Source organism: Rhodococcus sp. ACS1, from assembly GCF_002300155.1.
In the GTDB taxonomy this organism is placed as follows: domain Bacteria; phylum Actinomycetota; class Actinomycetes; order Mycobacteriales; family Mycobacteriaceae; genus Rhodococcus_F; species Rhodococcus_F koreensis.
Genome location: NZ_NSDZ01000005.1, coordinates 1 through 56,577 on the forward strand (window position 1 = coordinate 1; position 56,577 = coordinate 56,577).

Annotated in this window: 56 protein-coding genes and 1 pseudogene (1 of these 57 only partly in view); 39 read left to right on the forward strand and 18 right to left on the reverse strand. The window is 68.7% G+C overall.

The window, feature by feature from the left end:
• Window positions 1–182: 182 nt before the first annotated feature.
• Window positions 183–563 (reverse strand): hemophore-related protein, encoded by a 381-nt coding sequence (locus CJ179_RS20715; protein WP_095862757.1) that lies wholly within the window; start codon window positions 561–563, stop codon window positions 183–185.
• 94 nt (window positions 564–657) lie between these two features.
• Window positions 658–1,671, reverse strand: a complete 1,014-nt coding sequence (locus CJ179_RS20720) for an Lrp/AsnC family transcriptional regulator (protein ID WP_095862758.1) — start codon at window positions 1,669–1,671, stop codon at window positions 658–660.
• A 102-nt stretch (window positions 1,672–1,773) separates the two neighbouring features.
• Here CJ179_RS20720 and CJ179_RS20725 point away from each other — a divergent pair, with 102 nt between their 5' ends.
• From CJ179_RS20725 to CJ179_RS20760, 8 genes are all read left to right on the forward strand, one after another.
• The gene (locus tag CJ179_RS20725; RefSeq protein WP_095862759.1) at window positions 1,774–3,240 is read left to right on the forward strand and encodes an MFS transporter; all 1,467 of its coding nucleotides are present in this window, start codon (window positions 1,774–1,776) and stop codon (window positions 3,238–3,240) included.
• A 32-nt stretch (window positions 3,241–3,272) separates the two neighbouring features.
• Window positions 3,273–4,712: an amidohydrolase gene (locus tag CJ179_RS20730; RefSeq protein WP_095862760.1), complete on the forward strand. Its 1,440-nt coding sequence runs from the start codon at window positions 3,273–3,275 to the stop codon at window positions 4,710–4,712.
• A gap of 34 nt (window positions 4,713–4,746) precedes the next feature.
• Window positions 4,747–5,988 (forward strand): amidohydrolase, encoded by a 1,242-nt coding sequence (locus CJ179_RS20735; protein WP_095862761.1) that lies wholly within the window; start codon window positions 4,747–4,749, stop codon window positions 5,986–5,988.
• Window positions 5,985–7,343: an L-serine ammonia-lyase gene (locus CJ179_RS20740; RefSeq protein ID WP_095862762.1), complete on the forward strand. Its 1,359-nt coding sequence runs from the start codon at window positions 5,985–5,987 to the stop codon at window positions 7,341–7,343. The genes CJ179_RS20735 and CJ179_RS20740 overlap by 4 nt, the downstream gene beginning before the upstream one ends.
• A 60-nt stretch (window positions 7,344–7,403) precedes the next feature.
• Window positions 7,404–7,799: a low affinity iron permease family protein gene (locus tag CJ179_RS20745; RefSeq protein ID WP_095862763.1), complete on the forward strand. Its 396-nt coding sequence runs from the start codon at window positions 7,404–7,406 to the stop codon at window positions 7,797–7,799.
• Between the two features lie 81 nt (window positions 7,800–7,880).
• Window positions 7,881–9,434: a succinic semialdehyde dehydrogenase gene (locus CJ179_RS20750; protein ID WP_095862764.1), complete on the forward strand. Its 1,554-nt coding sequence runs from the start codon at window positions 7,881–7,883 to the stop codon at window positions 9,432–9,434.
• Window positions 9,435–9,436: 2 nt separating this feature from the next.
• Window positions 9,437–9,880, forward strand: a complete 444-nt coding sequence (locus CJ179_RS20755) for an SRPBCC family protein (protein ID WP_095862765.1) — start codon at window positions 9,437–9,439, stop codon at window positions 9,878–9,880.
• Window positions 9,881–9,981: 101 nt separating this feature from the next.
• Complete coding sequence (locus tag CJ179_RS20760) at window positions 9,982–10,929, forward strand: alpha/beta hydrolase (protein ID WP_095862766.1); 948 nt, start codon at window positions 9,982–9,984, stop codon at window positions 10,927–10,929.
• Here the strand turns inward: CJ179_RS20760 and CJ179_RS20765 are convergent.
• The 3 genes from CJ179_RS20765 to CJ179_RS20775 are packed head-to-tail and all read right to left on the reverse strand — an operon-like array spanning window position 10,926 to window position 14,280.
• Window positions 10,926–12,503: a long-chain-fatty-acid--CoA ligase gene (locus CJ179_RS20765; protein ID WP_257015674.1), complete on the reverse strand. Its 1,578-nt coding sequence runs from the start codon at window positions 12,501–12,503 to the stop codon at window positions 10,926–10,928. The genes CJ179_RS20760 and CJ179_RS20765 overlap by 4 nt on opposite strands.
• 10 nt (window positions 12,504–12,513) lie before the next feature.
• Entirely contained in the window at window positions 12,514–13,296 is a 783-nt protein-coding gene (locus CJ179_RS20770) for an enoyl-CoA hydratase (RefSeq protein ID WP_095862767.1), read from the reverse strand.
• Between the two features lie 12 nt (window positions 13,297–13,308).
• Window positions 13,309–14,280 (reverse strand): NADPH:quinone oxidoreductase family protein, encoded by a 972-nt coding sequence (locus tag CJ179_RS20775; protein WP_095862768.1) that lies wholly within the window; start codon window positions 14,278–14,280, stop codon window positions 13,309–13,311.
• Between the two features lie 148 nt (window positions 14,281–14,428).
• On the opposite strand from CJ179_RS20775, the gene CJ179_RS20780 reads away from it, so the two are divergent.
• The 6 genes from CJ179_RS20780 to CJ179_RS20805 all read left to right on the forward strand — a co-directional run bounded on the left by CJ179_RS20780 (window position 14,429) and on the right by CJ179_RS20805 (window position 20,140).
• Complete coding sequence (locus CJ179_RS20780) at window positions 14,429–15,229, forward strand: crotonase/enoyl-CoA hydratase family protein (RefSeq protein ID WP_072949232.1); 801 nt, start codon at window positions 14,429–14,431, stop codon at window positions 15,227–15,229.
• An 89-nt stretch (window positions 15,230–15,318) separates the two neighbouring features.
• Window positions 15,319–16,512, forward strand: coding sequence for an acetyl-CoA C-acyltransferase (locus tag CJ179_RS20785; RefSeq protein ID WP_095862769.1), 1,194 nt, complete (start codon window positions 15,319–15,321; stop codon window positions 16,510–16,512).
• A gap of 38 nt (window positions 16,513–16,550) precedes the next feature.
• Complete coding sequence (locus tag CJ179_RS20790) at window positions 16,551–17,312, forward strand: 3-hydroxyacyl-CoA dehydrogenase (RefSeq protein WP_072949228.1); 762 nt, start codon at window positions 16,551–16,553, stop codon at window positions 17,310–17,312.
• Between the two features lie 10 nt (window positions 17,313–17,322).
• The gene (locus CJ179_RS20795; RefSeq protein ID WP_095862770.1) at window positions 17,323–17,964 is read left to right on the forward strand and encodes a TetR/AcrR family transcriptional regulator; all 642 of its coding nucleotides are present in this window, start codon (window positions 17,323–17,325) and stop codon (window positions 17,962–17,964) included.
• Window positions 17,965–17,988: 24 nt separating this feature from the next.
• Entirely contained in the window at window positions 17,989–18,972 is a 984-nt protein-coding gene (locus tag CJ179_RS20800) for a nitronate monooxygenase family protein (protein ID WP_095862771.1), read from the forward strand.
• 16 nt (window positions 18,973–18,988) lie between these two features.
• Window positions 18,989–20,140 (forward strand): acyl-CoA dehydrogenase family protein, encoded by a 1,152-nt coding sequence (locus CJ179_RS20805; protein ID WP_095862772.1) that lies wholly within the window; start codon window positions 18,989–18,991, stop codon window positions 20,138–20,140.
• Window positions 20,141–20,208: 68 nt separating this feature from the next.
• Here CJ179_RS20805 and CJ179_RS20810 read toward each other — a convergent pair whose 3' ends face one another.
• Genes CJ179_RS20810 through CJ179_RS20820 form a run of 3 tightly spaced genes read right to left on the reverse strand, consistent with a single transcriptional unit; the run spans window position 20,209 to window position 22,491 of the window.
• The gene (locus tag CJ179_RS20810) at window positions 20,209–21,186 is read right to left on the reverse strand and encodes a nitronate monooxygenase family protein (RefSeq protein WP_072949258.1); all 978 of its coding nucleotides are present in this window, start codon (window positions 21,184–21,186) and stop codon (window positions 20,209–20,211) included.
• Window positions 21,187–21,232: 46 nt separating this feature from the next.
• Complete coding sequence (locus tag CJ179_RS20815; RefSeq protein ID WP_095862773.1) at window positions 21,233–21,637, reverse strand: nuclear transport factor 2 family protein; 405 nt, start codon at window positions 21,635–21,637, stop codon at window positions 21,233–21,235.
• Entirely contained in the window at window positions 21,634–22,491 is an 858-nt protein-coding gene (locus tag CJ179_RS20820; protein WP_095862774.1) for a crotonase/enoyl-CoA hydratase family protein, read from the reverse strand. Before CJ179_RS20820 ends, CJ179_RS20815 begins: the two co-directional genes overlap by 4 nt.
• 109 nt (window positions 22,492–22,600) lie before the next feature.
• On the opposite strand from CJ179_RS20820, the gene CJ179_RS20825 reads away from it, so the two are divergent.
• From CJ179_RS20825 to CJ179_RS20840, 4 genes are all read left to right on the forward strand, one after another.
• The gene (locus CJ179_RS20825; protein WP_072949220.1) at window positions 22,601–23,206 is read left to right on the forward strand and encodes a TetR/AcrR family transcriptional regulator; all 606 of its coding nucleotides are present in this window, start codon (window positions 22,601–22,603) and stop codon (window positions 23,204–23,206) included.
• A 4-nt stretch (window positions 23,207–23,210) separates the two neighbouring features.
• Window positions 23,211–24,212, forward strand: a complete 1,002-nt coding sequence (locus CJ179_RS20830) for a YihY/virulence factor BrkB family protein (RefSeq protein WP_095862775.1) — start codon at window positions 23,211–23,213, stop codon at window positions 24,210–24,212.
• Window positions 24,209–24,571 (forward strand): PH domain-containing protein, encoded by a 363-nt coding sequence (locus CJ179_RS20835; protein ID WP_087561913.1) that lies wholly within the window; start codon window positions 24,209–24,211, stop codon window positions 24,569–24,571. Before CJ179_RS20830 ends, CJ179_RS20835 begins: the two co-directional genes overlap by 4 nt.
• A gap of 211 nt (window positions 24,572–24,782) precedes the next feature.
• Window positions 24,783–26,030 carry an MFS transporter gene (locus CJ179_RS20840; RefSeq protein WP_072949215.1) on the forward strand — a complete coding sequence of 416 codons (1,248 nt, stop codon included), beginning with the start codon at window positions 24,783–24,785 and terminating at the stop codon, window positions 26,028–26,030.
• 4 nt (window positions 26,031–26,034) lie between these two features.
• Here CJ179_RS20840 and CJ179_RS20845 read toward each other — a convergent pair whose 3' ends face one another.
• Complete coding sequence (locus CJ179_RS20845; protein ID WP_095862776.1) at window positions 26,035–27,579, reverse strand: acyl-CoA synthetase; 1,545 nt, start codon at window positions 27,577–27,579, stop codon at window positions 26,035–26,037.
• A gap of 48 nt (window positions 27,580–27,627) precedes the next feature.
• Complete coding sequence (locus tag CJ179_RS20850) at window positions 27,628–28,941, reverse strand: MFS transporter (RefSeq protein ID WP_072949212.1); 1,314 nt, start codon at window positions 28,939–28,941, stop codon at window positions 27,628–27,630.
• Window positions 28,942–29,157: 216 nt separating this feature from the next.
• Here CJ179_RS20850 and CJ179_RS20855 point away from each other — a divergent pair, with 216 nt between their 5' ends.
• The 5 genes from CJ179_RS20855 (at window position 29,158) to CJ179_RS20875 (ending at window position 35,275) form a co-directional block, all read left to right on the forward strand.
• The gene (locus CJ179_RS20855) at window positions 29,158–30,243 is read left to right on the forward strand and encodes a phosphotransferase family protein (protein WP_072949210.1); all 1,086 of its coding nucleotides are present in this window, start codon (window positions 29,158–29,160) and stop codon (window positions 30,241–30,243) included.
• A 35-nt stretch (window positions 30,244–30,278) separates the two neighbouring features.
• Window positions 30,279–31,508 carry an acyl-CoA dehydrogenase family protein gene (locus tag CJ179_RS20860; RefSeq protein ID WP_095862777.1) on the forward strand — a complete coding sequence of 410 codons (1,230 nt, stop codon included), beginning with the start codon at window positions 30,279–30,281 and terminating at the stop codon, window positions 31,506–31,508.
• Window positions 31,505–33,079 carry an acyl-CoA synthetase gene (locus tag CJ179_RS20865; protein ID WP_095862778.1) on the forward strand — a complete coding sequence of 525 codons (1,575 nt, stop codon included), beginning with the start codon at window positions 31,505–31,507 and terminating at the stop codon, window positions 33,077–33,079. Before CJ179_RS20860 ends, CJ179_RS20865 begins: the two co-directional genes overlap by 4 nt.
• Before the next feature lie 13 nt (window positions 33,080–33,092).
• Window positions 33,093–34,442, forward strand: coding sequence for an MFS transporter (locus CJ179_RS20870; protein ID WP_072949204.1), 1,350 nt, complete (start codon window positions 33,093–33,095; stop codon window positions 34,440–34,442).
• 65 nt (window positions 34,443–34,507) lie between these two features.
• A complete protein-coding gene (locus CJ179_RS20875; protein ID WP_095862779.1) occupies window positions 34,508–35,275 on the forward strand; it encodes a LuxR C-terminal-related transcriptional regulator in 768 nt (255 codons plus the stop codon).
• On the opposite strand, the gene CJ179_RS20880 is transcribed toward CJ179_RS20875, so the two are convergent.
• From CJ179_RS20880 to CJ179_RS20915, 8 genes and pseudogenes are all read right to left on the reverse strand, one after another.
• Window positions 35,265–35,609, reverse strand: coding sequence for a hypothetical protein (locus CJ179_RS20880; protein WP_072949200.1), 345 nt, complete (start codon window positions 35,607–35,609; stop codon window positions 35,265–35,267). The genes CJ179_RS20875 and CJ179_RS20880 overlap by 11 nt on opposite strands.
• Window positions 35,610–35,625: 16 nt before the next feature.
• A pseudogene (locus CJ179_RS20885) lies at window positions 35,626–36,257 on the reverse strand (GTP cyclohydrolase II).
• Window positions 36,254–36,784: a flavin reductase family protein gene (locus CJ179_RS20890; RefSeq protein WP_095863567.1), complete on the reverse strand. Its 531-nt coding sequence runs from the start codon at window positions 36,782–36,784 to the stop codon at window positions 36,254–36,256. Before CJ179_RS20890 ends, CJ179_RS20885 begins: the two are co-directional and overlap by 4 nt.
• 63 nt (window positions 36,785–36,847) lie before the next feature.
• Window positions 36,848–37,273, reverse strand: coding sequence for an SRPBCC family protein (locus CJ179_RS20895; RefSeq protein ID WP_095862780.1), 426 nt, complete (start codon window positions 37,271–37,273; stop codon window positions 36,848–36,850).
• A gap of 4 nt (window positions 37,274–37,277) precedes the next feature.
• Window positions 37,278–38,447, reverse strand: a complete 1,170-nt coding sequence (locus CJ179_RS20900) for an LLM class flavin-dependent oxidoreductase (RefSeq protein ID WP_095862781.1) — start codon at window positions 38,445–38,447, stop codon at window positions 37,278–37,280.
• A 101-nt stretch (window positions 38,448–38,548) separates the two neighbouring features.
• A complete protein-coding gene (locus tag CJ179_RS20905) occupies window positions 38,549–40,033 on the reverse strand; it encodes an adenylate/guanylate cyclase domain-containing protein (protein ID WP_095862782.1) in 1,485 nt (494 codons plus the stop codon).
• 55 nt (window positions 40,034–40,088) lie between these two features.
• A complete protein-coding gene (locus CJ179_RS20910; RefSeq protein ID WP_095862783.1) occupies window positions 40,089–40,712 on the reverse strand; it encodes a response regulator transcription factor in 624 nt (207 codons plus the stop codon).
• Window positions 40,709–41,899 carry a sensor histidine kinase gene (locus tag CJ179_RS20915; RefSeq protein ID WP_095862784.1) on the reverse strand — a complete coding sequence of 397 codons (1,191 nt, stop codon included), beginning with the start codon at window positions 41,897–41,899 and terminating at the stop codon, window positions 40,709–40,711. The genes CJ179_RS20910 and CJ179_RS20915 overlap by 4 nt, the downstream gene beginning before the upstream one ends.
• 159 nt (window positions 41,900–42,058) lie before the next feature.
• Between CJ179_RS20915 and CJ179_RS20920 the strand changes: the two genes are divergently transcribed.
• From CJ179_RS20920 to CJ179_RS20990, 16 genes are all read left to right on the forward strand, one after another.
• A complete protein-coding gene (locus CJ179_RS20920; RefSeq protein WP_095862785.1) occupies window positions 42,059–43,099 on the forward strand; it encodes an ABC transporter permease in 1,041 nt (346 codons plus the stop codon).
• A complete protein-coding gene (locus CJ179_RS20925; protein ID WP_095862786.1) occupies window positions 43,096–43,806 on the forward strand; it encodes an ABC transporter ATP-binding protein in 711 nt (236 codons plus the stop codon). Before CJ179_RS20920 ends, CJ179_RS20925 begins: the two co-directional genes overlap by 4 nt.
• 129 nt (window positions 43,807–43,935) lie before the next feature.
• Window positions 43,936–45,318 (forward strand): MFS transporter, encoded by a 1,383-nt coding sequence (locus CJ179_RS20930; protein WP_072949179.1) that lies wholly within the window; start codon window positions 43,936–43,938, stop codon window positions 45,316–45,318.
• Complete coding sequence (locus CJ179_RS20935; protein ID WP_072949177.1) at window positions 45,315–46,823, forward strand: aldehyde dehydrogenase; 1,509 nt, start codon at window positions 45,315–45,317, stop codon at window positions 46,821–46,823. The genes CJ179_RS20930 and CJ179_RS20935 overlap by 4 nt, the downstream gene beginning before the upstream one ends.
• A gap of 131 nt (window positions 46,824–46,954) precedes the next feature.
• Window positions 46,955–47,884 (forward strand): VOC family protein, encoded by a 930-nt coding sequence (locus CJ179_RS20940; protein ID WP_095862787.1) that lies wholly within the window; start codon window positions 46,955–46,957, stop codon window positions 47,882–47,884.
• Entirely contained in the window at window positions 47,881–48,663 is a 783-nt protein-coding gene (locus CJ179_RS20945; RefSeq protein ID WP_072949173.1) for an alpha/beta fold hydrolase, read from the forward strand. Before CJ179_RS20940 ends, CJ179_RS20945 begins: the two co-directional genes overlap by 4 nt.
• A gap of 14 nt (window positions 48,664–48,677) precedes the next feature.
• The gene (locus tag CJ179_RS20950) at window positions 48,678–49,184 is read left to right on the forward strand and encodes a cupin domain-containing protein (RefSeq protein ID WP_072949171.1); all 507 of its coding nucleotides are present in this window, start codon (window positions 48,678–48,680) and stop codon (window positions 49,182–49,184) included.
• Window positions 49,185–49,186: 2 nt separating this feature from the next.
• Window positions 49,187–49,936 (forward strand): 3-oxoacyl-ACP reductase family protein, encoded by a 750-nt coding sequence (locus CJ179_RS20955; protein WP_072949169.1) that lies wholly within the window; start codon window positions 49,187–49,189, stop codon window positions 49,934–49,936.
• 16 nt (window positions 49,937–49,952) lie between these two features.
• Window positions 49,953–50,735, forward strand: coding sequence for an SDR family oxidoreductase (locus CJ179_RS20960; RefSeq protein ID WP_095862788.1), 783 nt, complete (start codon window positions 49,953–49,955; stop codon window positions 50,733–50,735).
• Window positions 50,728–52,377: a thiamine pyrophosphate-binding protein gene (locus tag CJ179_RS20965; RefSeq protein ID WP_095862789.1), complete on the forward strand. Its 1,650-nt coding sequence runs from the start codon at window positions 50,728–50,730 to the stop codon at window positions 52,375–52,377. Before CJ179_RS20960 ends, CJ179_RS20965 begins: the two co-directional genes overlap by 8 nt.
• A complete protein-coding gene (locus CJ179_RS20970; RefSeq protein WP_095862790.1) occupies window positions 52,374–53,492 on the forward strand; it encodes an FAD-dependent monooxygenase in 1,119 nt (372 codons plus the stop codon). Before CJ179_RS20965 ends, CJ179_RS20970 begins: the two co-directional genes overlap by 4 nt.
• Before the next feature lie 8 nt (window positions 53,493–53,500).
• Window positions 53,501–53,641 (forward strand): hypothetical protein, encoded by a 141-nt coding sequence (locus CJ179_RS51395; protein ID WP_167372184.1) that lies wholly within the window; start codon window positions 53,501–53,503, stop codon window positions 53,639–53,641.
• A gap of 12 nt (window positions 53,642–53,653) precedes the next feature.
• Entirely contained in the window at window positions 53,654–54,388 is a 735-nt protein-coding gene (locus CJ179_RS20975; RefSeq protein ID WP_072949163.1) for an MBL fold metallo-hydrolase, read from the forward strand.
• Window positions 54,389–54,491: 103 nt separating this feature from the next.
• Window positions 54,492–55,451, forward strand: a complete 960-nt coding sequence (locus CJ179_RS20980) for a PDR/VanB family oxidoreductase (protein WP_179377626.1) — start codon at window positions 54,492–54,494, stop codon at window positions 55,449–55,451.
• Window positions 55,452–55,463: 12 nt separating this feature from the next.
• Window positions 55,464–55,676, forward strand: coding sequence for a recombinase-like helix-turn-helix domain-containing protein (locus tag CJ179_RS20985; RefSeq protein WP_095862791.1), 213 nt, complete (start codon window positions 55,464–55,466; stop codon window positions 55,674–55,676).
• Window positions 55,677–55,678: 2 nt separating this feature from the next.
• Window positions 55,679–56,577, forward strand: partial view of an aromatic ring-hydroxylating dioxygenase subunit alpha gene (locus CJ179_RS20990; protein WP_072949159.1) — the 5' portion only. 133 nt of this gene lie beyond the right edge of the window; the window shows 899 of its 1,032 coding nt (coding positions 1–899); it begins with the start codon at window positions 55,679–55,681; its stop codon lies beyond the right edge, outside the window.

Genomic DNA, 56,577 nt, shown 5'->3' on the forward strand with positions numbered 1-56,577 from the left:
AGCCCTCCAGCGCCGATGGTACTGCACCCGACAGGGTGTGGGAGAGTAGGACACCGCCGAACATCCGTTACCGAAAGCCCCCCAACCATGTTGGGGGGCTTTCGGCATTTCACAACACTTTTGGCCGACGGCAAAGCGAAAACCGTTGCGGCACGTTCTCTGTCGACCGTGACTGGCGTCCGTCAGTAGTTGCCGCAGGTCTCGGCGATCGTCAGTGCCTTCGCGCGCCACTCGACAGCCGGTCCCTCGGTTGGAACGGTCTCCAGCCGGCTCTTCAGCTGCGGGTGCGAATCGAGGACGGCCTGACGATCGGCAGGGGACTTCGAGAAGAAGTCCGCCAGCTGAGCCTTGCGCTCGGGTGCCTGATCCAGGCGCGCGGCGAGCTGCGGGGTCACGTCGTGCATCGCCGCATCGATCTGGGCGAAGCTGCAGGTGCTGTTCACGAGGCGGGCGGAGTCGGTGTCGGCCGGATCCGCGGAGGCGATCCCCGGTACCAGCGCGGCGGCGGCGAGGGCGCCGGCCGCTGCGATGCCGAGGCGCAGACGTGCTCGTGAAACGTTCATGACAAGTCCTCCAGTGTCGGTGGGTATGCCGGGGACACGTTAGGGGTACGAGTTGTGATTCCTCTGAGGACCGTCTGAGAATTGGGGCCCGCGGTCACGTCGGGTCGGGCGGAATCATGGACACCACCGGGCCCGTCGCGCGTCCGCGGTCGTCCAGGATGTGACCGAGGTGTTTGCCGATCTGCATGACCACCGATCGGTCCGCCACTCGCGACCCGGGCAGGAGCTTCTCCAGGAGCAGTTCGAACCGGTGAACGTCGTTGAGGGTGCGCAACCAGACTGCCATGATCAGGTTGTATTCGCTGGCCACGAGCACCGCCAACCGCACTTCCTCGATCTTGCCCAGCGAGGTCCTCAGTCGCTCGACGAGGGGCGCGGGAACCTGCATGAAGTACCAGGCATAGATCGGCCACTCCGAGTAGGTCCGGGCGACATCGGTGCGCAGTCGGAGAGAGCCGTCCCGCCGCATCGTCGCGATCGCGTCGGTGATGCGCTGATTGCTGACGCCTGCGCGTTCCGCGATCGCCGTGGTCGGTGCGCGGCCGTCGATTCCCAGTTCGTGATGGATCAGGCGCTTGAGGCCGGGTGCGACCGTCCGCGCTGCGCGGGGACGCGGCGGTCGGGCTGCGGGAACCTTGGCGACCTGCTCCGCCGACAGCGTCCGGAGCCGCCAGTTCCCGGCCTCGAAGAGCACCTCCGTGATGAGGTGCGTCCGGGCTCGCCGGATCGCCGGATACTCCCCGAGGCGGTGGAGCAGGAATCGTGACGTGTCCACCGAATCCTCTGCCATCAGGGTGAGCAGCAGGTCGCGTCCGCCCGCCGTGAAATCGATACTCGCGACCATCGGATCTTCGGAGATGGCCTCCGCAGTGGAGACGGATTGTCCGGGTGCGCATTCGATTTCGATCAGCGCGCCGCGCCCGGGCGTCCCGGGGTCGTATCCGGTGATCCAGATCAGGCCGGCGTTGAGGAGCCGCTGATAGCGCCTCGACAACGTCACGGGGTCGACGGCCAATGCGGGCGCGAGCGCCTTCCACGATGCCCGTGGCTCGATTTGCAGTGCATGGATGAGTGCGAAGTCGACGTCATCTGGCTCGTAATCCTGCATGGTTTGCCCTTCGATGCCGATAATCCTGCAAATTTACACGACGGAATTCACGCGGCGGCACTCTTCCATGAGTCACTTTCCACTCGTCCTCTTGGAGTCGACATGAGTTCTTCGCCCCACATCCGGGGAGGCGACGCTGCCACCGCAGCGGTCGGGTTCCTCGTGGTCATGGAGTTCGCGAGCGGGTTGCTGCAGGGGTGGTTCTCCCCGCTGCTGCCCGCCATCGGCGAACGCTTCGACGCGTCGTCCGCCGCATTGAACTGGGTGAGCGCCATGTACCTGCTGGGAACGGCCGCCTGCGTGCCGCTGATCGCCAAACTGGGGGACCTCTTCGGGCACAAACGCCTTCTCGTTCTCGCCACCGCTTCCGTCGCGTTCGGTTCGTACCTCGTCGCGTTCGCGCCGTCCTACGAACTGCTGCTCGTCGGCCGGGCGCTGCAGGCACCGCTCGCGGCGTTCCTGCCGCTCGAATTCGCGATCGTGCGGGACCGAAACGCGGCCACGGCCGGTCGGAGCATCGGCCGGCTCGTCGGGTCACTGACGCTGGGCGCCGCCGTCGGCGGCCTGCTCTCGGGATTCCTCCTCGACTCCGTCGTCGACAATGTCGGGCTGGTCCTGCTCGTCCCCGCCGTGCTCATGACGATCTGCCTGCCCGTCGTGTACTTCCTCGTCCCGGAGACGACGGTACGTAAGGAAGGAACAGTCGACTGGGCCGGTGCGGTCCTGCTCACGGTCGGACTGCTCGGCGTGCTCGGCGGTGTGTCCAACGCGAGCACCTGGGGTTGGACGAGCGCGCTGACGTGGTCGGCCATCGGCGTCGGGGCCGCGGTTCTCGTCGTGTGGGTGTTCGTGGAACGACGCGTCCAGCACCCCCTCGTGGACCTCGACGTCATCGGACGAGGGATGCGGGTACCGATGCTGATGGCGTTGCTGTTCGGCGCCCAGTTGTTCGGTGTCCAGACCCCCTGCGCCCTCTTCCTCCGTGCTGTGCCGGAGACGAACGGCTACGGGATGGGTGTCACCGCGTCCGTGACCGGACTGATCCTGGCGCTGTTCGCGCTCGCGATGTTCGTCGGCGCGTCCGTCAGCGACCGGCTCGCCCGATCCGCCCTCACCGTCCCCGGATCCCTCGCGCTCGGTGCGCTGCTCTCGGCGGCGGCCTACGGACTGATGATCGTCGTCCCGGGGAGCGCCCCACTGTTCGCCCTGTGGCTCGTCGTCGCGGGCCTCGGCGGCGGAGTGGTGGTCGGGGTGCTGCCCACCGTCATCGTGCAGCAGGCGCCGCCGGATTCGGTCGGCATCGCGTCCGGCCTCTACAACACGTCCCGCACCGCGGCGGGCGCCGTGTCCGGCGCCGTGTTCGCGCTCGTGATGTCGTCGATGGTCACCCCGGCACTCACCGCCGGCGGCAAGCAGATCCCCTCCGCGAGCGCCTATCACGTGGTCTGGGCAGTCTGCGCGGCACTGTGCGTCGTCACGGCCATCCTGGCGCGCAAACTCCGGTCTTCCGCGACGACCACCGAGAACGACAAGCCCACGCTCGCCGACGGCGAGCAAGTACACGCCTGACAACCCGTGACACCGAACGAAAGGACATCGAAGTGTCTGTCGATCCACAACTCCTCGGCACCATCGACGAGCTCGGCCCGCAGTACGCCGCGTTGAGCGATGCCATCTGGGACAACCCCGAATTGCGTTGGGAAGAGCACGCGTCCGTCGATGCGCAGATCGCTGCTGCCGAGGCGGAGGGCTTCACCGTCACCCGGTCGGTGGCGGGAATCCCGACCGCATTCAGCGCGGAAGCGGGCAGCGGTCAACCGGTGATCGCCATCGTCGGTGAGTACGACGCCCTCGCCGGGCTGAGCCAGAAGTCGGGAAGTGCTGTGCCGGAGCCGGAACCCGGCAACGAGTCCGGCAACGGACAAGGCTGCGGCCACCACCTGCTCGGCGGCGGCTCCCTCCTCGCCGCGACCGCGGTCAAACGCTACCTCGACGCGAACGGCCTGCCCGGAACCGTCCGCTACTACGGCTGTCCCGCGGAGGAAGCAGCCGCCGGAAAGACGTTCATGGTCAAGGAAGGTGCCTTCGACGACGTCGATGCCGCCGTGTCCTGGCATCCCGGCGACACCACCACCGTGCAACGGATCCGGACGCTCGCGTATGTCCAGGCGTACGTCCGGTTCACCGGCATCGCCGCGCACGCCGGAGTGTCTCCTGAACGTGGCCGCAGCGCACTCGACGCACTCGAACTGATGAACGTGGGCACGAACTTCCTCCGTGAGCACATGCCCTCGGACTGCCGGATCCACTACGCGATCCTCGACACCGGAGGCCGCTCGCCGAATGTCGTGCAGGCGTCCGCCGAGGCCTACTACCTGGTGCGCTCGCCCGACGTGGCCGGCATGCGCGAGCTGTTCGCCCGCGTGAAGAAGATCGCCGAAGGCGCCGCCCTGATGACGGAGACGACGGTCGAGATCGAGGTCGACGGCGGCTGCTCGGACATCCTGCCCAACGTCGTCCTCGAGGATTCGATGCAGGAGCGGCTACGCGAGCTCGGGCCGGTGCCCTTCGACGTCACCGATCTCGCGACCGCGGAGGCGTTCGTTACCAAGACGGCGTCGGGACGCACGGCGAGCACGCTCGGCGGTGAATTCGATGGCGACGGAGGCGCTCTGCACACCGGGATCGTCACGTTCGACGCGCGCTCGCTGCGCCCGACGATGACCGGATCCAGCGACCTCGGCGACGTCAGCTGGGTGACGCCGCTCGTGCAGTGCGCCACCGCGTGCGTCGGTGTCGGCACGGCCGCCCACTCGTGGCAGATGGTCGCGCAGGGCAAGCTGCCCGCCGCGCACAAGGGGATGATCCACGCCGCGAAGATCATGGCCTCGACCGCCGTGGACCTCCTGACGGACGCCGAACTGCTGGCGTCGGCGCGCAAGGAATTCAGCACCCGCACGACGCAAACTCACTACGACTCACCGCTTCCCGACGGGATCGTCGCGCCGCCTCTGCGCGACGCCGTCGCCGTCGCGCAGTGACCGTCGTTCATACCCACCAGGAAGGCACCCGCTCATGACTCTCGCCACCTCCGCGCGCGACACCACCGATGCGCGCACGGGCGCGCTGAAGGACGCTGCGGCGCAGATCATCCGGAACAACGAGCAGAAACTGCTCGAGCTCAGCCATCGTATTCACGACACCCCCGAGATCGCGTTCGAGGAGCACCGCGCGGCCGCGCTCGTCGGGGACACGCTCCGGAACGCCGGCTTCGATACCACCGTCGGCGTCTACGGACTCGACACGGCCGTCGAGGCGACCTACGGAAGCGGCGACCTCACCGTCGCGATCTGCGCCGAGTACGACGCACTGCCCGAGGTCGGACACGCATGCGGGCACAACATGATCGCGGCCGCCGGGGTCGGCACCGCACTCGCGCTCGCGGCCGTCGCCGACGAGGCCGGACTCCGGATCAAACTGCTGGGCACACCCGCCGAGGAGCACGGCGGCGGCAAGATTCCCATGCTCGAAGCCGGCGCGTGGGAGGACGCGGCGCTGTCGCTGATGGTCCACGGCACGTCGGGCACGGACATGCCCTGCGCCTCACTGTGGATGCAGGCGGTCGACCGGTTCGAGGTCACGTTCACCGGCCGCGCCGCACACGCCGCCGGCGCACCCGAGCACGGGATCAACGCCGGAGCCGCCGCGACGATCGCGCTGAACGCCATCGGGCTGGTCCGCCAGCAGTTCCGGGCGAAGACCCGCGTCAACGCGTTCGTCTCGCACGGCGGCGACGTCACCAACATCATCCCGGCCCGGACGGTCGTGCAGGTCGAGGTGCGGGCACCGGAGATCGACGAGTGGCGCGAGGTGAAGGCACGCGTGCTCGCCTGCTTCGAAGCGGGTGCGATCGCGACCGGATGCGAGTGGACTTACGAGGCGACGGAACCGCCGTACGCGCCGATGGTGCAGAATCCGGTGCTCGCGGACATCTGGGACCGGAACCTGGAGGCCACCGGCCGCGAACTGACGTCCGCCGCACTGGGCGGCGGGTCCAGCGACATGGGCAACGTGTCCCAGGTCGTGCCGTCCATCCACCCCGGGATCGCCGTCCTCGGGAGCACCGCGATCCCGCACAACGCCGACTTCGCGGACGCCGCGGCGACTCCTGCCGCGGACACGGCGATCATCGACGGTGCGACGGCGCTGGCATGGACGGTCCTCGACGCCGCACTGGACGCCGGGGTCCGCGGTGAGCTGCTCCGGCTGCAGGCGGAACGCCCGGAGGGATTCACCCGGACCGCGAACTGGGCATGAGCGCGTACGTCTCCCTGACGGAACTGTTCTCCCTCGGGATCGGGCCCAGCAGCTCCCACACCGTCGGCCCGATGCGGGCGGCGGCGGACTTCGTCGACGAACTGCACGCGGCCGGTCGGCTCGACCGGGTCGAGAAGGTGGAGTGCATTCTCTACGGGGCGCTGGCGGCGACCGGCATCGGCCACGGAACCCCCGATGCCGTCGTCGCCGGGCTCGCCGGGGCCCGGCCGGAGACGTGCGACCCCGACGACGTCCGGGGCGCGTGGCGAAGGCTCGGCGACGGCGCCACCGTGGCCCTCGGCGGGACGCGTCCGGTGATCGTGCGCGAACGGGACGTGGTGTTCGCGCCGCTCACTCGGATGTCGGTGCACACCAACGCATTGCGGCTGCGAGCCGTCGACGGCGCCGGATCCGCCGTCGCCGACCGGGTGTACTACTCGGTCGGCGGCGGGTTCGTCGTTCCGGAGAATGCGCGACCGCCCGCAGTCGACGACGGGCCCGCCGTGCCGTTCCCCTTCACGACCGCCGGTGAGCTGCTCGAGATCTGCGCCGAGACCGGGAACAGCATCGCCGAGGTCGCGGACGCGAACGAGGCAGTACTGATCGGGGCCGACCGCGTGCCGGAAGCGGTCGACCGCATCTGGTCGGCGATGGTGTCGTGCATCGAGTCCGGCGTCGCCACCGAGGGCAGGCTGCCCGGTGGACTGGACGTGGTGCGCCGGGCACCGGGTCTGTACCGGCGACTGGTGTCCACCGGCGCGTCCCACGATGCGATCGACTGGCTGCAGACGTACGCGATGGCCGTCAACGAGGAGAACGCCGCCGGTGGTCGCGTCGTCACGGCGCCGACGAACGGGGCAGCGGGGATCGTCCCGGCCGTCGGGAGGTACTACGAGCAGTTCCTCGCCGGCGGCACCGCGGACATGCGGACGTTCCTGCTCACCGCCACGGCGATCGGATCGCTGGTGAAGGCGAACGCGTCCATCTCGGGCGCGGAAGCAGGCTGCCAGGGTGAGGTCGGATCGGCGTGCGCGATGGCTGGCGGGGCGCTGTGCGCGGTGCTCGGCGGAACGCCGGCGCAGGTCGAGTACGCCGCCGAGATCGCGATGGAACACCACCTCGGTCTCACCTGCGACCCGGTCGGAGGTCTCGTGCAGATCCCCTGCATCGAGCGGAACGGGATCGCGGCGGTGACCGCTCTGAGCGCGGCCCGGATGGCGCTCAACCGCGACGGCAGCCACGTCGTCTCCCTCGACACCGTCATCGAGACGATGCGGCAGACCGGCCTCGACATGTCGGACAAGTACAAGGAGACGTCGACGGGCGGTCTCGCGCTCAACGTTGTGATGTGTTGAAACGGCCATATCAGTTGAAACGGGCATATCGGGAGTGGTGGCTGAGCCTAGACTCCGAAGATGGAACGCAGTGCGAAGGCTGCACGCGAGCAGCGCACCGATCAGCGGTCGATGTTCGACAAGTTCGTCGAGCAGATCGAACTCCGGGTCAGCCAGGCGCCGTTCTTCGGGATCTGCGCCGGCGTCGTGGTCCTGTGGGTGGTCAGCATTCCGCTGTGGAAGGACCTCCACGAGTGGCAGATCGCCATCCACACCGTCGGCGCCGTGTTCACGCTGCTGCTGGTGGTGCTGCTCGAGAACGCGAGCAGGCGTTCGTCGGAGGCGCTGCAGGAGAAACTCAACGTCATCGCCGAGGCCCTTGCCGACCTGCTCGACTCCTCCGCCCAGGACGATCCCGAACTGAAGAAGGCGGAGGTGAAGCTGCGGGAGGCGGTCGGGCTCGAGGAGCGGCACTGATCCATGCGCCCCTGTGACACAGCGCACCGAACAGGTAAGTTATGTGTAACCGCGAAAACTACTAACCAGTAGGGGTACGAAATGCCTGTTCCGACCGCCGCCACGTTCGCGCGGCTCGCCGACCTCATCGCCATCCCGGACGCCGCAGATCGCCCGACGCGGTCCGTCGTCGAGGCGTTCACGGGCAAGGAACTGGCCACCGTCCCTGTCGGCACGGCCCAGGACGCCGAGGACGCGATCGCACGTGCGCGGGTGGCACAGAAGGACTGGGCCACGCGTCCCGTCACGGAACGCGCCGCGATCTTCCACCGCTACCGCGACCTGGTGCTCGCGAACCGCGACGCCCTGATGGACATGGCGCAGGCCGAGACGGGCAAGTCCCGCGCCGCCGCGCAGGAGGAGGTCCTCGACATCTCGATGACCGCCCGCCACTATGCGCGCGTCGCCCCCAAGCTGCTGCGTCCCCGCCGCATCTCCGGCATGCTGCCCGGCCTCACCAAGACGGTCGTGCGGTACCAGCCGAAGGGCGTCGTCGGCGTCATCTCGCCGTGGAACTACCCCATGACCCTCGCGGTGTCGGACGCCGTCGCCGCGCTCCTCGCCGGCAACGCCGTCGTCCTCAAGCCCGACAGCCAGACCCCGTACTGCGCCCTGGCCTGCGTCGACCTGCTGTACCAGGCCGGGCTGCCGCGCGACCTGTTCGCCGTCGTTCCCGGACCGGGCTCGGTGGTCGGCACCGCCCTCGTCGAGAACACCGAGTACCTGATGTTCACCGGGTCCTCGGCGACGGGTCAGCTCCTCGCCGAGCAGGCCGGTCGCCGCCTCATCGGCTTCTCCGCCGAACTCGGCGGCAAGAACCCGATGATCGTCACCGCGGGCGCCAACCTCCGTGAGGTCACCGACGCCGCCGTGCGTGCCTGCTACTCCAACTCCGGGCAGCTGTGCATCTCCATCGAGCGCATCTACGTCGAGGAGTCCATCGCACCCGAATTCACCCGGATGTTCGGCGAACGCGTCCGCAACATGAAGCTCGGCGCCGGCTACGACTTCGGCATCGAAATGGGCAGCCTCGTGTCCGAGGACCAGGTCAAGGCCGTGTCCAGCCACGTCGACGACGCCGTCGTCAAGGGCGCCACCGTGGTGGCGGGCGGCAAGGCACGCCCCGACCTCGGACCCCTGTTCTACGAGCCGACGGTCCTGACCGGTGTTCCCGACGACGCCGAGTGCTACCGCGACGAGACGTTCGGACCGCTGGTCTCGATCTACCCCGTCGCCGACGTCGACGAAGCGGTCGAACGCGCCAACGACACCGAGTACGGCCTGAACGCGAGCGTGTGGGCGGGAACCAAGGCGGAGGGCGAGGCCATCGCCGCACGGATCCACGCCGGAACCGTCAACGTCGACGAGGGTTACGCGCCGGCGTGGGGCAGCACCGGAGCGCCGATGGGCGGCATGGGGGTGTCCGGCGTCGGGCGCCGCCACGGCGAGGACGGGCTCCTCAAGTACACCGAGCCGCAGACCATCGCCACCACCCGCGTCCTCAACCTCGGTGGCCCGCGGGGACTGTCGCCGAAGGTGTGGGCCAAGATCATGCCGCCCTTCGTGAAGGCGCTGCAGTGGATTCCGGGCCGCTAGACGTGGACAGCGCGAAAATCCTGATCGACGTCCCGCCCACCCAAGTGTGGGGTGTGGTGACCGACGTCGAGGGCATGGGCCGGTTCAGTCCCGAGAACACCGGCGCGCGCTGGACATCGGGCACACCGGCGACGGTGGGATCGCGGTTCGTCGGCGCCAACCGGCACGGACCGGTGCGCTGGAAGACGCACTGCACCGTCGTGGATGTCGTTCCGGACCAGAGGTTCTCGTTCGAGGCGGACGAACCGAAGGCCCGCTGGACGTACCACCTCGAACCCTCCGGCTCCGGCACTCTCGTCACCGAGACCCGGGAGATCTACGCGACGCCCGTATGGTGGGTGCGACTGGTGCAGAAATCGAAGGTGCTGGGCAGCAACCGAGACCGGCTGATGCAGGACGGGATGCGGCAGACTCTCGAGCGTATGAAAGTCGCCCTCGAGAGCTGATCTTCCACCCTGGGGTGCGGATTCGTCACCCTAGGGTGCCTGTCGCAGTTCTCCGAAGAGCCCGAGACTGAACGGTGTCCACACCTCTCGGAGGCGCCTCCATGAATCCTCGGCCGACACCCGTCGAAGCTGGTCGGTCGTGCCCTGACGTCCGCCGCGAGGACGTCTCGTTCACCTCACGGGGGCAGCGCTGCGCCGCCTGGCTGTACCGTTGCCGAGCCGAAACACCCACGCCGGCAGCCTGTGTGGTGCTCGCGCACGGCTGGAGCGGAGTGCGCGAGCAGCGACTCGACGCCTTCGCGGCGCGGTTCGCGGCCGCGGGAATCGCGGCGCTGGTGTTCGACTACCGCCACTTCGGTGCCAGCGAGGGCGAACCCCGGCAACTGCTCGACATCGGCAGCCAGCTCGACGACTGGGACAGCGCCGTCGCATACGTGTGCACCCGCCCTGATATCGACCCCGCCCGGGTTGCGCTCTGGGGGACCTCCCTGTCCGGCGGACTCGTCCTGACCACGGCAGCGCGGGACCGTCGCGTGGCCGCGGTCGTGTCGCAGGTTCCGTACGTCGACGGACTGACCAACCTCCCGCGACTCGGGCCGGCCGGGCTCGGCCGCATGGCGGTCGCCTACCTGCGCGACCGGTACGCCCAACTGCGACACCGTCCGCCGCACATGTTTCCCGTCGTCGGACCGCCGGGCTCGTTCGCGGCCATGACGTCCCCCGACGCGGAGGCGGGGTATCACGCGATGGATCCGCCCGGTTCGACGTGGCGCAACGAAACCCCGGGCCGGGTGGCGTTGCAGGCGGCGCTGTACCGGCCGACGAGGACCGTCGCGAAGATCGCCTGCCCCGTCTTCTTCGCCATCGCAGACAACGACGTCGTCACGTTCACCCGCAGTGCGCAGAAAGCCGCGGCCAGGACCCCCAACGCCGAGGTGCACGTATACCCGGGCGGGCACTTCGATCCGTACTTCGATGCACTGTTCGAGCAGGTGGTCGCGGACGAGACCGACTTCCTGGTCCGCCACCTCCTGCCGCCGGCCGGCTAACTGCTCACGGCGCCGAACTGTTCGCGCAGAACGCCTTTGACGACCTTGCCGCTGGCATTGCGGGGCAATTGGGGGAGGACCTCGACGAACCTGGGCCGCTTGTACCGGGCGACCCGGCCGTCGAGCCAGTCCGCGAGGGCGTCGACCCCCGGCGCGGCCCCGGCCCGCGGGACCACGACCGCAACGGGAACCTCGCCCCACCGCTCGTCGGCCCGCCCGATCACCGCGACGTCGACGATGTCCGGGTGAGCGGCGAGGGCGTTCTCGACCTCGGCGCAGTAGATGTTCTCCCCGCCCGAGATGATCATGTCCTTCTTGCGGTCCACCACGTACACGAATCCCTCGGAATCCACGCGCACCAGATCGCCGGAGTGGAACCAGCCGCCGTCGAACGCGTCCGCGGTGGCCTTGGGGTTGCGCCAGTATCCCTCCATGAGTCCCGGTCCGCGGTAGACGATCTCACCGATCTCACCCTGCGGCACGTCGTTCATCGCCTCGTCGACCACGCGCATCGCGACCGTGTCGATCGGCTTCCCGACCGAGCCGATCTTGCGCACGGCATCCTTGCCGTCGAGCATGCACGTCACCGGCGACATCTCGGTCTGCCCGAAGAAGGCCACGATCGCGGCGTCGGGGAATGCGGCGTTCAGCCGGTCGAGGAGTGTCGGGGTGGCAGGCGCGGCGCCCCATCCCAGCACCCGCAGGGCCAGATCCCGGCCCTCGGGGCCGGCGTCGTCGAGGATGGCCTGCCACTGGGTGGGCACCATGAACACACTGGTCACCCGCTCGCGCTCGAGCGCGTCGAGTAGTTCGGTCGCGTCGAACGCACCGGTCGGATGGATCACGACGGTCGCGCCGATCAACAGGAACGGCCCGACGCTGCCGAGGGCGGCGATGTGGAACAGCGGCGACGAGACCAGGTTGACCTCGGACTCGGTGTCGAATAGTCGCCATCCCCGGATGAGGGTCAGCGCCTGCGCCTGCAGATTCAGGTGCGACAGCACCGCGCCCTTCGGACGCCCGGTGGTGCCGGACGTGTACATGATGGCGGCAGGCGAGTTTTCCGGTACGTCCGCGATCGGAACGTCGGGATCGGCGGCGCGCAACTGCTTCTCGAGCGACACGTCGTCGGGGGCGTCGCCGACCACGAGCATCGGCACGGCGCCGTCGACCTCGGCGGCGAGATCGGCGAGTGAAGCCTCGACGACCACGACGGCGGCGTCGCTGTCGGCGACGATGAACTTCACCTCGCCGGGACTCAGCCGGAAATTGACGGGGACGGCGATCGCGCCCAGGCGAGTCGCGGCGAGCATCACCTCGAGGAACTCGGGGCGGTTGGTGAGCAGCAGCACGACGCGGGCGCCGCGAGCGACACCGCGGGCGGCGAGTACCGCCGCGGTCCGCGCGCTGCGGTCGTCGAGTTCACGCCAGGTGGTCGACACGCCCCGGAACCGGAGCGCCACCGCATCGGGTTCCGCGAAAGCATGCCGGGCAACATGATTGGCCCAGTGCGTCCGCCGCGAGGCGAACGGCTGAGCGTGCGACGACGCTGTCACGGTGACGTCCGCTGTCATGATGACGTCCTCAGGCCCGGCCGAACACGGCGGGACGCTTTTCCAGGAACGCCGCGACGCCCTCCTGGAAATCGGCGGCGGCGAGAAGGTCGATCTGGCCCGAACGCTCGCGGGCGAACGCGTTGTCGAGTTCGATGAGCGTCGCGTCGTTGACGGCGTCCTTGGTGAAGTGGAAGGCCTCCGACGGTCCGTCGGCGAGACGTCGCGCGAGGGCGTCGACGGTCGCGGCGAACTCTTCGTCGGGGTATACGTCGGCGATCAACCCGGCCGCGAGAGCCTCACGCGCGGGCAGTCGTTCGGCCAGGAGTGCCATCTTCAGGGCGCGGGCGCGACCGATCGACGCGGCGACCAACGCGGTGGCGCCGCCGTCGGGCATCAGACCGACCTTCGTGAAGGCGAGCAGGAAATAGCTGGACTCGGTGGCGATCGTGAGGTCGCAGGCCAGGGCGAGCGAGACCCCGACACCCGCCGCGGGACCGTTGACCGCACCGATCACGGGCCGCGGGAACGCGCGGATCGCGGCCGCCGCGCGGTTCGCGGCGTCGATCGTCGCGGACGACGGTGGCCCGGAGATGTCGAGGCCACCCAGGTCGGCACCCGTGCAGAAGGCGCGGCCGGCGCCGGTGAGGATCGCGACCCGCGCCTCCGCGTCACCGGCGTGCTTGTCGAAGGCGTCGGCGATGGCGTCGAGGGACTCGGTGGTGACGGCGTTCATGCGGGACGGGCGGTCGAGGGTGACGCGGAGGACGCCGTTGTCGACGGTCGTGTGCACGCCGGGAATGTCGGAGGTCATGAGGATCCTTAGTCAGGAAGGGCGGACGGAGAGGGCGATTTTGCCGGTGGCGGAACGGGTTTCGAGTGTCCGCAGTGCGTCGCCGGCGTGTTCGAACGAGTAGACGGTGGGTTCGGTGATCCGGAGCGCGCCGGATTCGAGGAGAGGGCTCAGGGCCGCCCACTGCCGGCCCGTGTAACCGGGATGGGTGCGCACGTACTCGCCCCATCCCGCGCCGAGAACCGAGATGTTACGCAGCAGAAGCCGATTGACCTTGACGGTGGGGATCTCGCCGCCGGTGAAACCGAGGACCACGAGCCGCCCGTTGGGCGCGAGGCTGCGCAGACTGTCGGTGAAACGGTCGCCGCCCACCGGGTCGAGGATGATGTCGACGCCGCGGCCGTCGGTGAGGTCGCGGACCCGGTCCTTCCACCCGTCCACGAGGACGACGTGGTCGGCGCGGTTGGCCTTCGCGATGCCGGCCTTCTCCTCCGTGCTGACCACGGCGATCGTCTCGAGTCCCAGCGCGGCCGCGACCTGCAGCGCGGCCACCCCGACACCGCCGGCGGCGCCGTGCACCAGCACGGTCTCGCCTGCGCGGTAGCGGGCACGCTCGTCGAGGGCGAAGTGCACGGTGAGGTAGTTCAGCAGGAATCCGGCGCCCGCCTCGAGCGACACCGAGTCGGGGAGCGGGAACACCGAGTCGGGTTCCACCGCGACGGTCTGCTGCCACGCCCCGTCCGTCGCGAGCACGGCCACCCGTTGTCCTGCCCGGATGCCGCTGTCTGCGGGGGCGCTGCGGACGACGCCCGCGCCCTCGAGTCCCAGCACGAAGGGCATGTCGCGGACGATCTGATAGCTGCCGGTGGTCTGCAGCAGGTCGGGAAAGGCGACGCCGGCGGCGTGCAGATCGACGACGACACGTCCGGTTCCGTCGGGTTCGTCGATCTCGGCGAGCTGTACTCCGGCGGGGCCGGAAGCGCTGGTCAGTTGCTGGGCATACACGTGGTGGTCTCCTCCGTCGGTCCCTGACTATCCATACCAGACGCTACTGAACGGGCGCTAGATAAAGTCGGCCATTGACCGTGTGCTCGGCGGCGTGGTACTAACTTTAACGAGCGATCAGTAATCAGGCCGAGTCGGAGGATGAGACGTGCCAGAACAGACCGAGACGGTGGAGGCAGCCGCACTGTGGGAGCGGCGCGGAGGCATCGGCATCATCACGCTGAACCGCCCCAAGGCGCTCAATGCGGTGAACGGCGCGCTGTCGACCGCCGTGGGCAATCTGCTCGAGCAGGCCGAGAACGACCCCGACGTACGGGTGGTCGTGGTGACCGGGTCCGGCCGCGCGTTCTGCGCAGGCGCCGACCTCAAGGCCCTCTCCACGGGTGGGAACATCGCTGCGGACGGGCACCCCGAATGGGGCTTCGCCGGATACGCGCAACACTGGATCAGCAAGCCGACCATCGCCGCGGTCAACGGCTTCGCCCTCGGCGGCGGCACCGAACTGGTGCTGGCCAGCGACCTCGCGGTCGTCGATGAGGAAGCGAAACTCGGGCTTCCCGAGGTCAAGCGCGGACTGTTCGCCGCCGCGGGCGGCGTGATCCGCCTGCAGCAGCAGATCCCCAAGAAGGTCGCGCTGGAGATCGCGCTGACCGGCGAACCGATCACCGCGGCGCAGGGCAAGGAACTGGGCCTCGTCAACCGGGTCGCCCCGGCGGGCACCGCCCTCGACGTCGCGCTCGAACTTGCCGAGCAGATCGCCGCCAACGCACCCCTGTCGGTGCGTGAATCGAAGGCCATGATCCACCGCACCGCAACCGAGCCCGACTGGGGCGACGGGGCATGGGAGGCGAACACCGCCGCCATCGCCACCATCTTCACCAGCGCGGACGCCAAGGAAGGGCCGACGGCATTCGCCGAGAAGCGGCAACCGGTCTGGCAGGGCCGCTGACCCGTGAGTACTTGTTAACCGCGGGCGGTTAACAAGTACTCACGGGTGGCGCAGCCGCACACACTTTCTCCTCCTCGAAAGGGAACATCATGACCAACGCTGTCATCGTGGACGTAGTCCGCCTCGCCTCCGGCAAGGGCAAACCCGGCGGTGCGCTGTCGGGTACGCACCCGGTGGAACTGCTCGCGCACGTGCTGCGCACCATCGTCGAACGGAACGGCATCGACCCCGTGCTGGTCGACGACGTCATCGGCGGCTGTGTCGGCCAGGCCGGCGAGCAGGCCCTCAACATCACCCGGACCGCGGTTCTGTCGGCCGGGTTCCCGGATTCGGTTCCGGCGACCACCGTCGACCGCCAGTGCGGCTCCAGCCAGCAGGCGGCGCACTTCGCGGCGCAGGGCGTGATCGCCGGCGCCTACGACATCGTGATCGCCGCGGGTGTCGAGTCGATGTCGCGTGTTCCGATGGGCACGACCACCATCGGGCAGGACGCGTCCGGCCCGGGCATCGCCGCCCGCTACCCGGAAGGCCTTGTCAACCAGGGCATCTCCGCGGAACTGATCGCCGCCAAGTGGAAGTTCGACCGCGACACCCTCGACGCGTTCTCCGCGCAGTCGCATCAGCGGGCCGCCGACGCCGCGTCGAAGGGGTTGTTCGCCAAGGAGATCATCCCGATCGACGTGACCAACGCCGCCGGTGAGACGGTCACGCACACCGTCGACGAGACGGTGCGCGCCACGACCACCGCCGAGGGACTGTCCGGGCTGAAGTCGTCGTTCTACTCGGAGAAGTACGCGGCCCGGTTCCCCGAGGCGCAGTGGCACATCACCCCGGGCAACTCGTCGCCGCTGACCGACGGTGCGTCCGCCGCGCTGATCATGAGCGAGGAGATGGCGTCGAAGCTGGGTCTGACCCCGCGGGCACGGTTCCACTCGTTCGCCGTCGCCGGTGACGACCCGGTGTTCATGCTCACCGCGCCGATCCCGGCGACGAAGAAGATCCTCGCCAAGTCGGGGCTGAGCATCGACGACATCGACGCCTACGAGGTCAACGAGGCGTTCGCGCCGGTGCCGCTGGCGTGGGCGCACGAGTTCGGGGCCGACCCGGCCAAGCTCAACCCGTGGGGCGGCGCCATCGCGCTCGGGCACGCGCTCGGATCGTCGGGCACCCGCCTGCTGAGCACCCTGGTCAACAACCTCGAGGCCACCGGCGGACGCTACGGCCTGCAGACCATGTGCGAGGGCGCGGGCATGGCCAACGCCACCATCATCGAACGCATCTGACCCACACCCCCGAAAACCCTGCTTCCGAAAGGTAAGACATGATCGTCAACGACAGCGTCGCACTCGTCACCGGCGGTGCCTCCGGCCTCGGCCTCGCCACCACCAAGGCACTGCTCGCCGACGGCGCCAGCGTCGTCATCATCGACCTGCCCTCCTCCGACGGTGAGACCGTCGCCAAGGAACTCGGCGACCGCGTGCGTTTCGCCGCAGGCGACGTCACCAGCGAGGCCGACGTGTCCGCCGCACTCGACGTCGCGGAGTCGCTCGGACCGCTGCGTGTCGCCGTGAACTGCGCCGGCATCGGCAACGCCATCAAGACCGTGAGCAAGAACGGCGCGTTCCCGCTCGCCGACTTCACCAAGATCGTCACCGTCAACCTGATCGGCACGTTCAACGTGATCCGCCTTGCCGCCGAGCGCATCTCGAAGAACGAGCCGATCGAGGGCGAGCGCGGCGTCATCATCAACACCGCCTCTGTCGCCGCATACGAGGGCCAGATCGGTCAGGCCGCGTACTCCGCGTCCAAGGGCGGCGTCGTCGGCATGACGCTGCCGATCGCCCGCGACCTCGCCTCGCTGCTGATCCGCGTCAACACGATCGCTCCCGGCCTGTTCAAGACGCCGCTGCTCGGATCCCTGCCGGAGGCTGCGCAGCAGTCGCTCGGTGGCCAGGTGCCGCACCCCTCGCGTCTCGGCGACCCGTCGGAGTACGGCGCCCTCGCCGCGCACATCGTGTCGAACCCGATGCTCAACGGTGAGACCATCCGTCTCGACGGCGCCATCCGCATGGCACCGCGCTGATCGGCGACCTGTGACTCTGCGCGAGGACGGGCCTGCCACCACCGAGACGGTGTATGCCGACTGGCGGACCTTCGAGGCCCTGACGATGACGCCCATCCTCGAGCAGGCACTGGATCTGTTCAACGAGAACGGTTACCACGGCACGACGGTGCGGCAGATCGCCCGTCGTGTCGGGGTGACCGTCCCCGCCCTGTACTACCACCACGAGAGCAAGGAAGCCGTTCTCGTGGCCCTGTTCGAACTGCAGATGCGCGAACTGAACGAACGCGCCGAGGCAGCCGCCCGCGAGGCCGGCGACGACGTGCTGGCGCAATTCGCCAACGTCGTCGAGGCCATCGTCCTGTACATGACGTACCGGGTGCGGCACGTCTCCCTCGACACCGAGTTGCGGCACGTCTCGGCCGACAGCCGCAGTCGCTACGCCGCGACCCGCAAGCGGCTCGAACTGATGATGGTCGACCTCGTCGCCGACGGCGTCGCCCGCGACGTGTTCCACAGCGGCGACGTCCCCGAGACCGTGCGCGCTCTCCTCGGGATGTTCCAGTCGATTCCGCGGTGGTATCAGCTCGGCGGAGCACTGACTCCCGAGCAGGTCGCCGGCCGCTACGTCGACATCGCTCTCCACACCGTCGGGTATCTACCCGCTCACTGACCGTTTCCCCAGAGGAGCCGTGCCATGCTCTCCACCGCATTCACCAAGACCTTCGGCGTCCGCCACCCGATCGTGCAGGGCGGCATGCAGTGGGTCGGTCGCGCCGACCTCGTCGCCGCCGTCGCCAACGCCGGCGCGCTGGGTCTGCTGACCGCACTGACCCAGCCGACCCCGGACGACCTCGCCAAGGAGATCGCCCGCACCCGCGAACTCACCGACCAGCCCTTCGGCGTGAACCTGACGATCCTGCCGGCGATCACGCCGCCGCCGTACGAGGAGTACCGGCAGGTCATCATCGAGTCCGGCATCAAGATCGTCGAGACGGCCGGCTCCAACCCCGCGCCGCACCTGCCCGACTTCCACGCCGCGGGCGTGAAGGTGCTGCACAAGTGCACCAGCGTGCGGCACGCGATCAAGGCCCAGGACAGCGGTGTCGACGGCATCAGCATCGACGGCTTCGAATGCGCCGGCCACCCCGGCGAGGACGACATCCCCGGGCTCGTGCTCATCGCGGCCGCCGCCGAACAGATCACCATCCCGATGGTCGCGTCGGGCGGATTCGCCGACGGGCGTGGGCTGGTCGCGGCCCTTGCGCTCGGCGCCGACGGGATCAACATGGGCACCCGCTTCATGTGCACCGCCGAATCGCCGATCCACCAGAACATCAAGGAAGCGATCGTCGCCGCCAAGGAGACCGACACCGAGTTGATCTTCCGTCCGCTGCGGAACACCGCCCGCGTCGCGAGCAACACCGTCAGCCGGGAGGTCGTCGAGATCCTCGACCGCGGAGGAAAATTCGAGGACATCCGGGAACTCGTCGCCGGTGCCCGCGGGCGCACCGTGTTCGAGAACGGCGACCCCGAGGCGGGCATCTGGACCGCAGGCACCGTCCAGGGCATCATCCACGACATCCCGACCGCCGGTGAACTCGTCGAACGCATCGTCGACGAGGCGGAAGCCCTGATCGCGGAACGCCTCGCCGGCCTGTCGGTTCCCGTCAGCGCCTGATCGTAGGAGAGAAGTCATGCAGCGCACCATCTTCGAGCAGGATCACGAGGCGCACCGGGAGACGGTGCGCGAGTTCCTCGCCCGCGAGATCGAACCGAACTACGAACAGTGGGAAGCCGACCGGCTGATCGACCGCTCGGCGTGGCTGGCCGCCGGAAAGTCGGGGATCGTCGGACTCGCCGTGCCGGAGGAGTTCGGCGGCTCCGGTGTCACCGACTTCCGATTCCGGTACGTCGTCGCCGAGGAGATCGCCCGCACCGCGACGACGTCGTTCGGTTCGGGGCTGGCGCTCCAGGACGACATCGCCATCCCGTACATCGCGAATCTCGGCACGCACGAGCAGAAGCAGCGGTGGCTGCCCGGCATGGCCGCGGGCGAACTGATCGGTGCGATCGCGATGACCGAGCCGGGCACCGGAAGCGATCTGCAGGGCATCAAGACCACCGCGGTGCGGGACGGCGACGACTGGGTGATCAACGGCCAGAAGACGTTTATCACCAACGGTATTCACTCCGATGTCGTCATCGTCGTCGCGCGCACCGACCCCAACGCCGGCTCCAGGGGTTTCTCGCTCCTGGTCGTGGAGCGGGGCATGCCCGGCTTCAGTCGGGGCCGCAAGCTGCACAAGGTCGGACTGGCCGGTCAGGACACCGCCGAACTCGTGTTCGAGGACGTGCGGGTGCCCGCGGCGAACCTGCTCGGCGCCGAAGGTCGTGGCTTCGTCCACCTCATGGAAAACCTGCCCCTCGAACGTATTTCGATCGCAGTCAACGCAATCGCGGCCGCCAAGGCCGCCTACCGGTGGACCCGGGACTACGTGTTCGAGCGCAAGGCGTTCGGCAAGCCGATCGGCGATCTGCAGAACACCCGGTTCGCGCTGGCCGAGATGCTCACCGAGATCGAGGTGACCGAATCGCACATCGACCGGTGCGTCCTCGCCTTGAACGCAGACGAACTCACCGCCCTCGACGCGTCGAAGGGCAAGTGGTGGGCCAGTGAACTGCAGAAGCGCGTCGTCGACCGCTGCGTCCAGTTGCACGGCGGCTACGGCTACATGATGGAGTACCCCATCGGCCGCGCGTACGTCGACAGCCGGATCCAGACGATCTACGGCGGAACCACCGAGATCATGAAGGAAATCATCGGCCGCGACATCGCGGCCGGGTAGGCGGCTCCGCCGCCCGTGCGTGGTTGACGAGTCTCTGGACTCCTTAACCGCGCACGGGCGCGTAGCGCCTATCCCAGGCGGGCCTTCGCGTCGGCGTACTCACGGCTGAGGCGTTCGACGATCTGCGCTGCCGGGACGACTGCGTCGACGGCGCCGATGCCCTGCCCGGCTCCCCAGATGTCGCGCCAGGGCTTGGCTTCGGACTTCGCGGCGGTGTCCGCGTCCTCGCCGACGCCGAAGTTCATGGCGGAGGGGTCGGAGACGGCGAGGTTGTTCGGGTCGAGTCCGGCGGCTTCGATGCTGCCGCGCAGGTAGTTGCCGTGCACGCCGGTGAACAGGTTGGAGTAGACGATGTCGGAGGCGGTGGAGTCGACGATCATCTGCTTGTAGCCCTGATCGGCGTTGGCCTCTTCGGTGGCGATGAACGCGGAGCCGACGTAGGCGAGGTCGGCGCCGGCAGCCTGCGCGGCGAGGACCGAGCGGCCGTGGGCGATGGAGCCGGACAGCAGGAGCGGTCCGTCGAACCATTCGCGGATCTCCTGGATCAGCGCGAACGGCGACAGGGTGCCCGCGTGTCCGCCCGCGCCGGCGGCGACGGCGATGAGGCCGTCGGCGCCCTTCTCCACGGCCTTCTTCGCGAACTTGTTGTTGATGACGTCGTGGAGGACGATGCCGCCGTAGCTGTGGATGGCGTCGTTGACGTCGGCGCGGGCGCCGAGGGAGGTGATGACGATCGGGACCTCGAATTCGACGATGGTGGCGAGGTCTTCGTCGAGGCGGTCGTTGCTCTTGTGGACGATGAGGTTGACCGCGTACGGGGCGGACGGTGTCTCGGGGTTGTTGGCGTCGTGCTTGGCGAGTTCCTCGGTGATGCGGGTGAGCCATTCGCGCAGCACGGGTTGCGGGCGGGCGTTGAGGGAGGGGAAGGATCCGACGACGCCGGAGGTGGATTGGGCGATCACCAGGTCGGGACCGGAGACGATGAACATCGGCGACGCCACCACGGGCAGGCGGAGCCGGTCTTGCAGGATGGGGGGCAGGCTCATGAATTTCTCCTTCATGCAGTGATGAGTGATGCGGTGGTGCAGGGTTTTACGACTGGGACAGCTGGGCGGCCATCCGTGGGATGAGCGCCTGCAGGCCCTTCACGGGCCGGACCATCACCTTGAACGACGTGATCTGGTCACGGTCGTTCCAGTGGATCAGGTCGATGCCGTTGACGTGGATGCCGTCGAGTTCGGTGGCGAATTCCAGGACCGCGGAACGATCGCCGTACCACTCCTCGACGTACCGGAAGCCGGTGCCGTCGAAGACGGTCAGGGCGGCGCCGAGGTAGGCCAGGACCTTCGGCTTCCCTTCCTGTGGAGTGAATACCGCGGGGGAGGAGAACACGGCGTCGTCCGCGACCAGGGCGTCGAGGGCGGCGAGGTCGCGGTGTTCGACGACGTGGTGCCAGCGGTCGACGACGCCGGGCCGGGCCGGCTGTGCGGCGGTCATCCGCGGAACGCCGGGGTCGGAAGGTCTTCGCCGAACACGTCCGGCAGGTCGTCGCGGACGCTGTCGGGGAACACGGCGGGCCGCTTCTCGAGGAACGCGGAGATGCCCTCACGCGCGTCCGGCCCGATACCGCGGATGTTGATGCCGCGGGTTTCGACGCGGTGCGCGATCATCGGATGCTCGGCGCCGAGCGCCCGCCACATCATCTGGCGGGACAGCGCCACGGACACCGGGGCGGAGTGCTCGGTGAGGCTCCGGGCCAGCGCGTAGGCCTCGTCGAGCAGGGACTCGCGCGGGTACAGCTTGTACACGAGGCCGGCGTCGTGGGCTTCCGTCGCGGGGAACACCCGGCCGGAGTACACCCAGTCGAGGGCCGTCTGCAGCGGGACGAGGCGCGGGAGGAACCACGTCGAGCAGGATTCGGGCACGATGCCGCGGCGGTTGAAGACGAATCCGATGCGGGCGTCGTCGGCGGCGAGACGGAAGTCGGCGGCGAGGGTCATCGTGATGCCCACGCCGACGGCGGGTCCGTTGATCGCGGCGATGATCGGCTTGCGGGATTCGAACATCCGGAGCACCACCCGGCCGCCGCCGTCGCGGCGGGCGTCGGCGCCCTCGTCCTCGTCCTGCCAGTGGTCGAACGTGGCGGCACCGGCCGACAGGTCGGCGCCCGCGCAGAACGCTCGTCCGGCTCCGGTGAGCACGATCGCCCGGACCGTGTCGTCCGCGTCGAGCTGGTCGTATGCGGCGATCAGCTCGTTCTCCATCGTGGTGGTGAATGCGTTGAGCTGGTCGGGCCGGTTCAGGGTGATCGTCGCGATGCCGTCGGCGACGTCGAGTCCGATGTGATCCATCGCACCAGCATGACATCGCTACCGAACGATCGCTAGAGCGGAATCTGTGACGGGACCCACTACTCTGGTGTGGTCGTGTGACGATCGGAGCGGGGACGGAGTACCAGGGATGTGCGCTGCAAAGGTGGCCGCTACGAGCACGGGTACCGGGCGGCAGGTGATCCTCGATTCCGCGGTCGCCAACATGAACGAACGCGGCTATCACGGCACGTCCATGCGCGATATCGCGCGCGGCGCCGATATCACCGTCGCGTCGATCTACCACCACTTCGCGTCGAAGCAGGAGATCCTGCAGGACATCATGGTGCGCGCACTGCACGACGCCATCGCGATGACCCGCGGCGCGCTGCTGCGTTCGGGCGGCGCCCCCGCCGACCAGTTGCAGGCGCTGATGCGGGCGTGGGTCATGTTCCACACCACCCGGCAGCGGGACGCGATGGTCGGTGCCACCGAGATCCGCAGCCTCGACGACCCGGGGCGCCGACTCGTCGTGGCCCTCCGCGACGAACAGGAGCACCTCTTCCGCGACGTCATCGAGCGTGGTGTCGAGGAGGGCGATTTCGCGACCGAATACCCGCGGGACGCGGTTCGCGGCATCATCAACATGGGGCAGTCTGTGTGCACGTGGTGGCACGCCGACGGTCCCCTGAAACCCGAAGAACTCGCCGAGCGCTACGCCGACCTCGCCCTCGCGATGGTGAAACCGGCCGTCTGATCGCATGAAATTCGCCCGAAGACTCGACGCCCTCCAGCAGCGATACCCGGCGATGGGTTTCCCGATCGCCGTCGCGTACAAATTCCTCGACGATCAGGGCGTGTACCTCGCGGCGTTGATCGCCTACTACGGGTTCATCTCGCTGTTTCCCCTCCTGCTGCTGCTGTCCACGGTGCTCGGGTTCGTGCTGTCCGGGCATCCCGAACTGCAGCAGGACATCATCGACTCGGCGCTCAGCCAGTTCCCCGTCATCGGAGCCGACCTGGCCGACCCGCACCGGATCGGCGGCGGAGTGACCGGCCTGGTGATCGGACTGGTCGGAGCCCTCTACGGCGGCCTCGGCGTGGCGCTGGCCTGCCAGAACGCCATGAACACGGCCTGGTCGGTTCCGCGCAACATGCGCCCCGACCCGATCCGCGGCCGGCTGCGGGGTCTGCTGCTGCTCGGCACGATCGGGCTCGCAATCCTGGGGACGGCCGCGGTCGCCGGGATCGGTGCCGCGACGCACCTGTCCGGTTCGTTCACGGTGCTGCTGACGCTCGCCGCGATCGCGATCAACTCGGTGATCTTCATCCTCGCGTTCCGGCTCGCCACCGCCCGCCCGCTGTGCGTCGCCGACGTGGCCCCCGGGGCCGTTGCGGCGGCCGTGCTGTGGCAGGTGCTGCAGTCGTTCGGTGCGTACTACGTGAGCAAGGTGGTGAGCACCGCGTCCGTGACGAACGGGGTGTTCGCCGTCGTGCTGGGACTGCTGGCGTTCCTCTTCCTCGCCGCCGCGGCCGTCGTGGTGTGCGTGGAGATCAACGTCGTCCGGGTGGACAGGCTGCATCCGAGGGCGCTGCTCGTGCCGTTCACCGACAAGGCGGAACTCGCGGTCGGCGACAAGCGGACGTTCACCGACCAGGCGAAGGCGCAACGCGCGGTCCCGCGTCAGGGAATCCACGTCACCTTCGACGAACTTTCTGGGACGATGGACGAGTCCGCACCGACGTCGAAGGAGGAGCCGTGACCGATCCGATCTTCGACAAGTCGGAACAGCTGAAACAGGTCCAGCAGGGGATTCTGCCCGGCGAGACGATCATCGCCGTGTACGACTGCATCGGCGCGGGCACCGGCTTCCTCGCGATCACGAACCTGCGCGTCGTGATCCAGGACAAGAGCTTCGTCGGCAAGCGCACCGCGATCACGTCGATCCCGTACAAGAACATCCGGTCCGTGTCGTTCCTCAGCAACAAGTCGTGGGCCGGCCAGTTCTTCTCGTCCAGCAGCATCGCCGTCGACGTCGCCCAGACCACGTACGAGGCCGATTTCCGCGGCATGGACAAGGCCCACCACGTGCACACGGTGATCCTGCAGCACATCACGTGACGTAGATCGCTCCGGTCCGGTGCACCGGGCCCACGTCTCACCTGCGGGCCCGGTGAGTGGAATCACGCCCGCGCGGATTGTTAATTCGCTTGCGGCCTCACCCATACTGGTACGAGCCGGATTGCCACCATCTCGGCCCGGTTCATCCTCAGGCGAGTCCACTGGACGTGCTCGCCGATCCTACGATCAGCCCGACGGGAGTCTTGCTGCCATGACGCCGCCTGCAGTTCACCTCACCGAACCTGCGGTCACCGCTCGTCCGTCTCTGCGTCCGCGGATTCCGTCACCGAGTCGGCGGGGCGCGATGCTCGCGCTTGCGCTCGGCGGGTTCGGTATCGGCACAACGGAATTCGCGTCCATGGGCCTGTTGCCGGCGATGGCTTCCGCGACGGGGGTGTCGGAGCCGGTGGCCGGGCACTTCGTGTCCGCGTACGCGCTCGGTGTCGTCGTCGGGGCGCCCGTCATCGCGGCACTGGCCGCCCGCGTGGAGCGGCGCACGCTGCTCATCGCGTTGATGGGCACGTTCGTGATCGGCAATCTCGCGACCGCGCTCGCCCCCGGATACGAAACGCTGCTCGCCGCCCGATTCCTCGCCGGGTTGCCGCACGGCGCGTATTTCGGCGTCGCGGCGCTGGTCGCCGCGCACCTCGCGGAACCGGGCAAGCGGGCCAAGGCGGTCGCGACCGTGATGATGGGTCTGTCCGTCGCCAACGTGATCGGGGTGCCCGCGACGGCGTTCTTCGGCCAGATCCTCGGCTGGCGGTCGGCGTTCGCGTTCGTGGTGCTCATCGGAATCGTGACGCTGGTGGCACTGGCGCGTCTCGTCCCGCCGCTGGCCGGGGTGCACGTGAGCAACCCGGTGGCCGAACTCGGGGCGCTGCGCCGGGGACAGGTGTGGATGACGCTGATCTTCGCGACGGTCGGGTTCGGTGGCTCGTTCGCGGTGTACACGTACATCAGTTCGACGCTCACCGACGTGTCCGGGCTGCCGCACTCGATGGTGCCGGTGGCGTTGATGCTGTTCGGTTCCGGGATGATCCTCGGCAACGTCGTGGGTGGGCGCATCGCCGACAACGCGGTGGTCCCCGGCCTGTTCGGGTGCATGATCGCCCTGATCTGCGTCCTCGCCCTGTTCGTCGTCGCCGCACACAACCCGGTGACGGCGCTGATCGTGCTGTTCTTCATCGGCATGGCGGTGACGTCGATCTTCCCGGCCGTCCAATCGCGGCTGATGGACGCGGCGGGTGACGCCAAGACGCTCGCGTCGACGCTGATCCACAGCGCGTTCAACCTCGCCAATGCGGGTGGTGCGTGGATCGGTGGCGTGGTGATCGCCGCCGGATACGGCTACACCGCCCCGGCCGCCGTCGGCACCCTGCTCGGCGTCGCCGGACTGATCGTCCTCACGATCGCCGTCCTCCTCGACCGCCGGCGCCGGCCGGAACCGGTCGCCGGCTGACGGTTCAGGCGTGCACCCCGGCGGCGTAGCGATCTCGTAGCGTGCCCTTGACGAGCTTCCCCGTGGGGGTGCGGGGGAGGTCGTCGCTGAAGACGAGGTTCCGCGGGACCTTGAACCGGGCGAGCCGTCCCCGCACGTGGTCGAGGAGTGCGCCGGCCAGCGCGTCGTCCCCGATCTCTCCCGGAACGGTCTGGACGACGGCCAGCACCGATTCACCCATCTCCTCGTCCGGGATCCCGATCACCGCGACGTCGAGGACGGCCGGGTGCTCGGTGAGGGTGTTCTCGATCTCCTGCGGATAGATGTTGACGCCGCCGGAGATGATCATGAACGACTTCCGGTCGGTGAGGAACAGATACCCGTCCTCGTCGAGATAGCCGACGTCGCCGGTGGTGGTCCACGTCGGGTGCTGCGGGTGCTGGGCGTCGCGCGTCTTCTCGGGGGCGTTGTGATATTCGAACGGCAGGGTGTCCCGCTCGAAGTACAGGGTGCCGACCTCGCCCGGTGCGAGGTCGGCACCGTCGTCGCCGCAGATGTGGGCGACGCCGAGGGCGGCGCGGCCGACGGTTCCGGGCCTGTGCAGCCATTCCTCCGAGTTCACCAGGGTCATGCCGTTGAGTTCGGTGGACGAGTAGTACTCCGACAGGATCGGACCCCACCAGTCGATCATCTGCCGCTTCACGTCCACCGGACACGGGGCGGCGGCGTGCACGGCGACACGCAGGCTGGACACGTCGTACTTCTCCCGCGTCGGCGCGGGCAGTTTCAGCATGCGGACGAACATCGTGGGCACCCACTGGCTGTAGGTGACGCGGAACTCCTCGATGTACGCGAGCGCCTTCTCGGCGTCGAAGCGGTCCATCACGACGACGGTGCCGCCGAGGGCCTGCACCGACGCGCAGGTGCGGAGCGGCGCGGCGTGGTACAGCGGGGCGGGTGACAGGTAGACAGTGTCGGGCGTGACTCCCCACACCGTCGCGTTCATCCCGGTCATGGTGTCGCCCGGGTCCTGGATCTGCCGTGCGGGCAACTCCGGTTTGATGCCCTTCGGGCGGCCGGTGGTGCCGGAGGAGTACAGCATGTCCGCCCCGCGCGGCTGGTCGGGCAGCGGAACGTCGGACTCCGCGGCCGCGGCCTCGTCGAGGGAGGCGTAGCCGGGAATCGTTCCCCCGAACGCCAGTCGGTGCTCGACACCGGGGGTGAGGGCGGGAAGTTCACCGGCGACCACGTCGAGTGCTGCGTCGACGATCAGCGCCCTGGCACCGCAATCGTCGACGACGTACGCGATCTCCGGTGGCGTGAGATGCCAGTTCACCATGGTGAGGTAGAGCCCGGAACGCATGGCGGCCCAGTAGATGTCGAAGATGGCGGGGGTGTTCGTGGCCAGCACCGCGACGTGATCCCCGCGGCGCAGGCCGAGGGCGTGCAGGTGGCGGGCGATGCGGACCGAGCGGGACTCGAGTTCGGCGAAGGTGACCGTCTGCCCGGTGCCGGCCATGATCACGGCCGGCTTGTCGGGTGTGGTGGCAGCATGAGCGCCGGGATACATGGTTACTCCAATTCGTGGTGGATCTCGAGTGGTGAATCCGCCTCGGCGTCAGCCGAGCTGCTCCTGCGCGACCTTGGACCGGCGTGCCACGCCGGCCACCGAGATCAGTCCGATCACCGCCGCCACGATCACGAAGACGGCGGGGGAGAGGATGTTTCCGGTCTTCTCCACGAGCCAGACAGCGACGAACGGCGCGGTGCCACCGGCGATGACGACACCGAGGTTCCAGCCCATCGCGACACCGGTGAAGCGGACGTCCTTGTCGAACAGCAGCGGCATGAGCGTGTACGAGCCGACCTGGGCTCCGATGGTGTTGACCATGATCAGCAGATAGGCGATCGCGGCGATCCACAGGCTGTGGTGCATGACGGCCATGGCGGGGTAGGTGACGATCGCGAATCCGGCGAAGCTGATCACGGTGAACCGCAACCGTCCGATGCGGTCGGCGAGCATGCCGCCGAGCGGCATCGCGAGTGCGACGACGCCGATGACGGCGGTCGCGATCCAGTAGACCGGGGTGCGTTCGTAGCCGAGGCTCTTCATCAGATGGATGCTCATATAGGTGAGGCCGATGTATGCGGTTCCGTTGCACGCCACACTGATTCCGACCGACTGCAGGAGGGCGAGCGGCTGACGCCGGAAGACGGCGACGACGGGCGCCTGGGCCGGCCCGGAATCGGCGTCCTCGCCGTGGGTTTCCTCGACCCGGGTGCGGGCCCACAGGCAGAGCAGCGTCAGCGGCAGCGCGAGCAGGAACGGGACCCGCCATCCCCAGCTCTCGAGTTGCACGTCGGTGGTGAACGCCGACACCGTGCCCGCGACCGCAGCGGCCATCGCGAACCCCATCGTGGAGCCGAGCGGGGTGAACGCGCCATAGGTGGCCTTGAGATGCCGCGGCGCCGATTCGGAGATGAACGTGGCCGAGCCGCCGACCTCGCCGCCGGCCGAGAATCCCTGGACCATCCGCACGAGAACGAGAAGCACCGTGGCCCAGATCCCCGCCTGCGCGTGGGTGGGCAGGAAGCCCATCGCCATGCTGCCGAGGCCCATGCAGACGAGCGTCGCGAGGAGGGCCTTCTTCCGCCCGAACCGGTCACCGATGTGCCCGAACACGATGCCGCCGAGCGGACGCATGAGGTAGGCGGTCCCGAACACGGCGAGCGCGGACAGCAGCGCGGTAGCCGGGTCGCTGCTGGGGAAGAACAGCGGCGCCATCACGATCGCGAGGTAGCCGTACAGGCTGAAGTCGTAGTACTCGATGAGGGTGCCCACGCCGCCTGCGATCGCGGCGCGGCGCGCTCGGACGCGGTCTTCGGCCCGCCATTCGGTGGTGGCAGCAGTCCCGGTCAACTGGTCCGTCATGGGTGTCCTGACCTTTCGAGGCGGATGAGACGTGCATCACTTCCGGGAGATCATGCCAACTGAACGATCGCTTGGCAAGTGCTTCGATTTTCGGGAATCTCAGCTATTAATTGCAGGATATAGGGATATTGACTTCCGACGCCCATTCGGCTGATGATGGGCACTGGCCGAACGAGCGTTTGGCTGAAGATCGAAGGACTTGAAAGGACGCAGCGGATGACGACGTCCCACGCCGAAGCGGACACCCACGAGGACCGGGAGGATTCGGCAGGCGTCGATCTCACCGCCCTCGCCCACTACCTCGACGGCGCGCTCGACGGCGGCGTGAGCGGCGACCTCGCTGTCTCGCTCATCAGCGGCGGCCGATCGAACCCCACCTACCGCGTCGCCGACGCCGACCGGACGTGGGTCCTGCGGCGGCCTCCGTACGGGCACGTTCTGCCGAGCGCCCACGACATGAAACGCGAGTTCACCGTGATCCGGGGGCTGGCCGGAACCGCCGTCCCGGTGCCCGAAGCGGTGCTGCTGTGCGAGGACGCGGACGTGCTCGGCGCGTCGTTCTACCTCATGGAACTGGTGGACGGCATGCCCGTCGGGACGGTCGAGCAGGCGTCCGCACTCACCCCCGGCGAGCGCCGCCGGCTCGGACTGGACCTGGCCGACACCCTGGCCGCACTCCACGACGTCGACCCGGACGCGGTCGGGCTCGGCTCGTTCGGACGCCCCGACGGCTACCTGGAACGCCAACTCGACCGCTGGTCCCGGCAATGGGAGGCCTCGCGCGCCGTCGATCGCCCCGAGGTGGCCGTGCTGCTCGACAAGCTGCGCCGTGCGCTGCCCACCTCACACTTCCCGGGCATCGTCCACGGCGACGTCAAACTCGACAACGTGCTCGCGTCCCGCGGCGACGCCGGGAAGATCGTCGCCGTCCTGGACTGGGAAATGGCCACCCTCGGCGACACCCTCGCCGACGTCGGGATCATGCTGAGCTTCTGGGACCAGCCCGGAGCGGTCGACAACCCGGTGACCAAGGGCCTCGCCCGACTCGACGGATTCCCCACCCGCGCCGAACTTCTCGACCGCTACGCCACACAGCGCGGCATCGAGATCCCCGACATCGACTGGTACACGGTGTTCGCCGACTTCAAGATCGCCGTCATCCTCGAGGGCATCAACGCCCGGCACGCACAGGGCGACACCGTCGGTGGGGGTTTCGACGACGTCGGCGACATGGTCGGCCCGCTGCTGCAGCGGGCGCTCGACCTCGCCGCGGCGTCGCCCGTGTCCGAGCTTCGCCGCTGACCGCGGCACCACCGAAACAGATTGGAGCCACGGAAGTGGAATTCGAGTACAGCCCGAAAGTCGTGGAACTGCAGGCGAAGCTGACGAAGTTCATGCAGGAGCGGGTGCTGCCCGCCGAGGCGATCGCCGAGGAACAGCTCGCGTCCAAACCGGACCACTGGGGTGCGCCGCCGATCGTGGCCGACCTGAAGGCCGCCGCCAAACGCGAGGGCCTGTGGAACCTCTTCCTCCCCGCCCGCGAGGGCGCGGGCCTGACCAACCTCGAGTACGCGCCGCTCGCCGAACTCACCGGCTGGAGCCCGCTGATCGCCCCCGAGGCGGTCAACTGCAACCCGCCGGACACCGGCAACATGGAACTGCTGCACCTCTACGGCACCGACGAGCAGAAGCAGCAATGGCTCGCCCCGCTGCTCGACGGCGAATTCCGCTCGTGCTTCTCGATGACCGAACCGGACGTCGCGAGCTCGGACGCCAACAACGTCCGCCTCGAGATCGCCGACGACGGCGACAGCTGGGTGCTGACCGGACGCAAGTGGTGGTCCACCGCGGCGCTGCGCGACGACTGCCGGGTGGCGATGGTCATGGGCGTCACCGACCCCGGCGCCCCGATCGGCAACCGGCACAGCATCGTTCTCGTCCCGATGGACACGCCGGGCCTGACCATCGTCCGGTCCACCACCGTGCTCGGTTTCTCCGACCGCCACGAAGGCGGCCACGGCGAGGTCGTCTTCGACAAGGTCCGCGTCCCCAAGGCGAACCTCCTCGGTCCGCGCGGCAAGGGCTTCGCCGTCGCGCAGGCCCGGCTCGGTCCGGGGCGCATCCACCACTGCATGCGACTGATCGGGATGGCCGAACGGGCCATCGCGCTGATGACCGAACGCGCCCGCACCCGCGTCGCGTTCGGCAAGCCCCTCGCGGACGAGGGCGTCGTGCAGGCGACCGTCGCGGACGCCCGGATCCACCTCGACGCCGCCCGGCTGCTGGTGCTGCGGGCCGCCTGGCGGATGGATGTCGAGGGCACCAAGGCGGCCCGCCACGACATCGCCGCCGCCAAGGTGATGGTCCCGCTGACCGTCAAGCGGATCGTCGACGACGCGATGCAGATCTTCGGCGGCGCCGGCCTGTCGCAGGACACGATCCTGCCGGTCCTGTACGCGCAGGCCCGATTCCTGCAGATCGCCGACGGCCCCGACCAGGTGCACCGCCGCTCGCTCGCCCGCGCCGAGTTCGCCGCCACCCCGGTCCTGAAAGAAGTCCGCGGGTGACCGAGGACAGGACGCGCGCCCGGCAGCAGAGCATCGGCGACATTCCACGTCGTTCTGCGGCGCGTTTCCCGCACAAGCTCGCCGTGGTGCACCGCGACGTCCGGCTCACGTTCGCCGAATTCGACGCCGTGATCGACCGGGTCGCGGCGGCCCTGCACGCCGAGGGGCTGACGCGGGGCGACCGGCTGGCGTTGCTGTCGCACAACTGCTGGCAGTACCCGGTGCTGAACTTCGCGACCGCCCGGCTCGGGGTGGTCCTCGTCCCGATCAACTTCATGCTCACCGGCGGGGAGATCGGGTACATCCTCGACGACTGCGCCGCCGACGCGTTCGTCGTCGAGGACGCGCTGGTGCCCGTCGCCGAGACGGCGCTCACGGAGTCGAAGGGAAGCGTCCGGGTGCGGGCGGCGATCCCGCTGGCCGGGGCGGGGGTTCCGGACGGGTGGGTCTCGATGGCCGGTTGGACGGACGGCGAATTCGCCTCGCCACCCGAGGTGTTCGTGGCGGACGACGACGTCGTCCGCATCATGTACACGTCGGGCACCGAATCACGGCCGAAAGGCGCGATGCTCACCAGCCGGTCCCTGATGTGGCAGTACATCAGTTGCATCGTCACCGGCGGCATGAGCAGCAACGACGTGGAGGTGCACGCACTGCCGCTGTACCACTGTGCCCAGCTCGACAACTTCCTCAGCACCGACATCTATCTCGGCGCGACGAGCATCATCGTCGACGGACCCGACCCCCGGGTGCTGCTGCGCACCATCGAGACCGAGCGGGTAACCAACCTGTTCTGCCCGCCGACGGTGTGGATCTCGCTGCTGCAGTCGCCCGACTTCGAGCACACCGACCTGCGGTCGCTGCGCAAGGGCTACTACGGGGCGTCGCCGCTGCCGCTGGAGATCCTGCGGGAGATGAACCGCCGATTGCCGGGCATCCGGTTGTGGAACTTCTACGGGCAGACGGAGATGGCGTCGCTCGCGACGGCTCTCGGGCCGGAAGATCAAGAGACACGCGGCGGTTCGGCGGGGAAGCCCGCTCTCAACGTGGAGACGCGGATCGTGGACGACCGCAACCTGCCGCTCCCCGCGGGCGAGGTCGGCGAGATCGTGCACCGCAGCCCGCACGCCACCGTCGGCTATCTCGGGCAACCCGAGAAGACCGCGGAAGCGTTCGCGGGCGGCTGGTTTCACTCCGGCGACCTCGGCTACCTCGACGAGGACGGATACCTCTGGGTGGTCGACCGCAAGAAGGACATGATCAAGACCGGCGGCGAGAACGTCGCCACCCGCGAGGTCGAGGAAACGCTGTACGAACTCGACGGCGTCGGTGAGGCCGCCGTGTTCGCGGTACCGCACCCCCGGTGGATCGAAGCGGTCGCCGCCGTCGTGGTTCCGTCCGCCGGCGTCGAACTCGACGAGAAAGACGTCGTCGAGCACTGCCGCACCCGGCTCGCCGGCTACAAGGTGCCCAAATACGTGATCGTCGCCGACTCCCTACCGAAGAACCCGAGCGGCAAGATCCTCAAACGCGTCCTCCGAGACACTTTCGGTTCCATTGCCCAAGACTGAGCAGGAGACCCCCATGCCCACCGCCTCGCATGCGGTCCCGCCGAAGCCGCGCGCGGCCCGCGCGTCCTTCGCCGCCGCCATCTCGACGTCGCTCGAGTGGTACGACTTCTTCATCTACGCCACCGCGGCCGCACTCGTCTTCAACACCACTTTCTTCGCGACCGACAGTCAGGTCGTCGCCGCACTCAATTCATTCGCCACCGTGGCGGTCGGGTTCATCGCCCGGCCCATCGGCGGTGTGCTCGCCGGCCACTTCGGCGACAAGGTCGGCCGCAAACCCGTTCTCGTCGCCGCCATCGTGATGATGGCCGTCGCCACCTCACTGATCGGTCTCGTGCCGAACACCCAGCTCGTCTGGCTCGCGCCCACGATTCTCGTGACCCTGCGGATCTGCCAGGGCCTCGCTGTCGGGGCGCAATGGGGCGGCGCCGTCCTCCTCGCCACCGAAAACGCCCCCGCGGGACGTCGCGGGTTCTACGGCAGCTTCGCGCAACTCGGCGTGCCCATCGGCGTCGTCCTCGGAAACGTCGTCTTCCTCGTCATCACAGCGGCATTCGACTCCGAGTCGTTCCTCGCCTGGGCGTGGCGCATCCCGTTCTGGATCAGCCTCGTGATGCTCCCGGTCGCGTTCCTCATCCACCGCTACCTGGAGGAGACACCCGAGTTCCAGGAGCTGTCGAAGAAGCTGGCCGAGGCGCCGGCGGCACGAAAGTCTCCGATCCTGCAGGTGCTGCGCAAGAACCCCGGCACCGTCCTCACCGCCGCCGGAGCGAACGCCATCGGCGTCATCTTCTTCTACACGATGATCACCGGCTCCGTGCAGTTCGCCACCACGTACCTCGGGATCGAACGATCCACCGTCCTCGGGTTCATCCTCGCCGCCTGCGTCCTGATGATTCCGCTGGTCCCGTTGGCCGGATACCTCTCCGACCTCTACGGCCGGAAGCTGATCTTCGGCATCGGCACCGCCGGGATGCTGCTGTGGGGAATTCCGATGTGGCTGATGATCGGACACTCGAGCCAGGGCGAACTGTGGCCGTTCGCGCTGGCCGTCTTCGGCGCCGTGATCGTCATGTCGTTCCAGACCGGAACGCAGGGAACGCTGTTCGCGGAACTGTTCCCGCCCGAGATCCGATTCTCCGGAGCGTCCCTCGGCTATCAGATCTCCGCCATCATCGGTGGCTTCTCCCCGATGGTCATGGTGCTGCTCATCAACGGCGACGCCTCCAACGCGTGGCGGGTCGGGGCCTTCCTCGCCGGCGCCGGAATCGTCGGGCTGCTCTGCCTCGTCGCGATCGTGCGGAAGTACTCGTCGCCGGACGTCCAGCAGTCGGCTGCCCGCCGGTCCACCGTGGCGGCCTGAGGTGACGTGAGTGGCAAAGTGTGGTCGGGCACGCTTTGCCACTCACCTGGGGATCGGAGGCGAACATGGGTACCGGATCCTGGAGGGACGTGCTGTCCCGCTCGCAGATGCACGGCATCCTCGAGGTCCTCGAATCGTGCTGCGACGTCGACGACCCCGCCGACTACAAGCGGACCGTCGTGGAATCCATTGCGACGGTGTTCCGGGTCCGCGACGTCACGTTCTTCTTCGGACCGACATTTGCCGACATCTTCGCCGACCCCGCTCCGCTGCTGACGGGTGCCGCCTCCCCGCTGCTGCACGAGTATCACGCCCGCTGGCGCGACAAGGACATCTTCGCGCTCCCCGAGGCGCGCCGCTCGCTGACCGATACCGGGTTCATTTCCCTGGACCACCTGCATGCGCTGCCCGCGCCGCAACGCTCCTACGTCGAGGACTACCTGCACCCACACGGGATGGGAACGGCGTCGGCGCTGCACCTCCGGCTCGCCGACGGCGAAGCTCTGGTGGGCATGTTCGATCGGGAACGGAGCTGGGATGCGAGTGAGACTCTGGCAGTGCAGTTTCTTGCTCGCCAACTCCGCGCCCAGAGCAGGTCGATACGGCTGGCGGGGGAAGACGGAACCGTCGATCAACTGAGCAGCCTGACCCCGCGCCAGATGCAGGTGGCCGAATTGGTGAGCGACGGTCTGAGCAACAACGAGATCGCCGGGGTGCTCTCGCTGTCCGAATTCACCGTCAAGAAGTATGTGAGCCGAATCTTCGAGTCCACCGGTCTGAAGAACCGGGCGTCGCTGACCGCGTGCGTGCTCCGGCGAGGACCTACGGTGTGAGCGGCGAATAGGCGATGACGGTCAGCCCGTGGGGTGACCGAAGCATCACACGGCACTCGTGATCGCCGACGGTCGGTTCGCCCACATCCCATCCCGCGTCCCGTGCGAGCGTCGCGGCCGCGGTGACGTCGTGCGTCTTCCCCATCAGGCACCAGGGCGGCACGTCCGTCTCGTCGGACAGGCACAGGGTCGTGAACTTCGCCCACGCACGCCCGTCGCTGAACGCAGCGGGGCCGAGGACCTCGGTGAGGTCGTCGAATGCCTCCGCCCAGTGCGGGGTGGAATGCATCACCGACAGCTTCTCGAATACGTGACTCAGCGGGACGCGTTCCATGGTTTCTCCTGACGTGTCAGTGGCGGGTGACGAGATGTGCGTGGGTGAGGTTGTGGCCGAGCCGATCCCGCTTCGATGCGAGATACCGGGTGTTGTGATCGTTCGGCGCGATCTCGAGCGGCGTGGTGCCCGCGACGGTGATGCCGGCCGCGGCAAGCCCGGCGGTCTTGGCCGGGTTGTTGCTGAGCAGATCGATGCGGTCGACGCGCAGGTCGCGGAGAATGGCCGCGGCATCGGCGTAGTCGCGGGCGTCGACGGGCAACCCGAGTTGCAGGTTGGCGTCGACGGTGTCGAGGCCCAACCGGTCCTGGAGTTGGTACGCGGCGATCTTCGCGGCCAGCCCGATGCCGCGGCCTTCGTGCCCCCGCAGGTACAGCAGCACCCGGCGCCGGCGTCGGCGATACGCTCCAGCGCGGCGGACAGTTGCGGGCCGCAGTCGCAGCGCCGCGATCCGAGGACGTCGCCGGTGAGGCACTCGCTGTGGACGCGGGTCAGCGCGGTGCCGACGGTCGGATCGCCGAACACCATGGCCAGGTGCTCGATCCCGGTGGCCGAGCGGTAGGCGATCGCGGTGAACGCGCCGTGATCGGTGGGGACGACGGCGTCGGCGCAGCGGACGACGCAGGGAATAGGTTCGACCGCAGTCATGCCGGGCCCGCGGGGGTGAGCTGGTGGAACGTGGACGTGTAGAACAGCAGCGGGTCGGGGGTGTCGGTGGCGCCGAGTTCGACGACACGGCCGACGACGAGGTCGTGGTCGCCGACAGCTTGGACGAGGTCGATGTGGCAGTCGACCCAGGCGTGCGCGCCGGTGAGGCGGGGAGAACCGGTGGTGGCGGGGGTCCAGTCGATTCCGTGGAATTTGTCGGTGCCGCTGCGGGCGAAGGCGCGGCCGAGTTCGTGTTGGTCGGCGGCGAGGATGTTGGCGCAGAAGCGGCCGGAGGCGGCGACCTTGGGGAAGGTGGTGGAATGCCGGCCGACGAAGAAGGCGACGAGGGCGGGGTCGAGGGAGACGGAGCTGAAGGAGCCGACGGTCAGTCCGACGGGGTTGCCGGTGTCGTCGAGTGCGGTGACGGCGACGACGCCGGTGCAGAATTTTCCGAGGACGGTGCGGTAGGCGTCCGCGATGTCTTCGGGGGTGGTGGCGGTGATGTGCGGTGAGGTGGGGGTTCGCATCGGTACCTTCTTCGGTGCTGAATGTTCGGAGTCCGCCGGACGGAAGCGGACTCCGAACAAGGTCTATCCGCGGACGGACGGATTCGAGACTAGGATCGACAACTCGTCGAGCGCAGCGCGATAGATCGATTCGATCGCCGTCGCCAACTCCGACTCGACCTCCGCCGAGTCCGCGGCGAGCGTCGCGGCCCACTCCACGGTGCAGGACTCCGACGACGTGCCGAGCACGGAGATGGTGGACCGGTAGTGCGTCAACGGCAATGGGCCGTCGATGTACTCGTAGGTGTACCGGCGTTCGCTGTCACTGTGCTCGGCGATCCGCTCACGGGCGGGCTGACCGTCGGCGAAGACGATGTGGCGGATCCCCTGCTCCATCCGGGCGGCCGCGACTGACGGAATCCATTCGGCGATGGTTCCCGGGTCGCCGACGCGGTCCCAGATCGTGTCGGCACCGACGGGGAACTGCTTCTGAATGCTGATCTCGGCCATCGCCCTACACCCGTCCCAGCTCGGCCTCGTACTTCTTCGTCATGTGCGCGACGGCCTTCCTGTGTTCGTCCGCCTGCCCCTCCCGCACCCGGCGGGCACGCTCGTCCGCGTCGAGCAGCGGCTGCGCCTGGCCCTGGAAGAACGGCATGACGTCCCGGGCGAACAGCTCGTACGATCGCGCGGTGGCCTGCGGGTTGGCCCAATCATGACCCTGCAGAAGCAGAGTGCCGAAGCCGCCCGACTGATCGACGAGACGCTGGACCTGTGCGCGGGCCTCCTCCGCGGTGCCGATGACGCCGATGCCGGAGTTGTTGATGAAGTCGATCATCTCGCGCTTGTTCTCGCCCTCGACCGCCATCTGCGGGAACGCGGCAACGTGCTGCAGGTACTTGAACCAGTGTTCGATGCCGTGCTCGACATCGCGGTAGGCCTGCTCCCGCGTTTCGGCGATGTGGAAGGGACCCACCAGCCGCCACTTCGAGCGATCGACGTCCTCGCTCCGGCCCGCGAGCGTCGCGAATTCCTCGAGCATTCCCCAATGATGTTGCAGAGCACTGAATCCGTCGGCGGTCAGTGTCGCGGCGATCGACAGCAGCCCGATTCCGTGGTGGCCGGCCAGTCGCGCTCCCGTCGGGGAGGCGATCGCGGCGACGACCACGTCGAAGAGGGGAGAGGAGTACGGCGCCATCTGAATGCACGCGTCGACGAGCGTATGGGTCCGCGTCTTCGCGCTCACCGTCTCACCCCGCAGCAGGCGCATGATGATGTCGGTGTTCTCCGCGAGCAATTCGCGGGTGTCGATCTGCGACAGACCGAGCATCGCCGCATCGGTCGGCAGGGACCCGGGACCGAGGCCGAACAGGACGCGACCGTGGGTCAGGTGGTCGAGCATCACCATCCGCTCCGCCGCCCACAGCGGATTGTGGTACGACACCGACGTCACCCCCGTTCCCAGCTTGATGCGGCTGGTCCGTTCGCCGGCGGCGGCGATCATGATTTCCGGGGACGCGTAGATTTCGGAGCCCGCCGAATGATGTTCCCCGAACCAGGCCTCGTCGTAGCCCAGCCTCTCGAGCAACTGAACCAACTCCAGGTCGCGCTGCAACAACAGCGTCGGATTCTGACCCGGTGTGTGGATCGGCGCCAGAAACGTTCCGAACTTCAGCCTGCTCATGATCACTCCTGTGTGACGGGGGCAACAGTGAGTGAAACGCTATGGCCGCGAGTACATCGCGTGTAGTCCTCTAAAGGAGACACTTCGCGCCGAGCACCGGATCAGCGGGACAGCTTGCGCTGCCTCGCATAGGCCAGGCCGACGAGTGCGCGCAGTGCCTGCGGTGCCCGCTTCGCGGTCCGCAGGATGGCCTGGTCGATCATGCTCAGCTTCGGTGTGAGTCGCGGGACGGTCCGGGGCGCGTGGTCGGCGTCGGTGAGGGAGTACAAGGGCCATCGGCCCGGCACGCCCTTGAGTTCGCGTTCACCGACAGCGGCGAACCGCAGTCCCGACCCCACCACGAGGTCGCGCACGGTCCGCGACACCAGCACCTCCCCGGCTCCGGCCGCGGAACCGATGCGCGCGCCGACGTGGACGGTCATCCCGCTGACGTCGGGTCCGTTCCGCTCCACCTGTCCGGTGTGGACGCCGGCCCGCACCTCGAGGCCGAGGGTGCACGCGTCGTCGACGACGCCCCGCGCACACCGGACCGCCGCGACGGGGCCGTCGAAGATGCTGAACGTGCCGTCGCCCGCCACGTTGAGGAGACGTCCGCCCGCGTTCTCCACCGCGTCGCGGACCTGCCGTTCGTGGGTGGCGCGCAGGTCGCGGTAGGCGGCGTCGCCGATCCGGGCGAGCATCTCCGTCGACCCGACGACATCGGTGAACAGCACGGACGCGACGAACTGTCCGGCGTCCGGTGTCGGGTGCCCGCCGGTCGCGACTTGCTCGACGTGATCGATGATCGGCTTCCACGCCTCACCGAGCGACGCGCCGGACGGCGCAGGCGGCAGCAGATGGAAGGTGCCGCCGGGAATATGGGTGGCGACGTACCGGGAGGCCGTCGCGGGGACGGGACTACCGGAGACGAGCACAACCCGGGCCGGGCACTGGATCGACGGCAGAATGTCCGAGTAGTCGAGGCGGAAGATCCACTCCATGTGGGCGCGCGCGACGGCCGGCGCCGCGGAGTTCCTCTCGAGCATCGCCATCAGCCGCCGGTTGAACGGGGAATCCTCGAGGGGATCCCACAGCGGCACGGTCGCGCCCGACCCCCACGACTCCGTGGCCGCGCGCCATGCGGAGACGAACTGGTCCCGCTCGGTGGCCGTCCAGCCGTCCGGATCGTGGTCGCCGCCGATCAGCCGCTCGGCGAACGGCTGGATCAGCACCACCCCGGTGACCCGCTCCGGCGACCGCGCCGCCACGAGTGCCACGGCACCGCTCGCGCTGGCCACACCCACCAGCATTGCCTCACGCATCCCGATCTCGTCCATCACGGCGACGATGTCGTCGGCCTGCTCCTCGAGTGTCGGCAGGTGGTCGACCGGTTCGGACAGTCCCAGCCCCCGCTGCTGGAAATACGCGGTGCGGGCGAACGTGCTGCCGCGTTCCATCAGGTAGTGGATCTGCGGGTCGGTCCACATCAGGTCGAGGTGCATGTTGATCTCGAACAGCCACACGACGTCCAGCGCGCCGCCGCCCACCACCTGATACGCCAGCGCGTGTCCGTCCCGCTGGATGTACTGGACGACCGGTGGGTCCATTTTCCCAGCGTAAACGCATGTGAGCGGCAAAGTGTGCGTCCGGACGCTTTGCCGCTCACCTGGGGATGGTGCCGAGCTCGCGGGCGCGGGCGATTGCGGAGGTCCGAGACTTGACGCCCAGTTTGCCGAAGATGTGAACGAGATGGGACTTCACGGTCGTCTCGGAGAGAAACAGTTCCTTCCCGACCTCCCGATTGGATCGCCCCGCGGCCACCAACGTCAGCACCTGGATCTCCCGCGGGCTGAGGCTGGTGGCCGGTCGGCGGACGCGTGTCATCAGTTTCGACGCCACGGCCGGGGAGAGCACGCTGTCGCCGGCCGACGCGGCCCGGACGGCGGCGAGGAGTTCGGGTGGGGGAGTGTCCTTCAGGAGATACCCGGCGGCGCCGGCGGCGATCGCGTCGAGGATGTCCGCATCCGTGTCGTAGTTCGTGACGACCAGTACGTGCGGCGGATTCGGCAGGGACCGCAGGTTCCGGGTGGCGTCCACCCCCGACGTGCCGGCGCCGAACCGGAGGTCCATGAGGACGAGGTCGACCGGGGTCGTCGCGCACAACGCCACGGCGGCGTCGGCGGTGGCCGCCTCGCCGACCACCTCGATGTCGTCCTCGTGCTCGAGCAGGGCGCGCAGGCCCGCGCGCACGATCGCGTGGTCGTCGGCGAGCAGCAGTCGGATCATGCGCCGGCCTCGAGCGGGAACGACACCGCGACCGCGGTCAGTCCCGGTTCCGACTCCACCGACATCGACCCGTCGAGCAGCTCGACGCGACGGCGAATCGAATTCAGCCCGAACGCTTTCGACGGTTCACGGTCGAGAAGTGCGACATCGAAGCCGATGCCGTCGTCGACGACGTCCAACCGGACCGCATCCTCGTAGTAGGTGAGAGTGACCGCCATCCGGGACGACTGTGCGTGCCGGACCACGTTCGACACCGCACCCTGCGCGATCCGCACCAACGCCGCCTCGACGGGCATCGGCAACCGCACCGGATCCCCCACGACGACGGCAATGGTGTCGAAGGTGTCACTCCTCGCCTGCGTGCAGATCCGCGCGAGCGCGTCCGCGAGCGACTGCCCGTCGAGGACGGCGGGTGTGAGATCGCCGATGAGCTGACGGGTTTCGGCGAGGCTGTCGGCGGCGGTCTCCCGCGCCAACCGGATACGGTCCCGGGCGGGGTGGCCGGGGTCCGCGCGTTCCGCGGCGTGGAGCAGCATCTGGATGCTCGACAGATCCTGCGCGACGGTGTCGTGGATCTCGCGTGCGAGCCGCTCACGCTCGGCCAGGGAACCGGCGGCACGTTCCTGCTCGGCGAGTTCGGCTCGGGTCCGGGTCAATTCGTCGATGAGGCGATCGCGTTCGACGGCCTCCCGGTACAACGCCCGGTAGCCGAGGCCGATCGCCACCGCGACGCACGCACCGATCACCGGACCGACGACACCCGCGACGCTCCAGCCGCGGTGCATTCCGGTGCCTGCCACCGCCACGACGGTCGCGGCTGCGACCGCCAGGACTCCCCATCGTCGCGGCAGCAGATGCAGGTACAGGAAGAACAGTCCGAACGCAAGATAGGCGGCGTCGGGGGCGAGGACCATCAGGGCCACCCACAGTGCCGTCAGCGCTGCGAGCCACCACCCCCCGCGCAGACGTCGCGTCGCCCCCGCCGCGTACACCGCGAGAAACGCCACCGACAGCACCACGATCGCCGGCGCGTTCGGCGCGTCCAGTAGGACGGCACGCAAGATCACGACTGCAGTGAGCGCCGCGGTCAGCGCATGCAGCCCGAGTTGGAGTCCCGCGAACACGGGAGTGAGAGGGGAGCGGTGCACCCCGTCCAGCTTATCGACGTGAGCGCACCCGGCATCCATCGAAAGTCGGAACCCGCACCCGACCTTCGACCGCCGAGAATTCCATCCCACGTGCGATGGAACCGTGCCGTGCCGGGGGCACGGTGAGTTCGGAGGCCGTGAGCGCCGCCCCGGCCCACATCGACTGCGGCGCCGGTCGTGATCTGGAGAGGACCATCTGTGTTCGTCGCATCGAGAGACCTGCGTGCCGCGCGTGGTCGCTTCGCGCTGATATCCGTCGTCGTGGTGCTGATTGCGCTGCTCGTCACGTTTCTCAGCGGTCTCACGGCCGGATTGCGCCACCAGAACGTGTCCGTCGTGGAACGTATCGACGCCCAGTCGGTGGTCTTCGCGGCCTCCGACGACGGTCCGTCGTTCGACGAGTCCGCGCTGACGTCCGAGCAGGTGGCCGTCTGGCGGCGGAGTGCCGACTCGGTGCACCCGATCGGGGTGGGACGAGGCTCGGCGTCGGCAGCTGGAGGTGCGACGAAGGGGGTGGCGCTCGTCGGCGCGGACGGCGGTGTGGGCGACCGCGCACCGTCCGCGCCGGGAACCGTGATCGTCGGGGACGGCGCGGCGCGGTCGCTCGGGGTATCCGCCGGCGACACGGTGACGATCGCCGGCCAGGCGTTCACCGTCGCCGCGGTCCGCGGCGACGACTGGTACGGCCACAGCCCGGCCGTGTGGATGACGCTCGCCGACTGGCAGCACGCGAACCCGCGCGGGGGCGCGGCGACGGTGCTCGCGGTGTCTGGCGGGGACGACGCCACGAACTCCCTCGCGGGGACGACCTCCCGAACCGTGGCCGACTCCTTCTCCGCCGTCGGCTCCTACACCTCCGAGAACGGGTCGCTGACGTTGATGACGGTGATGCTGTTCGCGATCTCCGCGCTGGTCATCGGCGCGTTCTTCACGGTCTGGACACTCCAGCGCACCCCCGACGTCGCGACGCTGAAGGCGCTCGGAGCGTCCACCGGGTCGCTCGTGCGGGACGCGCTCGGGCAGGCGCTCGTCGTTCTGCTCGCCGGCGTGGGTGCCGGTGTCGGGATGGCGGCCGTCGCCGGGGCGATGATCGGCGACGCGGTGCCGTTCGTGCTGGACATCTCCACCACTCTCCTGCCCGCCACCGCACTCGTCGGGCTCGGCCTCCTCGGCGCCGCCTTCGCGCTCCGCTTCCTCTTCACCACCGACCCCCTCACCGCACTCGGGAGCACACGATGACCACACCCGCCCTCACGCTCGACGACGTCACCCTCACCTACCCGGACGGCGCCGGACGCGTCACCGCCCTCGACTCCGTGTCGCTGACCCTCGGCCGGGGTGAGATCGCCGCGATCACCGGTCCGTCCGGTTCCGGAAAGTCGACGCTCCTCGCGGTGGCGTCGACACTGATCCGGCCCGACTCTGGCTCCGTCCGGTTGGGCGACACCGAACTCACCGCGCTCAGCCGGCGCGAGGCGTCCACGCTGCGCCGCGACCGGATCGGCATCGTGTTCCAGCAGTCCAACCTGGTGTCGTCGCTGACGGCCCTCGAACAACTCGAGGCGATGGCGCATCTCGGGCAGCGGTGGTTCGTGCCGCGGCGGGCGGGGCGCGCGAAGGCTCGCGACCTGCTCGACGCCGTCGGCCTCGCAGGTCACGCCGGAAAACGGCCGGCGCAGTTGTCGGGTGGGCAGCGGCAGCGGGTCAACCTCGCCCGGGCGCTGATGAACGATCCGTCGCTGCTGGTCGTCGACGAGCCGACCAGCGCGCTCGACCAGGAACGGGGCGCCGCGATCATGGATCTGATCCTCGGTGTCGTGCGAGAACGTGAGGTCGCGACGCTGCTGGTGACACACGACCGCACGCACCTGTGCAGAATGGATGCAGTCCACCGCGTGGTCGACGGCTCACTCACCTGTGAGTACTTGTTAACCACGGGCGGTTAACAAGTACTCACAGGTGTGAACAATATGTTTCTTTCAAAGTCAAGGGTTGACGTTTCTCATGTGCGTGAGATTACATCTTAGCGGTAAGCCTTTGAGGGCTTAAGTAAATGCCTCGACCCGACCCTGAGGATGCTCATGACGACGGTATCGCCCGCCATGGCTGCCACAGCTGAGATGATCAGCGCCCGACTCGAACGCCTGCCGATGAGCAGGTGGCACATCAAGGCCCGCGTCATCGTCGGCGCCGTCACGTTCTTCGACGGCTTCGACCAGTTGATGATCGCGTACTCGCTCCCCGTCCTCATTCCCAAGTGGGGCCTGACCCCCGGCGACATCGCCTGGGTAATCGCCATCGGCGGCATCGGCATGCTCGTCGGCGCGCTCGCCGGCGGCTGGTTCGCCGACCGCGTCGGCCGGCTCAACGTCATCATCTTCTCGCTCGCGCTCTATGCGGTAATGAGCCTGGGCATGGCGTTCACCGACTCCCTGGAGCTCTTCCTCATCTTCCGATTCGTGCAGGGCATCGGCCTCGGCGCCGAGGTCCCGGTGGCGGCGAGCTACATCGGCGAGATCACCAAAGCCCACAAGCGTGGACGATTCGTGCTGCTCTACGAGGTGATCTTCCCCGTCGGACTCGTGATGTCGGCGATCGTGTCGGCGTGGGTGGTCCCGAACTACGGCTACAAGATCCTCTTCGCGCTCGGTGCGCTGCCCGTCCTGCTGCTGCCGATGTTGTGGAAGCTTCCCGAGTCGCCGCGCTGGCTCGCGTCCCGCGGCCGCCACGAAGACGCGCACAACGCCATGACCCGCATCGAGAACGAGATCACCGAGAAGTACGGCAAGACGCTCCCGGCTCCGCAGCCGTTGCCTTCCGTCACCGTCGACGTGCGCCGCGGAACCTTCGCGGAGGCGTTCCGGGGCGTCTACCTGCGCCGCACGCTGATGCTCGCCGCGATCTGGGGCTGCGCCTACTTCGTCAACTACGGCATCGCGTCCTGGCTGCCGACGCTCTACCGGTCCGCATTCAATGTCAGCGTCGACACCGCCCTGCACTACAGCATCGTCACCAGCGTCGCCGGTCTGCTCGGCTGCATCCTCGTCGCGTTCCTCATCGACAACCTCGGACGCCGCATCTGCATCACCGCGTCGATGGTCCTGTGCTCGTCGCTGCTCTTCCTGCTCGCCGCCACCGGCGCCGACACCGCGACGAAGGTCCTGTTCTGGTCGGCCGGATCCGCCCTGTTCGTCTTCGCCGTCAACATGGCGCTCTACGTCTACACCGCAGAGCTGTACCCCACCCGGATGCGCGCCATCGGCTGCGCGATCGGCGGAGCGAGCGGACGCCTCGGCATCATCGTCGGCCCCCTCGCCGTCGGCGCCATCCTGGACGGGGGCGGCACGCTCACCGTCGTCTTCGGAATGTTCTCCGCGGTCGCGCTGATCGGTGCCCTCGTGGTCGGCTTCTTCGCCGTCGAAACCCGCGAAAAGACCCTCGAGGAGATCTCCCAGTGACCATCCTCGACACCGCACCACAGACACTGCCGTTCGTCCCGGTCGCCGACCGGATCCTCGTCGCCGGGCAGTGGCGGCAGGCGAGCGGCCCCGCCTTCGCGGTCACGGACCCATCGAACGGCGACACCCTCCAGGTGATCCACCAGGCCACCGCCGACGACGCCGACGAGGCGGTTCGGAAGGGCCGCGCCGCCGCCGACGACCCGGCGTGGCGCGCGCTGCTCCCGCACCAGCGGGCCAAGTACCTGCACCGCATCGCCGACGCCATCGAGGCGAACACGTCCCGGCTGGCACTGCTGCAGAGCTACAACACCGGCAAGACGGTCGCCGAGACCACGGCACTCGTCGGCAGCGCGGCGGGCACGTTCCGCTACTTCGCCGCCGTCCTCGAAACCGCCGACGACGACCTCACCGCCCCGCGCGGCAACTTCCTCACGATGAGCGTTCTCGAACCCATCGGCGTGGTCGGCGCCATCGCGCCGTGGAACTCGCCGGTGGCCAGCGACGCGCAGAAGATCGCCCCCGCCCTGGCGGCCGGCAACGCCGTCGTCCTCAAACCCGCCGAGTGGACGCCGCTGGTGTCCCTCGAACTGGCGCGGCTGATCGACCAAACACAACTGCCTGCCGGGCTGCTGTCGGTGCTCCCCGGCAAGGGCTCGGTGGTCGGCGACGCCATCGTCACCCACCCCGGCGTCGGGAAGGTGACGTTCACCGGCGGCACCAACACCGGACGCTCCATCGCGCACGCGGCAGCCGACAAACTGATGCCCGTGTCGCTGGAACTCGGCGGCAAGTCGCCGACGATCGTCCTCGACGACGCCGACCTCGACGCCGCCGTCAACGGCGTGATGTACGGAATCTTCTCGTCCACCGGGCAGAGCTGCATCGCCGGATCCCGCCTGTTCGTCGACCGCCGCATCTACGAAAAGTTCGTCGAGAAACTGGTGGCCAAGACGACCCGGCTCCGCCTCGGACCCGGCCGCGACCCCGACACCCAGGTCGGGCCGATGGTCCACCGCAAGCACCGCGACAGCGTCGCCGCCTACGTGGACCTCGCTCGCGAAGAAGGCGGCCGAGTGCTGTGCGGCGGGGCGATCCCCGACGACGAGCGACTGCGCGACGGCGCGTACTACCTGCCGACGATCATCGACGGGCTGCCCAACAATTCGCGCACCTGTCAGGAGGAGATCTTCGGACCCGTCCTGGTGGTCCTGCCGTTCGACGGCGAAGCGGACCTCGTTGCGCAGGCCAATGATTCGGTGTTCGGCCTGGCATCCGGAATCTGGACCGGCGACTACCGCCGCGCCTGGAAACTCGCCCGCCGACTCCAGGCCGGCACCGTGTGGATCAACACCTACAAGCAGTTCAGCATCTCCACGCCGTTCGGCGGCGTCAAGGAAAGCGGACTCGGGGTGGAGAAGGGGCGCAGTGGCATCGCCGCCTACTCGAGGCAGAAGAGCATCTACTGGGGCCTCGACGAGGAACCCAACCCCTGGGCAAATTGAGCGACCCGCTCGTGGGCAAATTGAGCGACCCGCTCGTGGGATAGGTCGGGCAGAAAGAAATTCCCGTCACCTCTGTACGACCTATTACTTTAGCGCTAAGATATTGAGACCTAAGCAACTGGAGGCTTGCGATGAACCAACCCATAGCCCGGCTGCGGTGCCTGCGCTCCGTCGAACTGCGCACACAGGCCAGCCTCGAATCCACCGATTTCTACTCGGAGGTGTGGGGACTGCGCGTGGTCGAACAGGGCACGAACGGTGCCTGGCTGCGGGGGACCGGTGAGCACCACCACACGCTGCAACTCACGCAGGCCGAACGGAACGGACTCGGCCGCATCACGTTCGCCGTCGCCACACCCGCCGAGGTCGACGAGGCCGCCCGCAGGCTCGAACTGCGCGGTGTCCCGATCGTCAGCGGCCCGGGGCCGGTCGACGACCTCGGCGGCGGCTACGGCGTGAGCCTGGTCGACCCCGAGGGGCGCGTCGTCGAACTGCTCGCCGACGCGCTCGCGGTCCCCAGGCTCGGCCGCGACGACGCCGTCCCCGTGGGTGTCACGCACGTCGTCCTCAACACCGTCGACATCGACGCCGCGGTGAAGTTCTACTGCGACATCCTGGGCATGCGGGTCTCCGACTGGTCCGAGCACCAGATGGCGTTCCTGCGTTGCAACACCGACCATCACAGCATCGCGTTCAACCAGGCCGAGTGGACGTCGGTGAACCACGTCGCCTACGAGATGCCCACCGTGGACCACTTCATGCGCGGCATCGGCCGGTTGCGGCACCACGGCACCGTGCCGCTGTGGGGTCCGGGCAAGCACGGTCCCGGGGACAACACGTTCTCCTACTTCGCCGACCCGGCGGGGCTGGTGTGCGAGTACACGTCCGGCATCGCGCAGGTCGACGAGGACCGGTGGCTGTGCAAGGTGTGGCGCCGGGTTCCGGAGCTCTCCGACCTGTGGGGCACCGCGGGCCCGCCGTCCACGCAGGTCCGCGACCACATGGCCGGCGTCCCCGACCCCGGGGCGTTCGAGCGGTTCGACCTCGGGCGGGCGTCGTGACGCACGTCGTCGAATCCGGCTCCGGTCCCGCGCTGCTGATGCTGCACGGGATTGGCGGCAGCGCGGACAGTTTCGCGCCGCAGTTCGACGAACTCGCGGGGTCGCTGCGACTGCTGGCCTGGGACGCTCCCGGCTACGGCCGCAGTGAAGACCCCGGCCGTCCGTTCGACCTCGACGACTACGCCGACGCCGCCGCCGACGTGATCCGCGACCGCTGCGGGGACGCGGGGGCGCACGTCCTCGGAATGTCGTGGGGCGGCGTGATCGCCACCCGGCTGGCGCTGCGCCACCCCGGGCTCGTGCGGAGTCTGCTGCTCGGCAGTTCCACCGTCGGCTCGGGAGCGGACGGCGAAGCCGCCGACCGGATGCGTGCCCGGGCCGCGACCCTCGAGCAGCAGGGTGCGGAAGCCTTTGCCGCCGAACGGGCCCCGCGGCTACTGTCCGGGACCGCCGACGACGAACTGACCGCGAAGGCCACGGCGATCATGGCGTCGTCGATCCGGCTGCCCGGCTACGGGTACGCCGCGGAGTCGATGGCGGCCGCCGATCACACGGCCGATCTGCCGAAGATCGACGTCCCGACACTCGTCCTCAGTGGCGACGAGGACGGGGTGACCGGTGTTCCCGCGAGTCAGGTTCTCGCAGGCGGAATTCCGGGCGCCGTGTTCGTCACCATCCGCGGTGCCGGACACCTCGCGAACCAGGAGCGGCCGGACGCCTTCGACGCCTGGGTCGAATCCTTCATCCACATCACCGAACGCCTACGCAACCACCTCTAGAGAAGGAGCACGACATGACACTCGAATACGGCACCGCCGATCTGAAGGAATTCACCGACTCGCTGATCCTCACCCGTGGCTCCCGCCACGAGGACTGGGACACCCTGGGCTTCCAGGCCAAGGCCGGCGACCAGTTCAAGCGCGCGCAGATCCGCTACGTCGGCTCCGGCGCGACCGGCAACCACGAGAACGACAACCGCACCATCGGATCGCGCGGATTCACGTTCTCCAACATGCTGCTTCCCCCCGGCGCCGAGGGCCCGGAGCACACCCACCACGACGCCGAGGAAGCCTTCTTCGTCCTCGAGGGCGAGGTGGAGGTCGGCGTCCACCGCGACGGCCAGGTGGAGAAGCGCACCCTCGGCTACCGCGACATGATCGTCGTCCCGGCCGGCGTGCCCCGCAGCCTGAAGAACAACGGCGACAAGGACGCCCTGTTCTGCGTCATCATCGGCGCGCAGAAGCCGCAGATCCCGACGTACCCCGAGACGTCGGCCATGCACGGCGTCACGCGGGACTGACCGTGAGTCTCGACGGCCGCAGCATCCTCGTCACCGGGGCGGGGCGGGGTCTCGGCCTCGCCCTGGCCCGCCGGCTCGGCGAGGACGGCGCCACCCTGTGGCTCGCCGACATCCGCGAGGACTGGGGCGAGGCCGCGGCGGAAAGCCTGCGCGCGGACGGCGTCAAGGCGCAGTTCGTGCGGGTCGATCTCCGCGATGCGGAGTCCGTCGACGCGATGGCGGCCACCGTCACCTCGGGTGGCCCGCTGTACGGCCTCGTCAACAACGCGGCCCTCGCGGACGGCGTGGGCGGCAAACCGATTCACGAACTCGACATCGACGAGTGGGACCGTGTGCTGGGCGTGAATCTGCGCGGCACGTTCCTCGTGAGCAGGGCGATCGTTCCCTCCATCATCGGGAACGGAGGCGGACGAGTCGTCACCATCGGCTCCGACGCCGCCCTGTACGGTTCGCCGCGACTCGCGCACTACATCGCATCCAAGGGCGGGGTGGCCGCGCTGACCCGCGCCATGTCCCGCGACCTCGGCCCGCACGGCATCACCGTCAACACCGTCTCGCCCGGTCTGACCGAAAGCGAATCGGCGCAGAAGGTTCCGGAGCACCGGCACGAGCTGTACCGCCTCAATCGCGCGCTCGAACGGCCGCAGCAGCCGTCGGATCTCGTCGGCGCCGTCGCGTTCCTGATGGGACCCGAGGCGTCGTACATCACCGGCCAGCAACTCGTCGTCAACGGCGGATTCGTCCTGCACTAGAGAAGGGGACCACGTCGTGGACCTGCAACTGAAAGACCGCACCCACCTGGTGACCGGCGGAAGCTCGGGAGTCGGGCTCGCCACCGTCGCGATGCTGCTCGAGGAGGGTGCCAACGTCGTCACCTGTGCCCGCGACCGCGACCGGCTCGACTCCGTGATCGCGCCGCTGCCCGGCAGCGACCGCGTCCTGACCGCGTCCTGCGACGTCCGGGATCCGGCCGCGGTCGCCGCACTGGTCGACGCCGGTGTCGCCCGATTCGGCGGCCTCGACGGTCTGGTCAACAACGCAGGCAAGTCCCGCATGGTCCCGCGCGGCGAGGCGACGCTCGACGACTGGCGCGACGAACTCGACCTCAAGTTCTCCAGCGTCCTCAACACCGTCGACGCGGCGCTGCCGGCGCTGCGCAAGTCCGACGCCGCGTCCATCGTCAACATCTCGGCGGTCCTCGCGCGCCAGCCCGAGCCGCGGCTGGTCACCACCAGCGCCGCCCGGGCCGGGCTGCTGAACCTCAGCAAGTCGCTGTCGCTGGAACTCGCGGCCGACGGCATCCGCGTCAACTCGGTGTCGCTCGGCCTGGTCGACACCGGTCAGTGGCGCCGCCGCTACGAGGAATCCGGCACCGAGGCCACCTTCGCCGAATGGGAGGCGGAGATCGCCCAGGACCGCGGGATCGGCCTCGGCCGGTTCGGCCGCGCCGACGAGGTGGCCGCCATGATCGTGACCCTGCTGTCCCCCCGCTCGTCCTACGTGACGGGCACCAGCCTCGACGTCTGCGGAGGCGTCGCGCGCTATGTCTGAGAGGAACACCATGTCGGTAGGAAACGGGGGCGACCTGCTCGTCCAGGTGCTGCGCGAAGCCGGTGTCGACACCGTCTTCGGCATCGTGAGCGTGCACAACCAGCCCCTCGTGCAGGCGGTCGCCAAGCACCTGCGGTTCGTGCCGGTCCGGCACGAGGCCACCGCGGTCAGCGCCGCCGACGGATACGCCCGGGCGACCGGGGGACTGGGCTGTGCGCTCACGAGCACCGGGACGGGCGCCGGTAACGCGGCCGGGTCGCTGATCGAATCGCTCAGCGCCGGAACGTCGGTGCTGCACGTGACGGGCAACGTCGAGAGCCGGTACCTGGGATCGGGTCGCGGGTTCATCCACGAGACAAAGGATCAGCTGGGGATGCTGACGGCGACGTCGAAGCACGCCGCCACCATCCTCGACACGGACAGCGCCGGAAAGGTGTTGCGGGAAGGCATCGCCGCCGCACTCGCCGCGCCCGGCGGGCCGTCGAGCATCGAATGGCCCATCGACCTGCAGTACGCGGAGCACGTCATCGACGTGGTCGAGCCGGTCGTCGAACCGCTGCGCACGCCGGACGTCGACGACTTGGCCGTCGCCTTCGCGCTGCTGCGGTCGGCGGAACGCCCGGTGATCTGGGCGGGCGGCGGCGTCGCCACGGCCGGTGCCGAGCTGACCGCACTGGTGGAGCAGTGGGGAGTCCCGTTGCTCACCAGCAACTCCGGGCGCGGCGCCGTGCCGGAGGACCACCCGCTGTGCATCGGCAACTACGGCAACACCCCGGCTGGGCGCGAACTCCTCGCCGACGCCGACCTGCTGCTGTCGCTGGGCACCCACTTCCGGTCCAACGAGACCGGCGACTACTCGATGCCCGTCCCCGCCGTGCACGTGCAGATCGACCTCGACGCCGCCGCGATCGGACGGGTCTACCCGGCGCAGGCCGGGGTGACCGCCGACATCGCGACGTTCCTGCGGTCGCTGTCCGAACTGGCCCCGGTCGACGCGTCGTGGACCGAGCGTGGCCGGGCGACAAGGGAACTGGTCCGCACCCGGCAGCGCGCCGGACTCGGCGACCACGCCGTGCTGTGCGACGCCGTCCGCGCCGCGTTCCCGAAGGACTCCGTGATCGCCCGCGACGTCACCATCGCGTCCAGTTCCTGGGGTAACCGGCTGCTGCCGATGTTCGACCCCAGGTCCAACGTCTTCCCCCGCGGCGGCGGCATCGGGCAGGGCCTGGGCATGGCCATCGGTTCCGCACTGGCCGACGAGACCCGCCCCACCCTGGCCCTCGTCGGCGACGGCGGCCTGGCCGTCCACTTCGGCGAGATCCTCACCATGGCACAGGAGAAGCCGTGGCTGGTGCTGCTCGTGTTCAACGACGGCGGGTACGGTGTGCTGCGAAACATGCAGCAGGGCGGCGGCGAAGACACGTACGCCGTCGACCTCGTCACCCCTGACTTCCCGTTGCTGGCACAGTCGATCGGCGTGCCCTACCTGCGGATCGGCGGCGCGGCCGAGGCGCACAGCGTGCTCGCTGACGCCGTGTCCCGGCAGGCCCCCGTGATCGTCGAGGTCGACCTCGACGCCTACGGCGACATGCCGGCACCGTTCACGCCGCCCGTGACGGTGCCAGGAAAGGGTGCACAGTGACCACGGTCGCCGTCTGCGGCGGCGGCATCGGCGGACTCGCCACGGCCATCGCCCTCCGCAAGTTCGGCCTCGACGTCACGGTCTACGAGCAGACGAGGCAGTTCGCCCGCGTCGGCGCCGACATCAACCTCACCCCCAACGCGGTCCGGGCGCTCGACGGTCTCGGTGTCGGGCCGGCGATCCGCGACTCCGCCGCCCGGCCGCAGTTCCGGATCAGCCGCACGTGGGACACGGGAGCCGAGACGTCCCGGCTGCCGATGGGCGACTGCGCGGAACAGCAGTACGGCGCACCGCAGTTGACCATGCACCGCGGCGACCTGATGACCGCGCTCGAGAACCGGCTGCCGTCGGGGTCCGTCGAAATGGGCCGCCGGGTCGCCGGCGTCGCGGACGGGCGCATCGAGTTCACCGACGGCAGTGCGGTTTCCGCGGACGTGATCGTCGGTGCCGACGGCATCCACTCCGCGGTCCGGACCGCGCTCCTCGGACGGGAACAGCCGACATTCACGGGAGTCGTGGCGTTCCGCGCCGTCGTCCCCACCGAACGCGTCGGCAACCTGCCGAACCTCGACTGCTTCACCAAGTGGTGGGGCCCTGACAGTGCGACGCAGATCGTGACGTTCCCCCTCAACCAGGGCAAGGACATCTTCGTCTTCGCCACCTGCGGCCAGGAGGAGTGGACCGAGGAATCGTGGACCACACCCGGTTCCGTCGCCGAACTGCGGGAGCTGTACCGCGACTTCCACCCCGAGGCGCGGGCGCTGCTCGACGCGTGCGACGACGTCCTGAAATCGGCTCTCTACGTTCGGGACCCGCTGGCATCGTGGACCGACGGCCGCTCCGTGCTCCTCGGCGACGCCGCGCACCCGATGATGCCGTTCATGGCGCAGGGCGCAGGCATGGCGATCGAAGACGCCGTCGTCCTGTCCCGCTGCCTGAGTCTGTTCGACGACCCCGCGGTCGCCCTGCAGACCTACCAGGACACGCGACTGCAGCGGACCTCCCGCATCCAGCGGGGCTCCCGGTCCAACGAGTGGCTGAAGGTCGCGGGCAACGGCGACTGGGTCTACGAATACGACGCCTGGCAGGTGCCGTTGGAATTGGCCTCGGCCTGAACGGACGCATGATCGGCGCGACGCCGCCGGACACCTACGGGTTGTCCGGTGGCGTCGACGTCTATGTCGAGGCATCGCCGCCGTACCCGCGTGATCTTGCGCGCCGCCGCGGTCCCGAGAAGGCTGGATCTCACGACACCGCGACGTGATCGGAGCCAGGGATGGACACCACGATTACCGAGATCGCTCCCGACATCTACCGGCTGTCCACGTATCTGGACGAGCCGAACCTGATCATGAACCAGTTCGTCGTCGACGGTGAGGAACCGCTGCTGTTCCACGCCGGTCAGCGTGCGCTGTTCCCGGTCGTGTCCGAGGCGGTCGGCCGGCTGATTCCCCTCGACAGGCTGCGGTGGATCACGTTCGGCCACGTCGAGGCCGACGAGTGCGGCGCGATGAACTCGTGGCTGGCGGCCGCGCCGAACGCGGAGGTCGCGCACGGGGCGATGGGCTGCTTCGTGCAGGTCAACGACCTGGCCGATCGCGCGCCGCGTCCCCTGCAACACGGCGACGTGCTGGAGACGGGCAGCAGGCGAGTCCGTCACCTCGATACCCCGCACGTGCCGCACGGGTGGGACGCCGGGCTGATCTTCGAGGAGACGACGCAGACGCTGTTCTGCGGCGACCTGTTCACCGCGTTCGGCCATCACCCCACGACCACCGAGGAAGAGATCGTCGGCCCGGCCATCGCGGCCGAGGACATGGGGAGCGCGACGTGCCTGACGCCGGCGCTCGGGCCCACGATCCGGGGGCTCGCCGATCTGGAACCGCTGCTGCTGGCGCCGATGCACGCGCCGGTGTTCACCGGTGACTGTGTGCGGAGTCTGCAGGATCTCGCGCAGGCGTACGAGGAGCGGATGGCGGCCGAGGCCGCGCGGTACCGCGAAGCCGAATAGCCGACCCGGAAATTTCCCCTCGACTGTGGCGCAGAATACATCTTAGTGCTAAATTATTGAGCACTAAGGAACTATGCCTTCGGGTCGAGCTTGGGAGTGAGCGATGACAACAGACGCAGACACCGTCCCCATGATGGTGCGTCAGATGCGGGTCGAGTCCTCGGGCGTCGTCTCGCTCCGCCTCGAACGGCAGGACGGCGGCACGGTCGACCGGTGGACGCCGGGCGCCCACCTGGACCTGCACCTGAACCGCGGGACGATCCGTCAGTACTCCCTCTGCGGAGACCCCGACGACAAGACCGGGTACCGCGTCGCGATCCTCCACGAGGTGACCGGCCGAGGCGGCTCCCGGCACGTCCACGAGACGCTGCGGCCCGGCGACAGTCTGTCGGTGAGCGCACCTCGCAACAACTTCGAACTCCTGCCGTCGCCGCGCTATGTGTTCATCGCCGGCGGCATCGGCATCACGCCGATCCTCGCGATGATCGGCGAGGTCGAACGCATCGGTGCCGAATGGGAACTCCACTACGGCGGCCGTGCCCGCTCGTCGATGGCGTTCCTCGACGAGCTGTCCCCGTACGGCGACCGCGTCCACGTCGTCACCGAGGAGGCCGACGGCATCCTCGACCTCGACGGCATCCTCGGCACCGCCCGCGCGGAAACCCTCGTCTACGCCTGTGGCCCCGAGGGACTGCTCGGCGCGGTCGAGGGGTACGCCGGCTCCTGGCCGGACGGCGCGATCCGGCTCGAACGGTTCAAGGCCAAGGAGATCCCCGCCGACACCCTCGCCGGCGACCGTCCCGTCCGCGTGATCTGCGAACGATCCGGCATCTCCGCCACCGTCGCACCCGACCGGACCATCCTCGACACCCTCGAGGAATCCGGCGTCGACGTCCCCAACTCCTGCCGTGAAGGCATCTGCGGGACCTGCGAAACCCGCGTCCTCGCCGGCACCCCCGACCACCGCGACTCCCTGCTCTCCAGCTCCGAGCAGGAGTCCGGCACCACCATCATGATCTGCGTTTCCCGCGCCCGCTCCGACGAGCTCGTGCTGGATCTCTAGAAGGGAAGAACCATGAGCCTGTATCTGCAACCACGCCAGTCCGGCGAGGCGCCCACCCCGTACGAACGGAAACTGGCCGGTGCGATCGAAGAGGTCTTCGGCACCGGGGTGCACCACCTCGAAGGCCTGGTGAAGGGTTTGAACGCCCTCGGAATCCACAGTCCCGGCGGCGACGCCTGGACCACCGACACTTTCACGGACGAGATCCGACGGATGGGGGCCTGACCATGGTGAACCGACTGCACAAGGCGGCACTGACCGGCGACGAGATCTTCGCGACCGGGATGCGCGACCAGTGGCACGCGGTGTGCCCGTCCGACTTCGTCGCGCGCGGAGACATGAAGAAGATCCGCCGCCTCGGCGAGGACTGGCTGCTGTTCCGTCAGTCCGACGGCACCCTCCGCATGCTCGCCGACCGCTGCCCGCACCGCGGCGCTCCGCTGTCGCAGGGGCAGCACCTCGGCGACCGCGTCGCCTGCCAGTACCACGGTGTGCAGGTGGACGGCGGCGGCACCGTCGTCTCCGTCCCCGGGATGCCCGGCTGCAACCTCGAAGGCAAGCGGCTGGTGACCAGCCTCCCCGTGCGGGAAGTGGCCGGCGCCGTGCTCGCCTGGTTCGGCACCGACCCCGACGCCGAACCCGCACCCCTCGAACTGCCCGAGCGCCTCACCGACGACGGCATCTCGCACTTCCTCTGCTACGCGGAGTGGAAGGCGCCGTGGCGGTTCACGCTGGAGAACCTGCTCGACCCGATGCACGGGGCGTTCCTGCACCGCGAATCCCACTCGATGTTCGGCGGGGAGACGTCCGCGAAGTTCCGGATCCGCGAAACCGACCGCGGATTCTTCTTCGAGAAGACCGACCAGCGCGGCGTGAACTTCGACTGGGTCGAATTCTGCCGGACAGGCATCGACTGGGTGGACCTCGAGATCCCGTACCCGCCGACCGCGGGCCCGGGCGGGTCGTTCGGCATCGTCGGCATGGGAACTCCGATCGACGCCGAGACCACCGCGGTGTTCTTCTGGCGCTACCGCCGCGTCGAGGGCTGGGAGCGCGACGTCTGGCGGTTCCTGTACCGCACCAAGCTCGAAGAACGGCACTGGGTGGTGCTCGAGCAGGACCGCAC

What these genes read in the sequence shown, in the direction of transcription:
- CJ179_RS20765 (WP_257015674.1), bottom strand. Translation starts at nt 12,503, where the DNA reads ATGACAGCGGACGTCACCGTGACAGCGTCGTCGCACGCTCAGCCGTTC.
- CJ179_RS20720 (WP_095862758.1), bottom strand. Translation starts at nt 1,671, where the DNA reads ATGCAGGATTACGAGCCAGATGACGTCGACTTCGCACTCATCCATGCA.
- CJ179_RS20825 (WP_072949220.1), top strand. Translation starts at nt 22,601, where the DNA reads ATGTGCGCTGCAAAGGTGGCCGCTACGAGCACGGGTACCGGGCGGCAG.
- CJ179_RS20975 (WP_072949163.1), top strand. Translation starts at nt 53,654, where the DNA reads ATGGACACCACGATTACCGAGATCGCTCCCGACATCTACCGGCTGTCC.
- CJ179_RS20855 (WP_072949210.1), top strand. Translation starts at nt 29,158, where the DNA reads ATGACGACGTCCCACGCCGAAGCGGACACCCACGAGGACCGGGAGGAT.
- CJ179_RS20930 (WP_072949179.1), top strand. Translation starts at nt 43,936, where the DNA reads ATGCTCATGACGACGGTATCGCCCGCCATGGCTGCCACAGCTGAGATG.
- CJ179_RS20985 (WP_095862791.1), top strand. Translation starts at nt 55,464, where the DNA reads ATGAGCCTGTATCTGCAACCACGCCAGTCCGGCGAGGCGCCCACCCCG.
- CJ179_RS20890 (WP_095863567.1), bottom strand. Translation starts at nt 36,784, where the DNA reads ATGCGAACCCCCACCTCACCGCACATCACCGCCACCACCCCCGAAGAC.
- CJ179_RS20910 (WP_095862783.1), bottom strand. Translation starts at nt 40,712, where the DNA reads ATGATCCGACTGCTGCTCGCCGACGACCACGCGATCGTGCGCGCGGGC.
- CJ179_RS20805 (WP_095862772.1), top strand. Translation starts at nt 18,989, where the DNA reads ATGCAGCGCACCATCTTCGAGCAGGATCACGAGGCGCACCGGGAGACG.
- CJ179_RS20760 (WP_095862766.1), top strand. Translation starts at nt 9,982, where the DNA reads ATGAATCCTCGGCCGACACCCGTCGAAGCTGGTCGGTCGTGCCCTGAC.
- CJ179_RS20830 (WP_095862775.1), top strand. Translation starts at nt 23,211, where the DNA reads ATGAAATTCGCCCGAAGACTCGACGCCCTCCAGCAGCGATACCCGGCG.
- CJ179_RS20740 (WP_095862762.1), top strand. Translation starts at nt 5,985, where the DNA reads ATGAGCGCGTACGTCTCCCTGACGGAACTGTTCTCCCTCGGGATCGGG.
- CJ179_RS20725 (WP_095862759.1), top strand. Translation starts at nt 1,774, where the DNA reads ATGAGTTCTTCGCCCCACATCCGGGGAGGCGACGCTGCCACCGCAGCG.
- CJ179_RS20800 (WP_095862771.1), top strand. Translation starts at nt 17,989, where the DNA reads ATGCTCTCCACCGCATTCACCAAGACCTTCGGCGTCCGCCACCCGATC.
- CJ179_RS20810 (WP_072949258.1), bottom strand. Translation starts at nt 21,186, where the DNA reads ATGAGCCTGCCCCCCATCCTGCAAGACCGGCTCCGCCTGCCCGTGGTG.
- CJ179_RS20875 (WP_095862779.1), top strand. Translation starts at nt 34,508, where the DNA reads ATGGGTACCGGATCCTGGAGGGACGTGCTGTCCCGCTCGCAGATGCAC.
- CJ179_RS20940 (WP_095862787.1), top strand. Translation starts at nt 46,955, where the DNA reads ATGAACCAACCCATAGCCCGGCTGCGGTGCCTGCGCTCCGTCGAACTG.
- CJ179_RS20915 (WP_095862784.1), bottom strand. Translation starts at nt 41,899, where the DNA reads ATGGATGCCGGGTGCGCTCACGTCGATAAGCTGGACGGGGTGCACCGC.
- CJ179_RS20980 (WP_179377626.1), top strand. Translation starts at nt 54,492, where the DNA reads ATGACAACAGACGCAGACACCGTCCCCATGATGGTGCGTCAGATGCGG.
- CJ179_RS20850 (WP_072949212.1), bottom strand. Translation starts at nt 28,941, where the DNA reads ATGACGGACCAGTTGACCGGGACTGCTGCCACCACCGAATGGCGGGCC.
- CJ179_RS20840 (WP_072949215.1), top strand. Translation starts at nt 24,783, where the DNA reads ATGACGCCGCCTGCAGTTCACCTCACCGAACCTGCGGTCACCGCTCGT.
- CJ179_RS20815 (WP_095862773.1), bottom strand. Translation starts at nt 21,637, where the DNA reads ATGACCGCCGCACAGCCGGCCCGGCCCGGCGTCGTCGACCGCTGGCAC.
- CJ179_RS20895 (WP_095862780.1), bottom strand. Translation starts at nt 37,273, where the DNA reads ATGGCCGAGATCAGCATTCAGAAGCAGTTCCCCGTCGGTGCCGACACG.
- CJ179_RS20785 (WP_095862769.1), top strand. Translation starts at nt 15,319, where the DNA reads ATGACCAACGCTGTCATCGTGGACGTAGTCCGCCTCGCCTCCGGCAAG.
- CJ179_RS20845 (WP_095862776.1), bottom strand. Translation starts at nt 27,579, where the DNA reads ATGTATCCCGGCGCTCATGCTGCCACCACACCCGACAAGCCGGCCGTG.
- CJ179_RS20770 (WP_095862767.1), bottom strand. Translation starts at nt 13,296, where the DNA reads ATGACCTCCGACATTCCCGGCGTGCACACGACCGTCGACAACGGCGTC.
- CJ179_RS20950 (WP_072949171.1), top strand. Translation starts at nt 48,678, where the DNA reads ATGACACTCGAATACGGCACCGCCGATCTGAAGGAATTCACCGACTCG.
- CJ179_RS20905 (WP_095862782.1), bottom strand. Translation starts at nt 40,033, where the DNA reads ATGGACCCACCGGTCGTCCAGTACATCCAGCGGGACGGACACGCGCTG.
- CJ179_RS20820 (WP_095862774.1), bottom strand. Translation starts at nt 22,491, where the DNA reads ATGGATCACATCGGACTCGACGTCGCCGACGGCATCGCGACGATCACC.
- CJ179_RS20900 (WP_095862781.1), bottom strand. Translation starts at nt 38,447, where the DNA reads ATGAGCAGGCTGAAGTTCGGAACGTTTCTGGCGCCGATCCACACACCG.
- CJ179_RS20965 (WP_095862789.1), top strand. Translation starts at nt 50,728, where the DNA reads ATGTCTGAGAGGAACACCATGTCGGTAGGAAACGGGGGCGACCTGCTC.
- CJ179_RS51395 (WP_167372184.1), top strand. Translation starts at nt 53,501, where the DNA reads ATGATCGGCGCGACGCCGCCGGACACCTACGGGTTGTCCGGTGGCGTC.
- CJ179_RS20745 (WP_095862763.1), top strand. Translation starts at nt 7,404, where the DNA reads ATGGAACGCAGTGCGAAGGCTGCACGCGAGCAGCGCACCGATCAGCGG.
- CJ179_RS20870 (WP_072949204.1), top strand. Translation starts at nt 33,093, where the DNA reads ATGCCCACCGCCTCGCATGCGGTCCCGCCGAAGCCGCGCGCGGCCCGC.
- CJ179_RS20750 (WP_095862764.1), top strand. Translation starts at nt 7,881, where the DNA reads ATGCCTGTTCCGACCGCCGCCACGTTCGCGCGGCTCGCCGACCTCATC.
- CJ179_RS20715 (WP_095862757.1), bottom strand. Translation starts at nt 563, where the DNA reads ATGAACGTTTCACGAGCACGTCTGCGCCTCGGCATCGCAGCGGCCGGC.
- CJ179_RS20925 (WP_095862786.1), top strand. Translation starts at nt 43,096, where the DNA reads ATGACCACACCCGCCCTCACGCTCGACGACGTCACCCTCACCTACCCG.
- CJ179_RS20880 (WP_072949200.1), bottom strand. Translation starts at nt 35,609, where the DNA reads ATGGAACGCGTCCCGCTGAGTCACGTATTCGAGAAGCTGTCGGTGATG.
- CJ179_RS20735 (WP_095862761.1), top strand. Translation starts at nt 4,747, where the DNA reads ATGACTCTCGCCACCTCCGCGCGCGACACCACCGATGCGCGCACGGGC.
- CJ179_RS20790 (WP_072949228.1), top strand. Translation starts at nt 16,551, where the DNA reads ATGATCGTCAACGACAGCGTCGCACTCGTCACCGGCGGTGCCTCCGGC.